Origin of the sequence: Pigmentiphaga aceris (assembly GCF_008119665.1) — a bacterium.
GTDB classification, from domain to species: Bacteria; Pseudomonadota; Gammaproteobacteria; order Burkholderiales; family Burkholderiaceae_B; genus Pigmentiphaga; species Pigmentiphaga aceris.
On record NZ_CP043046.1, the window covers coordinates 689,513 to 747,183 of the forward strand.

Annotated in this window: 51 protein-coding genes and 2 tRNA genes (2 of these 53 running past the window's edge); 30 read left to right on the plus strand and 23 right to left on the minus strand. The window is 61.5% G+C overall.

The window, feature by feature from the left end:
• Positions 1–119: the end of an ABC transporter ATP-binding protein gene (locus FXN63_RS02895; RefSeq protein WP_148812672.1), read on the plus strand. The gene continues 664 nt to the left of window position 1, outside the view; the window shows 119 of its 783 coding nt (coding positions 665–783); the start codon falls outside the window, past its left edge; its stop codon occupies positions 117–119.
• A 265-nt stretch (positions 120–384) separates the two neighbouring features.
• Positions 385–1,533, plus strand: a complete 1,149-nt coding sequence (locus FXN63_RS02905) for an MFS transporter (protein WP_148812674.1) — start codon at positions 385–387, stop codon at positions 1,531–1,533.
• 162 nt (positions 1,534–1,695) lie between these two features.
• Here the strand turns inward: FXN63_RS02905 and FXN63_RS02910 are convergent, their stop codons facing one another.
• Entirely contained in the window at positions 1,696–2,862 is a 1,167-nt protein-coding gene (locus tag FXN63_RS02910; RefSeq protein WP_148812676.1) for a Do family serine endopeptidase, read from the minus strand.
• Positions 2,863–2,918: 56 nt separating this feature from the next.
• Here FXN63_RS02910 and FXN63_RS02915 point away from each other — a divergent pair, with 56 nt between their 5' ends.
• Positions 2,919–3,710, plus strand: a complete 792-nt coding sequence (locus FXN63_RS02915; RefSeq protein WP_148812678.1) for a Nif3-like dinuclear metal center hexameric protein — start codon at positions 2,919–2,921, stop codon at positions 3,708–3,710.
• Positions 3,711–3,778: 68 nt separating this feature from the next.
• On the opposite strand, the gene mscL is transcribed toward FXN63_RS02915, so the two are convergent.
• Positions 3,779–4,243, minus strand: a complete 465-nt coding sequence (mscL, locus tag FXN63_RS02920) for a large conductance mechanosensitive channel protein MscL (protein WP_148812680.1) — start codon at positions 4,241–4,243, stop codon at positions 3,779–3,781.
• Positions 4,244–4,476: 233 nt separating this feature from the next.
• Here mscL and petA point away from each other — a divergent pair, with 233 nt between their 5' ends.
• The 6 genes from petA (at position 4,477) to FXN63_RS02950 (ending at position 8,883) form a co-directional block, all read left to right on the plus strand.
• The gene (gene petA, locus FXN63_RS02925) at positions 4,477–5,085 is read left to right on the plus strand and encodes a ubiquinol-cytochrome c reductase iron-sulfur subunit (RefSeq protein WP_148812682.1); all 609 of its coding nucleotides are present in this window, start codon (positions 4,477–4,479) and stop codon (positions 5,083–5,085) included.
• Between the two features lie 126 nt (positions 5,086–5,211).
• Entirely contained in the window at positions 5,212–6,597 is a 1,386-nt protein-coding gene (locus tag FXN63_RS02930) for a cytochrome b (protein WP_148812684.1), read from the plus strand.
• A gap of 57 nt (positions 6,598–6,654) precedes the next feature.
• The gene (locus FXN63_RS02935; protein ID WP_148812687.1) at positions 6,655–7,518 is read left to right on the plus strand and encodes a cytochrome c1; all 864 of its coding nucleotides are present in this window, start codon (positions 6,655–6,657) and stop codon (positions 7,516–7,518) included.
• A gap of 89 nt (positions 7,519–7,607) precedes the next feature.
• A complete protein-coding gene (locus FXN63_RS02940) occupies positions 7,608–8,219 on the plus strand; it encodes a glutathione S-transferase N-terminal domain-containing protein (protein WP_148812689.1) in 612 nt (203 codons plus the stop codon).
• Positions 8,219–8,749 carry a ClpXP protease specificity-enhancing factor gene (locus tag FXN63_RS02945; protein WP_148812691.1) on the plus strand — a complete coding sequence of 177 codons (531 nt, stop codon included), beginning with the start codon at positions 8,219–8,221 and terminating at the stop codon, positions 8,747–8,749. The genes FXN63_RS02940 and FXN63_RS02945 overlap by 1 nt, the downstream gene beginning before the upstream one ends.
• Before the next feature lie 58 nt (positions 8,750–8,807).
• Positions 8,808–8,883, plus strand: a tRNA-Thr gene (locus FXN63_RS02950).
• Between the two features lie 3 nt (positions 8,884–8,886).
• Here the strand turns inward: FXN63_RS02950 and FXN63_RS26680 are convergent.
• Complete coding sequence (locus FXN63_RS26680; protein ID WP_187395083.1) at positions 8,887–9,045, minus strand: hypothetical protein; 159 nt, start codon at positions 9,043–9,045, stop codon at positions 8,887–8,889.
• 272 nt (positions 9,046–9,317) lie between these two features.
• Here FXN63_RS26680 and FXN63_RS02955 point away from each other — a divergent pair, with 272 nt between their 5' ends.
• A complete protein-coding gene (locus FXN63_RS02955; protein WP_148812693.1) occupies positions 9,318–10,289 on the plus strand; it encodes a DUF4214 domain-containing protein in 972 nt (323 codons plus the stop codon).
• 133 nt (positions 10,290–10,422) lie between these two features.
• Here FXN63_RS02955 and FXN63_RS02960 read toward each other — a convergent pair whose 3' ends face one another.
• Positions 10,423–11,934 (minus strand): MFS transporter, encoded by a 1,512-nt coding sequence (locus tag FXN63_RS02960; protein ID WP_148812695.1) that lies wholly within the window; start codon positions 11,932–11,934, stop codon positions 10,423–10,425.
• 92 nt (positions 11,935–12,026) lie between these two features.
• Here FXN63_RS02960 and FXN63_RS02965 point away from each other — a divergent pair, with 92 nt between their 5' ends.
• The 6 genes from FXN63_RS02965 to FXN63_RS02990 all read left to right on the plus strand — a co-directional run bounded on the left by FXN63_RS02965 (position 12,027) and on the right by FXN63_RS02990 (position 18,814).
• A complete protein-coding gene (locus FXN63_RS02965; protein ID WP_222863994.1) occupies positions 12,027–12,581 on the plus strand; it encodes a TetR/AcrR family transcriptional regulator in 555 nt (184 codons plus the stop codon).
• A 159-nt stretch (positions 12,582–12,740) separates the two neighbouring features.
• A complete protein-coding gene (locus FXN63_RS02970; protein WP_187395084.1) occupies positions 12,741–13,226 on the plus strand; it encodes a type III secretion system chaperone in 486 nt (161 codons plus the stop codon).
• Positions 13,227–13,241: 15 nt separating this feature from the next.
• Positions 13,242–13,817 (plus strand): hypothetical protein, encoded by a 576-nt coding sequence (locus FXN63_RS02975; protein WP_148812701.1) that lies wholly within the window; start codon positions 13,242–13,244, stop codon positions 13,815–13,817.
• Between the two features lie 299 nt (positions 13,818–14,116).
• Positions 14,117–16,411 carry an FdhF/YdeP family oxidoreductase gene (locus FXN63_RS02980; RefSeq protein WP_148812703.1) on the plus strand — a complete coding sequence of 765 codons (2,295 nt, stop codon included), beginning with the start codon at positions 14,117–14,119 and terminating at the stop codon, positions 16,409–16,411.
• Positions 16,412–16,445: 34 nt separating this feature from the next.
• Positions 16,446–17,546: a catalase family protein gene (locus tag FXN63_RS02985; protein WP_148812705.1), complete on the plus strand. Its 1,101-nt coding sequence runs from the start codon at positions 16,446–16,448 to the stop codon at positions 17,544–17,546.
• A 413-nt stretch (positions 17,547–17,959) separates the two neighbouring features.
• Positions 17,960–18,814, plus strand: coding sequence for a cytochrome c oxidase assembly protein (locus tag FXN63_RS02990; RefSeq protein WP_148812707.1), 855 nt, complete (start codon positions 17,960–17,962; stop codon positions 18,812–18,814).
• Here FXN63_RS02990 and FXN63_RS02995 read toward each other — a convergent pair.
• From FXN63_RS02995 to coxB, 3 genes are read right to left on the minus strand one after another with little or no spacing between them, the layout of a single operon-like run.
• Positions 18,742–19,146 (minus strand): hypothetical protein, encoded by a 405-nt coding sequence (locus FXN63_RS02995; RefSeq protein WP_148812709.1) that lies wholly within the window; start codon positions 19,144–19,146, stop codon positions 18,742–18,744. The genes FXN63_RS02990 and FXN63_RS02995 overlap by 73 nt on opposite strands.
• Positions 19,143–21,719, minus strand: a complete 2,577-nt coding sequence (ctaD, locus tag FXN63_RS03000; RefSeq protein ID WP_148812711.1) for a cytochrome c oxidase subunit I — start codon at positions 21,717–21,719, stop codon at positions 19,143–19,145. The genes FXN63_RS02995 and ctaD overlap by 4 nt, the downstream gene beginning before the upstream one ends.
• Positions 21,716–22,441: a cytochrome c oxidase subunit II gene (gene coxB / locus FXN63_RS03005; protein WP_222863995.1), complete on the minus strand. Its 726-nt coding sequence runs from the start codon at positions 22,439–22,441 to the stop codon at positions 21,716–21,718. The genes ctaD and coxB overlap by 4 nt, the downstream gene beginning before the upstream one ends.
• 94 nt (positions 22,442–22,535) lie before the next feature.
• Between coxB and FXN63_RS03010 the strand changes: the two genes are divergently transcribed.
• A complete protein-coding gene (locus FXN63_RS03010; RefSeq protein ID WP_148812715.1) occupies positions 22,536–23,018 on the plus strand; it encodes a DUF2231 domain-containing protein in 483 nt (160 codons plus the stop codon).
• A gap of 55 nt (positions 23,019–23,073) precedes the next feature.
• Here the strand turns inward: FXN63_RS03010 and FXN63_RS03015 are convergent, their stop codons facing one another.
• The gene (locus FXN63_RS03015; protein ID WP_148812717.1) at positions 23,074–23,508 is read right to left on the minus strand and encodes a CopD family protein; all 435 of its coding nucleotides are present in this window, start codon (positions 23,506–23,508) and stop codon (positions 23,074–23,076) included.
• Between the two features lie 394 nt (positions 23,509–23,902).
• On the opposite strand from FXN63_RS03015, the gene FXN63_RS03020 reads away from it, so the two are divergent.
• The 5 genes from FXN63_RS03020 to FXN63_RS03040 all read left to right on the plus strand — a co-directional run bounded on the left by FXN63_RS03020 (position 23,903) and on the right by FXN63_RS03040 (position 28,434).
• Positions 23,903–25,054, plus strand: coding sequence for an ABC transporter substrate-binding protein (locus FXN63_RS03020; RefSeq protein WP_148812719.1), 1,152 nt, complete (start codon positions 23,903–23,905; stop codon positions 25,052–25,054).
• Positions 25,055–25,168: 114 nt separating this feature from the next.
• Positions 25,169–26,050, plus strand: coding sequence for a branched-chain amino acid ABC transporter permease (locus FXN63_RS03025; RefSeq protein WP_148812721.1), 882 nt, complete (start codon positions 25,169–25,171; stop codon positions 26,048–26,050).
• 13 nt (positions 26,051–26,063) lie between these two features.
• Entirely contained in the window at positions 26,064–26,927 is an 864-nt protein-coding gene (locus tag FXN63_RS03030; RefSeq protein ID WP_148812722.1) for a branched-chain amino acid ABC transporter permease, read from the plus strand.
• A gap of 2 nt (positions 26,928–26,929) precedes the next feature.
• A complete protein-coding gene (locus tag FXN63_RS03035) occupies positions 26,930–27,724 on the plus strand; it encodes an ABC transporter ATP-binding protein (RefSeq protein WP_148812724.1) in 795 nt (264 codons plus the stop codon).
• A complete protein-coding gene (locus FXN63_RS03040; RefSeq protein WP_148812726.1) occupies positions 27,721–28,434 on the plus strand; it encodes an ABC transporter ATP-binding protein in 714 nt (237 codons plus the stop codon). Before FXN63_RS03035 ends, FXN63_RS03040 begins: the two co-directional genes overlap by 4 nt.
• Before the next feature lie 104 nt (positions 28,435–28,538).
• On the opposite strand, the gene FXN63_RS03045 is transcribed toward FXN63_RS03040, so the two are convergent.
• The 15 genes from FXN63_RS03045 to hemA all read right to left on the minus strand — a co-directional run bounded on the left by FXN63_RS03045 (position 28,539) and on the right by hemA (position 44,139).
• Positions 28,539–30,029, minus strand: a complete 1,491-nt coding sequence (locus tag FXN63_RS03045; RefSeq protein WP_246164912.1) for an IS1182 family transposase — start codon at positions 30,027–30,029, stop codon at positions 28,539–28,541.
• A gap of 79 nt (positions 30,030–30,108) precedes the next feature.
• Positions 30,109–30,768, minus strand: a complete 660-nt coding sequence (locus FXN63_RS03050) for a LemA family protein (protein WP_148812728.1) — start codon at positions 30,766–30,768, stop codon at positions 30,109–30,111.
• Positions 30,769–30,911: 143 nt separating this feature from the next.
• Entirely contained in the window at positions 30,912–31,643 is a 732-nt protein-coding gene (locus FXN63_RS03055; RefSeq protein ID WP_148812730.1) for an aspartate/glutamate racemase family protein, read from the minus strand.
• Complete coding sequence (gene puuE, locus FXN63_RS03060; protein WP_148812731.1) at positions 31,640–32,587, minus strand: allantoinase PuuE; 948 nt, start codon at positions 32,585–32,587, stop codon at positions 31,640–31,642. Before puuE ends, FXN63_RS03055 begins: the two co-directional genes overlap by 4 nt.
• Before the next feature lie 3 nt (positions 32,588–32,590).
• On the minus strand, positions 32,591–33,766 hold the full coding sequence (locus tag FXN63_RS03065) for an amidase (protein ID WP_148812733.1): 1,176 nt from the start codon (positions 33,764–33,766) through the stop codon (positions 32,591–32,593).
• Entirely contained in the window at positions 33,750–34,796 is a 1,047-nt protein-coding gene (locus tag FXN63_RS03070; protein ID WP_148818870.1) for an ABC transporter ATP-binding protein, read from the minus strand. Before FXN63_RS03070 ends, FXN63_RS03065 begins: the two co-directional genes overlap by 17 nt.
• Before the next feature lie 11 nt (positions 34,797–34,807).
• Positions 34,808–35,875 carry an ABC transporter ATP-binding protein gene (locus FXN63_RS03075; RefSeq protein WP_148812735.1) on the minus strand — a complete coding sequence of 356 codons (1,068 nt, stop codon included), beginning with the start codon at positions 35,873–35,875 and terminating at the stop codon, positions 34,808–34,810.
• Positions 35,876–35,877: 2 nt separating this feature from the next.
• Positions 35,878–36,771, minus strand: coding sequence for an ABC transporter permease (locus FXN63_RS03080; protein ID WP_148812737.1), 894 nt, complete (start codon positions 36,769–36,771; stop codon positions 35,878–35,880).
• A gap of 1 nt (position 36,772) precedes the next feature.
• On the minus strand, positions 36,773–37,726 hold the full coding sequence (locus tag FXN63_RS03085; RefSeq protein WP_148812739.1) for an ABC transporter permease: 954 nt from the start codon (positions 37,724–37,726) through the stop codon (positions 36,773–36,775).
• A 156-nt stretch (positions 37,727–37,882) separates the two neighbouring features.
• On the minus strand, positions 37,883–39,541 hold the full coding sequence (locus FXN63_RS03090) for an ABC transporter substrate-binding protein (protein ID WP_148812741.1): 1,659 nt from the start codon (positions 39,539–39,541) through the stop codon (positions 37,883–37,885).
• A 371-nt stretch (positions 39,542–39,912) separates the two neighbouring features.
• On the minus strand, positions 39,913–40,506 hold the full coding sequence (locus tag FXN63_RS03095; RefSeq protein WP_148812743.1) for a UbiX family flavin prenyltransferase: 594 nt from the start codon (positions 40,504–40,506) through the stop codon (positions 39,913–39,915).
• Between the two features lie 82 nt (positions 40,507–40,588).
• The gene (gene grxD, locus FXN63_RS03100; protein ID WP_148812745.1) at positions 40,589–40,915 is read right to left on the minus strand and encodes a Grx4 family monothiol glutaredoxin; all 327 of its coding nucleotides are present in this window, start codon (positions 40,913–40,915) and stop codon (positions 40,589–40,591) included.
• Positions 40,916–40,949: 34 nt separating this feature from the next.
• A complete protein-coding gene (gene prmC / locus FXN63_RS03105) occupies positions 40,950–41,768 on the minus strand; it encodes a peptide chain release factor N(5)-glutamine methyltransferase (RefSeq protein WP_148812747.1) in 819 nt (272 codons plus the stop codon).
• Positions 41,769–41,772: 4 nt separating this feature from the next.
• Complete coding sequence (gene prfA, locus FXN63_RS03110) at positions 41,773–42,852, minus strand: peptide chain release factor 1 (protein WP_148812749.1); 1,080 nt, start codon at positions 42,850–42,852, stop codon at positions 41,773–41,775.
• A gap of 6 nt (positions 42,853–42,858) precedes the next feature.
• Positions 42,859–44,139 (minus strand): glutamyl-tRNA reductase, encoded by a 1,281-nt coding sequence (gene hemA, locus FXN63_RS03115; RefSeq protein WP_148812751.1) that lies wholly within the window; start codon positions 44,137–44,139, stop codon positions 42,859–42,861.
• A 276-nt stretch (positions 44,140–44,415) separates the two neighbouring features.
• Between hemA and FXN63_RS03120 the strand changes: the two genes are divergently transcribed.
• The 8 genes from FXN63_RS03120 to FXN63_RS03155 all read left to right on the plus strand — a co-directional run.
• Positions 44,416–44,491 (plus strand) — tRNA-Phe (locus FXN63_RS03120).
• Positions 44,492–45,019: 528 nt separating this feature from the next.
• Complete coding sequence (locus FXN63_RS03125; protein ID WP_148812753.1) at positions 45,020–45,223, plus strand: hypothetical protein; 204 nt, start codon at positions 45,020–45,022, stop codon at positions 45,221–45,223.
• An 80-nt stretch (positions 45,224–45,303) separates the two neighbouring features.
• Positions 45,304–46,029, plus strand: a complete 726-nt coding sequence (locus FXN63_RS03130; protein ID WP_148812755.1) for a hypothetical protein — start codon at positions 45,304–45,306, stop codon at positions 46,027–46,029.
• Positions 46,019–46,582, plus strand: coding sequence for a BREX protein BrxB domain-containing protein (locus tag FXN63_RS03135; RefSeq protein WP_148812757.1), 564 nt, complete (start codon positions 46,019–46,021; stop codon positions 46,580–46,582). The genes FXN63_RS03130 and FXN63_RS03135 overlap by 11 nt, the downstream gene beginning before the upstream one ends.
• Positions 46,583–46,629: 47 nt before the next feature.
• Entirely contained in the window at positions 46,630–50,091 is a 3,462-nt protein-coding gene (gene brxC, locus FXN63_RS03140) for a BREX system P-loop protein BrxC (protein WP_148812759.1), read from the plus strand.
• Positions 50,088–53,504 (plus strand): Eco57I restriction-modification methylase domain-containing protein, encoded by a 3,417-nt coding sequence (locus FXN63_RS03145; protein ID WP_148812761.1) that lies wholly within the window; start codon positions 50,088–50,090, stop codon positions 53,502–53,504. Before brxC ends, FXN63_RS03145 begins: the two co-directional genes overlap by 4 nt.
• The gene (locus tag FXN63_RS03150; RefSeq protein ID WP_148812763.1) at positions 53,497–56,364 is read left to right on the plus strand and encodes a TrlF family AAA-like ATPase; all 2,868 of its coding nucleotides are present in this window, start codon (positions 53,497–53,499) and stop codon (positions 56,362–56,364) included. The genes FXN63_RS03145 and FXN63_RS03150 overlap by 8 nt, the downstream gene beginning before the upstream one ends.
• 27 nt (positions 56,365–56,391) lie before the next feature.
• Positions 56,392–57,671: the 5' portion of a DUF262 domain-containing protein gene (locus FXN63_RS03155; protein ID WP_148812765.1), read on the plus strand. The gene runs 409 nt beyond the window's last position; 1,280 of the gene's 1,689 nt are visible here — the first part of the coding sequence; it begins with the start codon at positions 56,392–56,394; the stop codon falls past the right edge of the window.

Below are 57,671 nucleotides of genomic sequence, written 5' to 3' on the forward strand. Positions count from 1 at the left end.
ACGTGCTGGAAACCGGCGAGTCCGTGCTGTCCGGCCCCGCATCGCAGTTGGCCGATGACCCGCGCGTGATCGAGAGTTATCTTGGTCTGGGCGGTGGTCACGGGGTGAAGGCGGAATAAGCCCAGCGGGACGCAAGCCCGGGGCGGGCGTCCAAGCAAGCCAAGCAAGCCAAGCAAGCCAAGCAAGCCAAGCAAGCCAAGCAAGCCAAGCAAGCCAAGCAAGCCGATCGGCTTATTGCTTTTGGTCTGTTTGGCGAGGGAAGTGCATCCCCGCTTCTTTCGCCAGCCTTAAAAACATCCCGGTTCGTACCGCGAAGGCGACACATATAAACATGCCCATGTTTATGGGTTGTCACCGCACTGTCATGAGGTTCACCATGACAGGATGCCTGCCTCATCTTTGCGCTTGACCGACCTCAACGCGCGCCGGGCGGCTATCGCCATGGGCGTTGCCACTCCCGCAGATACCTTGCTTTACCTGCTGCTGCCGATGTTCGCCGCCGAATTCGGCGTGACACTTGTGCAGGCAGGGCTTCTGCTGGCAGCCAATCGCATCGTGCGTATCGTCGGTTACGGCCGGGTCGCCCGCTTCTACGCCGAGCGTGGCGATGCGCCCACCTGCACCATTGCCGTCATCGCCGCCTCGTGTTGCGGGCTGATCTACGCGACGGCGTCCGGTTTCTGGATGTTGTTGATCGCCCGGCTGGTCTGGGGGCTGTGCTTCGGCGCACTCAACCTGTCAACCCAAGCCTTGGCCACTGCGGACCTGGTGGGTTCCGGGCATCGAACCGGCAAATCGCGGGCAGTCATCGCACTGGGTTCGATGCTGGCCTTGCCATTGGGTGCCGCCATGACCATGTGGGCAGGTCCGCGCCCGATCTTCTTTGTATTGAGCGCGTTTGCACTCAGTGGCCTGTTCTTTACCCGCTACCTGCCGGTGCGTGCGGCCAAGGCCCCCAAGCCGCTGCCCATGCGTCGTTTCGGCAAACCCAACAGCCTGGATCTCTGGTCCTTCATGGAAGGCGTGGCGCTCGACGGCCTGTTCATCATCGGCCTGTCGGTCTTCGCCCAAAGCGCGATGCAAGAACATGCCGTGCTGGCAGCCGGCGCATTGATGGCCTTGCGCTACGTGGCCGAAATTCTGCTTGGCCCCTTGGGCGGGGCGATTGCCGATCGGCTCAGTCCCGAACGCATGCTGGTGTGGTTGTCATTGGCCAGCGCGGTGGCATTGATCGGCTTCGGGGCTGGGTGGTTCTGGAGCGCCGCCGTGATCATGGTGTTGCGCGCACTGCAACTGCCGCTGATGCCACCCATCGTGGCGCGCCGTTATCCGGGGCCGGGCAGGGTGGAGGCACTGGTGGCCCGATCCTTGTGGCGTGATATCGGCGGCGGCGTAGGCCCGCTGCTGGCCGGGCTGCTCTTGCCCATCACCCCAGCCTTGCTGCTGTATGGCGGAGCGGCGATTCTGGTGGCGGCCGCCGCGCTTGCCACCACCCGGGATAAGCCGCCGGTGCTGCCGACCGAATCTGATTGATTGGCTGATTGAGGGCTGATTGATCGGTGAGCGACGCTGAGCAAGTAGATCAGCGCCAACTCAATCACCAACACTCAATCACCAACACCCAATCACCAACACCCAATCACCAACCAAGCCCACGCAACGTCAGGCCGCAGTCATCACGCCAAAACTGGCGTCTTATTCCGTTGCACCTTCACGCTGCGGGCGTGGGCGGGTCGCCACCTGCAACTTGATCTCCAGCTGCTGATTCGCCCGTGCCAGCTTCAGCACGATTTCGCGGCCCGGCGGCAATTGCGCAATCAGATTCAGCATGGTGGTCGTATCCGTGATCGAGGTGCCATCCACCTCGGTCACGATGTCACCGGTGCGAATGCCGGCGCGTGCAGCCGGGCCGCCACGCACCACCCCCGCGATGATCACTCCATCCTTGCGCGACAGCTTGAAGGCATCGGCCAGTTCCGGTGTGACATCTTGCGGTTCCACGCCGATATAACCGCGCGTGACGCCGCCAGACGTAATCAGCTGCTCCATCACCTGACGTGCGGTGCTGACCGGAATCGCAAAGCCGATACCCAGCGAACCACCCGAACGCGAATAGATGGCGGTATTGATCCCCACCAGCGTACCGCGCGCATCGATCAGCGCGCCGCCCGAGTTGCCCGGGTTGATCGCGGCGTCGGTCTGGATAAAGTTCTCGAAGGTATTGATATTCAGATGCGTGCGGCCCAGCGCCGACACAATGCCCATGGTGGTGGTCTGCCCCACACCAAAGGGATTGCCGATTGCCAGCACCACGTCACCCACCGACAGGTCTTCAGCCCGGCCGAACGTAATTGCAGGCAGGTTGGGCAAGGTCAGCTTCAGTACCGCCAGATCGGTTTCAGGGTCGGCACCGACCAGGGTGGCGGGTGCCTTGCGGCCGTCCGCCAGCGCAATCTCGATCTGATCGGCCGATTCGATCACGTGATTATTGGTCAGCACGTATCCTTCGGCACTGACGATCACACCCGAACCCAGGCTGGACGTCTGCTGGCGGCGCGAAGATGAATCGTCACCAAAAAAGCGGCGAAACACCGGGTCGTCGGCAAACGGGTGGCTGGGAACGCGCACCTCTTTGCTGGTGAACACGTTGACCACCGCAGGCGCAGCTTTGCGTGTCGCGTCGGCATACGACGCCACAGCAGGGCTGGCAGGGCCGGCTGGCGGTGCCTCAAGCAAAGGCACCAGCGTCAGGCCACCGGCCGTGCGTTGCGGCAGCCATTCCGGCCGAAGGGTTGCAACGATGAATAAAATCGCCAGACAGACCGTTGTGGTCTGGGCGAAGATCAGCCAGAGTCGGCGCATGGAAAGCAGTGACCGGAAACACAAGAAAGGCAATCATGGCAGGGGAAGTGAGCACTATGCAAACTGACGGCGTCTTTGCGACCGTTCGAACGACAGATTTGACCAATTGGCTGGCCGTCGAGCTGCAATCCACCCGTTTCAAGGACTACTGTCCAAACGGATTGCAGGTATCCGGCAGCGCCGAGATCCGCCGCATCGTGTCCGGCGTGACCGCGTCCGAGGCATTGATCCATGAAGCGATTGCCCGTCGTGCCAATGCCATCCTGGTTCACCACGGCTGGTTCTGGAAAAATGAAGACCCGCGCGTGGTCGGCATCCGCCGCACGCGGCTGGCGCTCTTGCTGAAACACGACATCAACCTGCTTGCCTACCACCTGCCGCTGGATGCCCACCCGCGTTGGGGCAACAACGCGCAGCTGGCGCAGGTCATCGGCCTGGCTCCGGCCATGACGGCCGACGGTCCAGTGTGTGTTGGTGACAACGATTTGATCTGGGTCGGCTCTGCGCCGGGGCTCAATACCCTGGGGCAACTGGCCACGCGCATCGAAGAAAGGCTCGCGCGCGTGCCGTTGGTGATTGGCGACCCGGACAAACCCATCGGGCGCGTCGCGTGGTGCACCGGGGCCGCGCAAGGCATGTTGCAGCAGGCGATCGACGCGGGCGCCGATGCGTTCATTACGGGTGAGGTGTCAGAACCCACCGTGCACCTGGCACGTGAATCGGGGGTAGGATTCATCAGTGCAGGTCACCACGCCACCGAACGCTATGGTGTGAAAGCACTCGGTGAGGCGGTGCAGCGGCGCTTCGGGGTGCCAGTAGAGTTCGTCGATATCGATAACCCTGCCTGAGCACGGGTTTGCCAACATATGGCACCGGCAACATGCCGGTGCCTGCCGCGATCCGGTTTAATTTCCTGTCAGACGTCGCTGCCGACAGCAGGCGGCGTGGTGACAACCGGCTTCTTTTTCAGCTCATCGCGGATCTCGCGAAGCAAGACGATGTCCTCGGCCGGGCCTTTTGCAGCCGGGTCCAATTTCCCCTTAGCGCGATTTACCAACTTTACCATCCAGAAAATCACGAATGCCAAAAGGATGAAGTTGATCAGTATCGTGACGAAGTTGCCGTATGCAAATACGGTTGCCCCTGCCTTGGTCAGCGCATCGTAGGTGTAAGCCCCTGTGTAGTTAGCCGGTTCTCGTAATACGTAGAACTTGTTGGTGAAGTCGAAGCCACCGACCAATACGTTGACGACCGGCATGACGATGTCACGAACCAGCGAGTCGACGATCTTGCCGAATGCGGCACCGATGATCACACCGACGGCCAGGTCAATGACGTTGCCACGTACGGCGAAGTCGCGAAATTCTTTTAATACGCCCATGTCGAGTGCTCCAGGTGGTGGTTGTAGTGATGTGGATCAAACGATGATACCGACGCACAACGTACGATCCGCGGGCGCGACGTTAATTTTCGTATCTACATCGGGGTTTGTCGGGCAGCGCGACAATCAAGGGCGGCAAAAGTTCCGGGTGAGCGTGGGCTGTACGCTATAATCCGGCGCAAGCTGCCCCCAGACCGTCGTGGGCCTGCACCGATGTACTTGAGGACTTGTAAATGAATCAGGACAATCCGGTAGACGCTTCCCGTCGTTTCTGGGTGGGCACTACCTGCGTGGCTGGCGGGGTGGCAGCGGCTGGCGTCGCCGTGCCGTTCGTCAGCACCTTTGCGCCTTCCGAGCGTGCGAAAGCCGCTGGCGCGCCGGTCGAAGCCGACATCGCCGGCATGGCGGTCGGTGAAATCCGCACCGTCGAATGGCGTGGCAATCCGGTATGGATTCTGCGCCGCTCGCCGGAACAGATTGAAAGCCTCAAAGCTACCGAAAGCGAAGTCGCCGATCCGAAATCGCTGCGCAGCCCCGGCGAAATCACCCCCGAATACGCGTCGAACCAATGGCGCTCGCGCAAGCCCGAATATCTGGTTGCCGTCGGCATCTGTCCGCACCTTGGCTGCTCGCCAACGGCGCGCATGGCACCGGGTGCGCAAACCGGCCTGCCGGCCGACTGGCATGGCGGTTTCCTCTGCCCCTGTCACGGCTCCACCTTCGACGTCGCCGGTCGGGTGTACAAAAACAAGCCAGCTCCAGACAACCTGACGATTCCGCCGCACCAATACCTCTCCGAGACCAAGATCCTGGTCGGTGTGGACGAAAACAACAAAGCCTGATGTGCATGTGCCCGGTTCGCCGGGCTTTGTGTCATCACGACAATTAGAAAGACGTTCCGGCTGGGCAGGCATGCAATCGCTACCTGATCCCGCCGATCCGAACCGCCGCAATAGGAGCAGGAAGTCATGGCTGGCGAGAAGAAAGTCGAGACCACGGGTCTGCTGGGCTGGGTAGACGCCCGCTTCCCGGCCACCTCGACGTGGAAAGCGCATCTGTCCGAATACTATGCACCGAAGAATTTCAACTTCTGGTACATCTTCGGATCGTTGGCGTTGCTGGTCCTGGTCATCCAGATCGTCACCGGCATTTTCCTGGTGATGCACTACAAACCCGACGCAGAACGCGCATTCCAGTCGGTCGAATACATCATGCGCGAGGTTCCGTGGGGCTGGCTGGTGCGCTACATGCACTCCACCGGCGCATCCATGTTCTTCGTGGTCGTCTACCTGCACATGGCCCGCGGCCTGATGTACGGTTCGTACCGCAAACCGCGCGAACTGGTGTGGATCTTCGGCGTTGCCATCTTCCTCTGTCTGATGGCCGAGGCCTTCATGGGCTACCTGCTGCCCTGGGGCCAGATGTCGTATTGGGGTGCCCAGGTGATCGTGAACCTGTTCGCCGCAATCCCCTTCGTCGGCCCTGACCTTGCCCTGCTGATCCGTGGTGACTACGTGGTGTCGGACGCCACGCTGAACCGCTTCTTCTCCTTCCACGTGATTGCCGTGCCGCTGGTGCTGCTTGGCCTGGTGGTGGCGCACATCGTCGCGCTGCACGAAGTCGGTTCGCTGAATCCCGACGGCGTGGAAATCAAGGAAAAGAAAGACGCGCTGGGTCGTCCGCTGGACGGCATCCCGTTCCACCCGTACTACACGGTGCACGACATCTTCGGCGTGTCGATCTTCCTGATGATCTTCAGCGCGATCCTGTTCTTCGCGCCGGAAATGGGCGGCTACTTCCTTGAGTACAACAACTTCATCCCGGCCGATTCGCTGAAGACGCCGCCGCACATCGCCCCGGTCTGGTACTTCACGCCGTTCTACTCGATGTTGCGCGCGACCACCGACGTGTTCACCTGGGTGCTGGCCGCCTCGGCCGTGCTGGGTGCGATCTACATCGGACTGCGTACGCGCTTCGCACCGAAGATCAGGCTCGGCATCGTGCTGGCGCTGCTGGTCGTCGCCGTGCTGCTGCGTGTCTTCGATGCCAAGTTCTGGGGCGTGGTGATCATGGGCGGTACCGTCGTGATCCTGTTCTTCCTGCCCTGGCTCGATCACTCGCCGGTCAAGTCGATTCGCTATCGCCCGACCTGGCACAAGGCGGTCTACCTGGTGTTCGCGATCAACTTCCTGATCCTGGGCTACCTGGGTGTGCAACCGCCCAGCGACGTCGGCAACCTCGTGTCGCAGATCGGAACCATGCTGTATCTCGCGTTCTTCCTGCTGATGCCCTTGTGGAGCCGCGTCGGCACCTTCAAGCCGGTGCCGGACCGCGTGACGTTTTCCGCTCACTGAGACACGGGTGGGGGCAGCGGTGCTGCCCCTGTCGGACAAGACTCTACGGATATCAAGATGAAGAAGCTTCTCGGTGCCCTCGTGCTGATGCTGTCCAGCTCGCTGGCCTGTGCTGCCGAAGGCGGGTTCCCGCTGGAACGCGCGCCTGACCGCATCAACAACCTCGTCGCCCTGCAAAACGGCGCGCGATTGTTCGTCAACTACTGCCTGAACTGCCACAGTGCCAGTTCAATGCGCTACAACCGCCTGAAGGACATCGGTCTGACCGATGTGCAGATTCGCGACAATCTGTTGTTTACCGGCGAAAAAGTCGGTGACCTGATGACCATCGCGATGACGCCGAAAGACGGCAAGGCCTGGTTCGGTGCCACCCCGCCCGACCTCTCGGTCATTGCCCGCGCGAAGTCCTCGCATGCCGGTACCGGTGCCGACTACCTGTACACCTACCTGCGCGGCTACTACCGCGACGCCAGCAAAGCCACGGGTTGGAACAACCTGGTGTTCCCGAATGTGGGCATGCCCCACGTGCTGTGGGAACGCCAAGGCCCGCGTGAACTGACCACCACCACCATCCATCCGGCACACGCGGAAGAAGGTGCCAAACCCGCTGCCGGTCATGGCAAGGCTTGGGAAAAAGTCACGACGGTTTATGATGTGAACGGAATTGCGACCAGCAAGACCGAAGCGCTGACCGGTTACATGGGCGGCGAGCGCTTCGATGCGCAATTCAGCTCGAAAGATCCTGTCCGTACGGCGGCGTTCAACAATGATGTCGGTGACTTGGTCGCCTTCATGTCTTATATTGCCGAACCTGCCCAACGCGAGCGCACGCGTCTCGGCGTGTGGGTGCTGCTCTTTCTTGCCATCTTTGCCGTCATCGCGTGGCGCTTGAACGCGGTGTTCTGGAAAGACATCAAGTAGTTTTTCTCTGCTCTTGCTGCAGGCCAGACCTGGCATCCGTCGGGTCTGGCCTTTCATACTTATATCGTCACTTATTGGGGGTCCCCGCGATGATGGTGCTTTATTCCGGAACCACGTGCCCGTTCTCGCAGCGCTGCCGTTTTGTGCTGTTCGAGAAAGGCATGGATTTCGAGATTCGCGATGTTGATCTCTACAACAAGCCCGAAGATATCGCTGTGATGAACCCGTACGGTCAGGTGCCGATCCTGGTCGAACGTGACTTGATCCTGTACGAATCGAACATCATCAACGAGTACATCGACGAGCGCTTCCCGCATCCGCAACTGATGCCGGCTGATCCGGTGATGCGCGCGCGTGCACGCCTGTTCCTGTTCAACTTCGAAAAAGAGCTGTTCGTCCACGTGACGACGCTCGAATCGCGCAGCGCGAAGAGCGACGAAAAGGCCCTGGACGTGGCACGTGCCCAGATTCGCGACCGTCTGGCGCAACTGGCACCCATGTTCCTGAAGAACAAGTTCATGCTGGGCGAAGAGTTCTCGATGCTCGACGTCGCCATTGCGCCGTTGCTGTGGCGCCTGGATCACTACGGTATCGAACTGCCCAAAAACGCGGCACCGCTGCAAAAGTACGCCGAGCGCATCTTTTCGCGTCCGGCCTACATCGAAGCACTCACGCCGTCTGAAAAGGTCATGCGTCGCTGATGAGCGAAACATCAACCAAGCCATACCTGATCCGTGCATTGCACGAATGGTGCACCGACAACGGCTACACGCCGTTCCTGACGGTCACCGTGGATGCACGCACGGTGGTGCCGCGCGAACACATCAAGGACGGCGAGATCGTCCTGAACGTGGGATCGCTGGCAACTTACAAGCTTGAACTCGGCAACGAATTTGTCGAGTTCCAGGCGCGTTTCGGTGGTGTCGCCCGGCAGATTTCCGTGCCGATCGACGCCGTCACTGCCATTTACGCGCGTGAAACCGGTCAAGGCATGGCGTTCGAAGCCACGCCCATGGCGGAAGAGCCGGATACCCCGGCTCGTGATGCGGCTCCGGTCGCGTCAGCGCCAGAAAGCAGCGAGTCAGCCGGCGGCAAGCGTCCCGGTCTGGCAGCGGTTCCGTCGGCTGAATCCACGGGTGTCGCCGAGACACCCCCCGATCCAGACGGCCCGGAAACCCCGCCGCCGACCCCGCCCGAGCGTGGTCGACCGCAGCTCAAGGTCATCAAGTAACAGGCCGCCTGATGGGTCATTTCTGTCTTTTCGCAGTTTGATCTAGAATGCGGGGCTTGCCGGTGTAGCTCAGTTGGTAGAGCAGCTCACTTGTAATGAGAAGGTCGAGGGTTCGATTCCTTTCTCCGGCACCAGAATTAAGAAAAGGCCAGCCCTTCGGGGTTGGCCTTTTTGCGTTTGGCTTGCCAGTGCGGCGAACGCTGCTTGGCTTTGTCGTTCCTTGCTTTGTTGTTCCCTGCTTGGGCCATGCCACGTTTTGCTGATCTCGGCAGTTCCGCGTTGATGTGATCCGACATTGACGCTATCGCCAGCGCTTGATTCAGTCTGCCTGCAGACTATCTTGAATCATCCTGGATTGGGTTTCAGGCATTTTTTGCCTTACTGGCGTTATTAATGTCTTTATAAATGACACGTATCTTGTTGATATTTTAATTCGTGCATGCGAACGCTTGACGGCCGAAGTTCGGTCCCAGTATGTTCCCGGGTCCCCGGTGTTTTGCTGATGATTTAAGCCTGTCCTAAAGGCTGTCAGCTTGCATAATCGAACATCATCTATTTGAATTAGAAAATGGCCTTCAGCTCACTTTCCGCGCGGGACATAGAAAGCGCTATTCGTCTCAACTTAGTCCCATACGAGTCGTCGTCCGCTGATAGCGGTTGGGATAATGCTGCGAATTACTATACCCAAGAAAGGGTGGTGTTCCAGGGCGACATTTTCGTGATTACGCTTCAAAAAGACGCCACCTACGGCATTGCCTCGATCAGCTATCGCGACCCATGGGACCTCTCGTTGCACGATTCAAGCGGAAAATTGCTCCGTATGGATCAGGGGCTTGGCGATCCGGGCACGGACATGATCGTGAACTTCATCCCGAGCTACACAGGTGACTATTATATTGATGCTGCCTGGATGCAAGGGTCTGGCGACAATGCCTTCGCAATGGTCGCCGTCTTTGAAGACGTCGATACCATGCCCGTTGTCGGACCGCACTTCGGCACAGCCGGACTCGATACGATCACCGTGAAAGGACTGCGCGCAGGCCATAACCTGAGCATCAACGGGGAAACCGTCACGCTTCAGCAGGTCGGTCAGGCTGAACGCAAATACGTAGGCGTGGAACGCTTCCGCTTCGACGACATCACGATTGCGACGGATATCAACGGAAACGCCGGCAAGGCATATCGCCTTTACGAAGCTGCCTTCGATCGTGCTCCTGACGCAAAGGGGCTTGGCTTCTGGATCAACGGGCTTGATCACAACATCAGCCTGCTTTCGGTCGCAAATTCCTTCCTGGCAAGCCCGGAGTTCAAATCACGTTATGGCGACGATATGACGCAACGTGATTACGTGACGGCCCTGTACCAGAACGTCCTGAATCGCGCACCCGACCAGGCCGGTTCGGATTTCTGGGTGAATGCACTCAACAGCGGCTCAAGCCGAGCCCAGGTGCTCGTGAATTTCTCAGAGTCGATCGAGAACCAGCAAGGCGTCATCGGTGCCATTCAGAATGGCATTCAGTACGAGACCTGGGTCGGATAAGCAAGGACCCACGGCGTACCGCGTGCCGTGCGCGTGGTACCACCTTGAAGAACAGAGTCAGCCGAAAGCCCGTCCTGGGGCTCACGGCTGACGCATTTCTGTTAATCAGCGCTGCACAGGAGCCGCGCTGGGTTCAGCCAGGGAAGGCCGCTTTGCCACTCGCGGCATGTGCTGATCCTTTCCGATTGCGCCACAGCACCCCCAGTGCTGTGGCCAGCAGCAGCACAGCCGTCGTCCCCATCACCGCATCAAACGCGTTTCCGAAAGCCGCTTGCGCACTCAGTACCAACTGGGCAGCCGCATCCCCAGACAAGGATTGCGCAAGCATCAGCGCTTCATCGATCCCTTCAGATGCCGCTGATGCATCCACCCCGGTCGGTGCAGAGAAACTTGCTGCGTAAACAGCCGACAGCAAGCTGCCCATCAACGTCACGCCAATCGCACCCCCCAGCTCGTAGGACACTTCCTCAATCGACGCAGCCATGCCGGCGCGCTCCGGCGGAGCGCCCAGCATGATGGTGCTGGAAGCGGCGGTAATCGTCGCACCAATGCCCACGCCCAGCACGGCCAGCGCAAGCGCCTGCCAGGCGTAGGGCGCGTGTTGCAGCAGTACGCATCCGGCCATGCCGGCACCCGCCAGCGCCAAGCCGGTGGCGATGAATACCCCATCGGGCACGCGGCCCAGCAGGCGGCCGGCGAGCGGACCCGATACAAAGGATGCGATCGACAGCGGCAGCATGAACAAAGCGGCCTGGAGCGGCGTCTTGTCCAGCACCAATTGCAGATTCTGCGTAAGCGCGAGTTGCATGCCGATCAAGGCCGCAGCCGCCACGACAGCCGCCACCACCGCGCTGCTGAAGGTCGAACTGCGGAACATCGAGAAGTCGATCAGCGGATGCGTACTGCGGCGCTGGCTGCGTGCAAACCAGGCAAGCGCGGCAATGCCGATCACGGCGGCAATTGCGGCGGCGGTCCATGACGGAGCGCGTTTGCCTGCTTCCTTGATGGCATACGCACAGCCAATCAGGCCAATCATCACCTGGACCGACCCGGTCAGATCCCACGGGCGGCTGGCGTCTCCCGGCCGTGCTGGAATCAGACGCCAGGTAAGCGGCAAGGCCAGCAGCACGATGGGTACGTTGATCAGAAACACCGAGCCCCACCAGAAGTGCTCCAGCAATGCACCGCCGATGATCGGACCGAGCGCCGCGCCACCCGATGCGACCGCCGCCCATATGCCGATGGCAAACCCGCGCTCGCGCTCGTCCTCGAAGGTGACACGGATAATGGACAAGGTGGCCGGCATCATCATCGCCGCACCCACGCCCAGGAAGCCGCGCGCCACCACCAGCAGGCTGGCGCTGGGTGCGTAGGCGGCTGCCAGCGACGCAAGGCCAAACACTCCCAGGCCCGCCATGAACAGGCGTTTGTGCCCCAGACGATCGCCAAGCGTACCCATGCCCAGCAACAGGCCCGACACCACCAGCGCATACGCGTTGATGATCCAGAGCTTCTCAGATGTGCTTGCGTGCAGGTCGTGGGTGAGCCGGGGCAGGGCGGTGTAGAGCACCGTCATGTCCACCACGATGAGCAGCAAGGCGGCCGACACGACGGCCAGCACCAGCCAACGGTTCTGGCTTTGCATATAGTTCCTTCTTGACCGAGTTGAGTTGTCTTGGTCCACAGTATAAATACGATCGTATTTAAAAGCGAGGAAGTGTGGGACGTTACCAACCAGTGGATCAAGAGAAAGTGCTGGACGCAGCCGAAGAAATCGTGCGCACGCGCGGCATTGCCGCGTTGACGATCGACGGCGTGGCCAAGGCAGCGGGCATCTCGAAAGGCGGTGTGCAGTCAAGCTTCGGCACCAAGGACGGCCTGATCACTGCGATGTATGCACGTTGGAACGATGAGTACGACACCATGCTTGGCAAGCTGGCCGCACCGGACTCACCGCCCATGCACCGCCTGGCTGGGCATGTTGAAGTCACCCATCACACCGATGAGGCTGAAGCTGACCGTGCAGCAGGGATGTTGGCGGCCTTGTTGAATACGCCAGCAGGCTTGGCGTCCATGCAGGACTGGTACGCCGCGCGGCTTGAAGGAATCGATGTCACCACCCCGGCAGGGCGTCGCGCCCGTCTGGCGTTTCTGGCAAATGAAGGCGCGTTCCTGCTGCGCAGCTTCGGTTTCATGCGCATGGATGCGGCGATGTGGGACGAGATGTTTGCGGATATTCGCAGTTTGCTTGCAGAGGCTCAGCGTTCCGACACATCCAAACCTGCGGTATGAGGGCGGACTCCCCGACCGATAATCGCGTCAATGAGTTGGCGTTCACCGGTGAGTCAATATCGGGCTTTGGACAAGAAATTGCAGCATGTCCCACACTGGCGCGGAACTTTTTCAGTGCCATTGGTTACCGATACGCTTTACCCACACAGGAGGTCTTGCATGGACATCGATACCAGTGCGGTATTGCGCGAATGGACGCAGAAACTCGAGCAGGCGATGGGCCTTACCATTGGTGCGGACGACAGTGGCGCATTTGCGCTGCATACCCAGGGCGGCGCGCCCGTCGTGGTGGAGCCTGTGCCGGGGCAACAGGCCCTGATTCTGTCCTCTGATCTCGGGACGATCGACAGCAATACGCCCGCAACACTGTTGCGAGCCCTGTTGGTCGCGAATTTTCAGCCTGGCATCGTGGCACCTTCGGTCATTGGTCTGCAGCCGCAGGACGGCACGATCACGTTGCGCCTGATCTGGACGCCGAACGACGCGGGCTGGACATATGAGTTCTTCGTGGACGTGCTGGGCGCGTTCGGGGAGCAGACCGATGCGTTGGCGCAGTCCGTGAAGAGTCGCGATATAGAGCGCCTGTTGCCGACCGCGCCCACCGAGCCCGGTAATACCACTTTTGACGCCCCCCAATTTGCCTGAGCCGGAGCGACGCGCATGAGTACCCCATTTGGCAGCAGCATTTCAAACTTCTTCCGCCCGACGACCACTGCACCGCAGAATCTGCAGCACGCCGATGCGCAACTGCAGAAGCTCGACACCGTCGTGGATGTTGGCTCCAAGCTCAACGACACCTTTGCCTCTACGGGCATGAGCAAGACGGTCTGCAGCCTGTTATTCAACAAGCTGGGAGTCATGCCGAACATGGTCGCCACCATGAAGTCTTACGCCGAGGGCGACATGAGTGGCGTCGTTGGCTCCGGGGCCAAGGTCATCGGGGCCATGGGCATGGGTACCTACGCCAACATGGCGGACGGTGTAGGTAATGCCATGGACTTGGGCAAAGGCATCGTGGAAGGCGATGCCTCCAAGGCGTTCTTTGCAGGTGCCAAGCTGACCGTTAATGTGGCGGCCAGCGGTTCTGCACCGGCCTTGGCTTTGTTAGGTGTCAGCCAGTTCACCTATCAGGCGATCAGGGCCAATCCAGAAGGTTTCATGCAGTTCAACCATGACACCCATGCCAGCATGAAATTCGGCTTTGACGAAAATATGGGGCCGGGCAAGTGGGACTGAGCTGCCCGTCCGTCTGGGCTTCTTGGACGCCGTCGGCGGCGGCCGGGACATTGGCGATGCAGACGGCCAAGCTACCTTGCTGGATACCTTGATCGACGCCGCCATGGCTTCATGCTTGGGCGGTAAGCCAGGCATGATGGTGCTGGACGCCGCCGTCCGGCCGCTGCGGTTATCGCTGGCCAGTGTCAGAACGTCGTTATCAGCCAAGACGACACCAAGCCTTTCAGTCATCGCCGGGTACGAAACCTGCGCATCCCTGTCTAGCGCGGCACTTGTCGCGGGTTCAGACAAGGAACGCGATGACCAGCGACGAACGGATCGACAAATACGAAGGCCCGGCAGGTGGGTGGGGGTCGGTGAAATCGCTGGCCAGCATCATGGTGCGCACGCAGGCGTTGCCCCGTGCCGCAGCAACGCTGGCCCAGCAGAACAAGACCGGTGGCGTGGCCTGTGTCAGCTGTGCGTGGGCGAAGCCCGCACACAGCCACATTGCTGAATTTTGTGAAAACGGAGCCAAGGCAACCGCTTGGGAACTCACCCCCAAGCGCGTGGATGCCGATTTTTTTGCGCAGCACACCCTCACGCAATTGCGCACATGGTCTGACCACGATCTGGAATTTCGTGGACGTCTGACTGAACCATTGCGGTTCGATGCTGCGCAGGATCGTTATGTGCCAGTCACGTGGGCCGATGCATTTGCCGACATCGGCAAACAATTGGCGGCGCTGGAGCCTGCTTCCACCGTCTTTTATGCATCTGGCCGCGCATCGCTGGAAACGTCGTATATGTACCAGTTACTGGCGCGCATGTACGGCAATAACAATCTGCCCGACAGTTCGAATATGTGCCACGAGACGACGTCCGTGGCGCTGCCCGAAAGTATTGGCGTGCCGGTTGGCACTGTCCATTTAAGCGATTTCGACGCGACCGATTGTGTGTTTTTCTTCGGGCAGAACGTGGGCAGCAATAGCCCGCGCATGCTGCATGACCTGCAGGCCATCAGCAAACGCGGTGCGCCGATCATCAGCTTCAATCCACTGCGTGAACGCGGTCTTGAAGCTTTCAAGAATCCGCAGTCGCCGCTGGAAATGCTGCACCCAGGCAGCACGCGGATCAGCTCGCAATATCACCAGGTAAAGATCGGCGGCGACATCGCTGCGATCACTGGTATTTGCAAGGCGGTGTTGGCGCTGGATGAAGCGGCGCAGGCGGCAGGCGGCAAGCGGGTGATCGATGTCGATTTCATCGGTACGCACACGCATGGTTTTGAGGATTTCGTCGCGTTCCTGCGCGAGAGCGATTGGGATGCGTTGTGTCACCACGCCGGTCTGAGCCGAGAAGCGATGGAAGCCGCCGCTGTTGTCTACGCGCAGGCCCGTGCGGTCATCGGCGTGTATGGCATGGGACTGACGCAGCATCGTGGCGGCGTGCAAAGTGTGCAGATGCTGGTGAACCTGCTGTTGATGCGCGGCAATATCGGACGCAGTGGTGCTGGCGTCTGTCCGGTGCGCGGGCATTCCAATGTGCAGGGGCAGCGCACGGTGGGTATTACGGAAAAACCTGAACTCGCGCCGCTGGATCGTCTGGCCGAACTCTATGGTTTCGAGCCGCCGCGCGACAAGGGCTTGAATACGGTTGCTGCCTGTCAGGGCGTGATCAAAGGCGAGGTGCGCGCGTTTGTCGGGCTGGGCGGCAATTTTCTGCGTGCTGCGCCCGATACCAATGCGCTGGAAGCTGCGTGGCCAAGCCTGGACGTGACGGTGCATATCGCGACCAAGCTCAACCGCAGTCATTTGCTGCCGGGCAAGACCGGTTATGTCCTGCCCTGTCTGGGGCGTATGGAAATCGACCGACAAGCCAGTGGCGAGCAGGCGGTATCAGTCGAGGACAGCACCACCTTCATCCACGGCTCACGCGCACGGGCCGAGCCGGTTGCCCCCACGCTGTTGTCGGAACCCGCCATCGTGGCGGGCATTGCGATGGCCATTCCGTCGGTGGCGGAAAAGGGCGTGCCCTGGCGTGACTGGGTGGGCAATTACGCCAAGGTTCGGGATGCCATCGAGCGAACTTGGCCCGATGTGTTCCCGAATTTCAATGCCCGCCTGTGGCAGTCGGGCGGCTTTCCCCGGCCGAATCCGGCGCGGGAACGCAAATGGAATACCAAGACCGAGCGCGCCAATTTCCATGTGCCGCGCGATCTGTCGGCAACGCTGGTGGTGAACCGTGACGCCGCCGATGTCTTGCAGTTGACGACGATTCGCAGCAACGACCAGTTCAACACCACCATCTACGGCGATGACGATCGTTTCCGGGGCATTCACGGCACGCGAAAGGTGGTGTTGATGAACCTGGCCGACATCGCGCGCTTCGGCTTGCGTGACGGGCAGCACGTCAGTCTGCACACCGCCGTGGATGACGGCGTAGCGCGCAGCGTGGCCGATATGCGAGTGACTGCCTACGACATTCCGGCGGGCTGCTGTGCCGCCTATTACCCGGAATGCAATCCCTTGGTGCCGCTGTGGCATCACGCAATTGGCAGTGACGTGCCTGCCGCCAAATCCATTCCGGTGCGGATTTCCGCCATCGGCGCATGACGCGTAGGCGTCGCTTTCAAGCAAAGGCATCACGATGAGCACGACCATGATCGACCCTGTGCGCTTTCGCCCGGACATTGAACAACCCGAGCCCGATGAGGCAGAGACCATTGCAGGCTTGAAGGAAGCGCTGCGCAGCATTCTCGATACGACCTACAAGGACTATGGCCACCCGGTGCGCAGCGTGCACGCGAAAAGCCACGGCATTTTGCAAGGTCAGGTGATCGTGCCGGCCTTGCCCGCGCATTTGGCGCAGGGCATGTTCGCCACGCCGGGTACACACGACGCAATTCTGCGTCTATCGACCAATCCCGGCGACATTCTGGACGACAGCGTGTCGACGCCGCGCGGCATGGCGATCAAGATTTTTGGGGTGGAAGGCGCGCGTCTGCCGGGCGCAGAAGGTGAGTCGACGCAGAATTTTGTGATGGTGAATGCGCCGGCATTCAACGCCAAGAATCCCAAGGCGTTCTTGAAAAGTCTGAAGCTGCTGGCCAAGACCACCGACACGCCCCAAGGTTGGAAAAAAGTGTTTTCTTCCGTTGCGCGTGGTGCCGAAACTGCGCTGGAAGCCGTGGGTGGCGAAAGCGGCACGCTGAAAAGCCTGGGCGGCCATCCGCTGACCCATATCCTGGGCGAGACCTTCTACACGGTGGTGCCTCTGCGCTTCGGCGATTACATCGCAAAGCTGAGCATCGTTCCGGTTTCGCCGTCATTAAAAGCGCTGACGGATGCCAAGCTCGATCTGAAAGAACATCCCGATGGCTTGCGCGAAGCGGTCAATGCGTTCTTTGCGCGCGATGGGGCCGAGTGGGAATTGCGCGTACAGCTCTGTACGGACTTGGAAACCATGCCTGTCGAAGATGCCACGGTGGTGTGGCCCGAAGACCAAAGCCCATACGTGACGGTCGCGCGAATCGTGGTGCCTGCACAAACCGGATGGAGCCAAGCCCGTGTGGCCGAGGTCGATGACAAGATGCTGTTCGGCCCCTGGCATGGTCTGGTTGCGCATCAACCGCTGGGCGGCATCATGCGCGCGCGCAAGGACACCTACACCATGTCCGCCAATTTCCGTGGCGAGCGCTTGGGCTGTCCGATGCATGAACCGAAAGCAGCAGGAAAACTACCCGGTTGAAGCTGGCCGGCAGGTGTCTTTCCGTTCTTACCGGCCAGCGTGCAAGATTTACGGGTTGCGCGCGATGGCGATGGCTTGAAGTTATCTGCTCTCGGTATGCCGCGCGTTTGCGGGGTGCCCAGTGCAGATGCATGGCCAGGCGAGGGATGTGGGTCGCGCACACTACTTATGCGCGATCAATGCACACGATTGATCCGCATAAAAGCACTCGTACCCACGCTTTAAACACTCCGTTTCAATCCCAAAAGCAGTCAGGTAAGAAATTTGCTGCAGTGCAGCCGACCCTGACGACCCTCGCGTTGGCGATGATCGGAACGGTCCGTATTCAGATCCGGGCAAAACTTGCCCGGGTCACTTCTCTCAGTCGGTCGATGCCTTCGGCTGCATGACCCGGCGCCACCCAGGAAATTTCCATGGCGACAGGCTTGTTTGCTTCTTCCCCCTCTGCAGCGTCTCTTGATTCGATTCTGGCCGCCGTCCCCTACTGCGGCGTGGCCGCGACGCCAGACGACCTATGGCAGCGCTGGAATCTCGATCCCTGGCTGATCGCGGCATTTGGCGGTGTAGCCCTGGCCTATCTGGTTCACGCGCGCCGCACCCCTGGCCCGATCGATTCACGCCGCAGCACCTGGTTTGCCTTGGGATGGGCAGTGGCATTGCTGGCGCTCATTTCACCCCTGTGTGCATGGGCGGTCGCCTTGTTTTCCGTGCGGGTCGGGCAACACATGATTCTGACGCTGGTCGCCGCACCCTTGCTGGCCTTGGGATTTCCCAGCGCTCGCGCTCGACCCTGGTTAGCCGGCCTGGCATTCCTGCTGGCGCTGTGGCTCTGGCATTACCCCCCGGTGTACGCGTGGAGTCTGCGCAGTGACTTGGTGTACTGGGTGATGCAGATCAGCCTGATCGGGGCATCAGTGGCCTTGTGGCAAGCGGTGTTTGCCACGGACAGCCGTCAGGGCGAACGCATTGCCGTGGGCATTGCCAGCACCGTGCACATGGGTTTGCTGGGTGCCTTGCTGACCTTCGCGTCGCGTCCGTTTTACCAAGCCCATTGGGGCAGCACGGAAGTCTGGGGCTTGTCTGCGCTGGCCGACCAGCAGCTCGCTGGCCTGTTGATGTGGGTACCCGGCGGTGTTGCCTTCGGTGCGCTGGGGCTGGCTGCGTTTCTGGGATGGTGGCGTCGGGCGGACGCCAGTCAGGCGCTGCAGGCCGGCAGCATCAGCACCGGCAAACCGATCACGACCGTGGCCACCAGCGCCACACCGTGAAGCACCCAGGTCAGCCGACCGGTGAATCGTGCCGTCGACACTGGCTGCACGTCGGTCGGCAACACATTGCGGTTGCTCCATGCGCGCCAGAACATCACCGCCAGGGTGGCCAGGTGACCTACCCAGATCACGGCCAACAGCGCACTCAATAAGGACACGCCGGCAACATGCTTGCCGGCCAACGCGGTTGCGCAACCCAGAGACAAGCCCGCATACAGCAGCACAAAGCAGCTCGCCCACACCCCCAGCCCGGCCACCAGGCGCAGCAGAACGCGGCCTTGCGGAACAGGGGTGTAGAAAGGTTTGGCTTGCGGCTTGCCTGGCTGGATCATGCAAGGGTCTCCGGTAGAAAGTGAATGGCCGCGAGGATCACTGCGCCGCTGGTGGCGGTGTATGCCCACCATCGACGCAGGATGCGCGGTTCGAGCTGACGCACGCTGGATACGTAGCCGGCGTGTGTGCGGCAGGCCACATGCACCGACATGACGACTCCGATTGCGATGTGGATCAGTGCGTAGATCAGCAGTGCCGAGACGATGGACGCGTAGGCATGTACGCGTGGATCGGGCACCGATTCCTGCAGCACACGCGTCAGGGCCAGGAAGGCAATGATACCGGCGACGGCACTTGCCCATGCGCACAGCGCGCTGCGGGCAGGTGTCAGGCGACTGTGGCGCAAGCCCGCATGCGCCTGTCGGGCGACCCACGCAGCACCGAACAAGGCACCGATTGCCAGCAACGGCATCGCCAGTTCGCGGGTGATCCATTGCGGGGGCGGCCAGTTGGGTGCCACCGTCCACAGGAAGAGATATCCAAACAGCAGGGATGCCAGCACCATGGCATCGGCCACCAATGCAAAGGTGACGCCCCACCATCCCGGCGCATCGTCGGTCACGGCGTGGTGCGTGGGCAGCACGGCCGTGTCGTCAGGCCGCAGCCGAATGGGGGCGGGGTCGTGACGCTTGCCGGTGCGCCACGCCCAGAACAGGAAAATCGCCAGGCTCAAACCACCGCCTACCGGCACCCACAGGTATTGCTTGAACAGCAATCCCAGGAAGAACACGGCCGTGGTCAGGGCGGCGAACAAGGGCATCCAGCTTGATCCGGGCAGCTCGATCACACTGCTGCGCTGGCCGCTCAAGGGCTCCACCGCAATGGTCTGCCGAATGCCGTGTTCTGCACTGGGCAAGTCGCCTTGGCCAGCGGCCAGTTGTGTACCCAGATCAGGTTCGTCCCACACCGGTTCACGGCTGCGCACTTCAGGCAGGCTGGCAATGTTGTAGGTGGGCGTTGGCGTGGGCATGGCCCATTCCAGTGATCCCGCTCCCCAAGGATTGGTGGGTGCGACCTTGCCCATGCGACCGTGCAGCACGACATCCAGCAGGAACAGCGCAAAGCCGATGGCCTGCACAAAACCGCCTATCGACGAGGCCAGATTGAACACATCCCAACCCACGTCGCCGGGGTAGGTATATACGCGGCGCGGCATGCCCAGCAGGCCGGTCAGGTGCATGATCAGGAAGGTCAGGTTGAAGCCGATGAAGATCAGCCAGAACGCCCACTTGCCCAGCGTTTCCGAAGGCATGCGGCCGGTTACGTGCGGCATCCAGTAATACACCGCCGCCAGCAGCGGGAAGACCATGCCGCCTACCAGCACGTAGTGCAGATGGGCCACCACAAAATGCGTGTCGTGTACCTGCCAGTTGAAGGGCACCAGGGCCAGTATCACACCTGTCAGCCCGCCGCATACGAACACAAACAGGAAGCCGAACAGATACAGCATGGGCAGACGAATGACCGGCTTGCCCGCCCACAAGGTGGCGATCCACGCAAAGAACTGCACGGCAGTGGGGATGGCTACCAGCATGCTCGCGGCGGAAAAGAACATCTGCGCCAACTGCGGAATGCCCACCGTGAACATGTGATGCACCCACAGCCCGAAACTGAGCACGCCCATGGCCAGCACGCTTGCCACCACCCACACATGGCCGACCATGGCGCGACCGGCGAAGGTGGGGATCATCATCGACACCATGCCGGCGGCGGGCAGGAAAATGATGTAGACCTCGGGGTGGCCGAACATCCAGAACAGGTGTTGCCACAACAGGGAATCCCCGCCGCGCGCCACGTCGAAGAAGGCCCAGCCGAAACTGCGTTCCACTTCCAGCAGGATGCTGCCCAGGATCAGCGGCGGGAAGCCCACCACGATCATGGCGGCGGCCACCAATATGTACCAGGCGAACAAGGGCATGCGCAGCAGGCTCATGCCGGGTGCACGCATGCGCAAAATGGTGGCGATCAACTCGATGCCGCCGCACACCGCCGATATCTCGGAGAAGGTCACGCCGATCAGCCAGACATCGGCATTGATGCCCGGGCTGTAGGTAGCCCCGGACAGCGGCGTGTACATGAACCAGCCCTGGTGCGGGGCCACGCCCAGCACCATCGCACCGATCAGAATCAGGCCACCGAACAGATAGCACCAGTACGCATACGCCCCCAGCCTGGGATATGCCAGGTCCCGTGAACCCAGAATCTTGGGCAGCAGGTACAGCGCAAAGCCCTCCAGCATGGGGATGGCGAACAGGAACATCATCACCGTGCCGTGCATGGTGAAGATCTGGTTGTAGGTGGCGGCGTCCAGGAAGTCGTTGCCCGACACCGCAAGCTGTGCCCGGATCAGCATGGCCAGCACACCACCGATCAGGAAGAACACCAGCGCAGTGCCGATGAAGCGCAGGCCGATGGTGGTGTGATTCACGCTCGACAGCCCGCGCCAGCCGCGTGGCGCGCCCCATACCTTGTCCATCTGGTGATGTCGGGCCACTGGTGACAGGCCATCGGCAGCGGGCTGCCCACGTGGTGCGGGATGGGCGAGCCTGTGGTTTTGCAATGTGTCGCTCATGGCGTCACCTGCTTGAAGCGAGCGGCAAACGCGGTTTCGTCCAGCGCTTCCACTTCCATGAACATGTGGGCATGGCGTTCGCCACAGAATTCCGCACACAGGCCACGGTAGATGCCGGGTCGATCTGCTTGCAGACGGATGGTGTTTTCGTGGCCGGGAATGGCGTCGATCTTGCCGCCCAGTCGGGGTACCCAGAAGCTGTGGATCACGTCGATGCTTTTAACCGTCAGGTGAATGGGTCGCCCGGCAGGAATCACGATGCGGTTGTCGGTGGTGCCGCCAATCAGTTCACCGTCGGGGTATTGCGCCGTCCAGCGCCATTGCTGGGCGGTCACTTCCACGCGAAACGCGGACGCATCGCGCGGCATCATGGCGTAGCCGGCGCGCACGCCATAGGCCAGCAGCGCGAGGATCACCACCCCCGGCAGGATCAGACCGCCCCCTACCAGCAGCGCTCCCACGGGCGCGCGCTTCGCTGCTGACGGGCGTTTCAGCGCGGCGTACAGCGCCAGGGCCACGGTCAGGCAGAACACGGCGGTGGCTCCCCACAACATGGCCCACCAGACGGCAGCAACATCGGCACTGGCAGGCCCGGCCGGATCAAGCGCAGACAGCGGCCCCTGATGACAGGCGGCCAACAGTGGCAGGGCAAGCAGGGGAAGCGCAAGCCGGGGAAGCGCAAGCCGGGGAAGCGCAAGCCGGGGAAGCACGCGGGGAAGCACGCGGCCGACACCCAAACGCGCACGGCACAGAACTTGCCGTGCCAAGTCCGCAGGGTGCCGATTTCGCGCGCGCCCCGACAAGGAAATCGACTGCATGGAAAAATTCGGCCAACCGCTGCCCGAGGACACCCCGACACGCGTAGCCGTGGCCCGCCATCCCTTGCACCCGATGCTGGTGCCGTTCCCGATCGCCTTCTTGCTGGGTGGATTGGCATCGGACTTGGCCTGGCTATTCACCGCCGATACCTTCTGGGCGCGCACATCTTTATGGCTGGTGGGCTGCGGCGCGTTGATGGGGGTTCTGGCGGGCATTGCCGGCACGGTTGAATTGCTGGCGGTGCGCGGCATCCGGCACCGCGCGGCCAGCTGGAACCACTTCGTGGTGGCAGTGATGCTGCTCGGGGTCTCTATCGTCAACTGGTTGTCTCGTCTGGGCGACGCGGCGGGGACAATCCTGCCGTATGGCTTGTTCCTGTCCTCGCTGGGCGCGTTGCTGGTCGGCGTGGCCGGGTGGTTGGGCGGGAAGCTGGTGTTCGAGCACCAGGTCGGTGTCGGCGACGACGACACCGACGATTGATGGGTCAGATTTTTCATGCGATCTGACGAACGGGCGGATACGCGTCGGCCCGCGCTCAAGTGAAGTCCTGCAGCTGGGGCTTGGCCATTACCAGCCACAGCACTACTGGAATCAGCACGGTGGGAACAATCACCGTCGCCAGGTGAAGCAGCGGGTGCCGCATGCTTTTCGACGTGGGATTGCGCAGTTTTGCCAGCACGCTGCCGCAATACAGATGGAAGAACACCATCAGCGTGACCGCCACCAGCTTCATGGCCAGCCATTCGCCTTGCAGCCCGCGCAGGTAGACCAGAATGGTGCCGCTGATGATCGCAATCACCGCAGCAGGCGAAATCACCATGATGAAGCTGTAGCGCGTCATGATGCGCAGCCGGTGGTAGTCGGCGTGGTCGCGGGTCTTGGGGTGCAGCATGAACAGTCCGGGCAGGTAGAACAGTCCTGCGCACCAGATGGTCAATGCCGAGATATGCAGCGCTTTCAGCCAGATCATGGTGGGTGTCCGAAAGGCGCGACGACGTGGGATAAACCACCGCCACGTAAAAAAGACATAAAAACCAGCAGGTTCACCCAGCAAACCGTGTGCCCGATACGATCGGAAACATCGGGTAAACTCTGAGCCCTTCGCAGGTATGCCCTAGTGGTTGCCTCGCCAAAAATGTGCGGTAATGTGACCGCTTTTCCGGAAGTAACAGACTGCACCTAGCAGCCTGCGTCCGCATCGCCTACACCCCAGGCGATGTGCAGCGGGAATTGCAAGGCGCCTCGCATCACGAGGCGTTGGCCGTCGCTATTCGCGACCGCTCTTGCCGAAATGTCTCCGGAATTGGCTCGTCGTGAATGACACCCCCCTCAAGGTAGGGGACGAACGCCTTTAGGAAGACAAAATGAATCGTGCTTTGAGCAGGTCAGTGGTGGCAATTGCCGCTTTGGGTGCCGCCTCGTTCGCGCAGGCTGCAGATATCAAGATCGGTGTGGCTGCGGCCTTGACCGGCGGCGCGGGCCAGTATGGCAATGCGATTCGCAACGGTTTCCAGCTTGCAGTCGAAGAGATCAACGCCGCCGGCGGCGTCAATGGCGACAAGATCGTCCTGCAGATCGAAGACGAGCAGGGCAAGAAAGAAGAAGCCATCAACGTCTTCAAGAAGCTGATCTTCCAGGACCGCGTCCTGATGGTCTTCGGCCCGACGCTGTCGAATTCGGCACAAGCCGCACACCCGATCGCACAGGCGGCCAAGACGCCGGCTTTCGGTACCTCGAACACGGCTGACGGCATCACGTCCATCGGCAACTTCGTGTTCCGCAACTCGGTGACCGAAGCCGACGTGCTGCCGGCCACCATCAAGAAGGCTGTGGAAGTTGCCGGCGTGAAGAAGGTCGCAGTGCTGTACGGCAACGACGACGTGTTCACCAAGAGCGGCTATGACAACTTCAAGAAGGCCCTGGAAGACCTGAAGATTCCGGTCACCACGACCGAAACCTTCGCCAAGGGCGATGTCGACTTCAAGGCCCAGCTCACCAAGATCAAGGCCACGAATCCCGACGCCATCGTGCTGTCGGCACTGGTTGCCGAAGGCGGCCCGGTCATGGTTGCGGCCCGTCAGCTGGGCATCGAAGTGCCGATCATCGGCGGCAACGGCATGAACTCGCCGCGCGTCTTCGAACTGGCCAAGGACCGCTCGGACAACCTGTGGGTCGGCAGCCCCTGGTCGAGCAATAACGACACGCCGGCAAACACCAAGTTCATCGCGGCCTACAAGGCCAAGTACAACGCTGCACCTGATCAGTTCGCTGCTCAGGCCTATGACGCGCTGTACATCGTCAGCACCGCGCTCAAGGGCGTGAAGCTGACCAACAAGCTGGAAGCCGACCGCCTGGCACTGCGCGATGCCCTGCCGGCAGTGAAGTACACCGGTGCTACCGGTGCCTTCCAGTTCGCCCAGGTGAAGGACAAGGCCGGCAAGCCGGCTGGCTACGATGCGGTGCAAACCCCCATCGTGATGGTCACCCGTGGCAACGCCTACGTGATCCAGAAGTAAAAAGCTGGCAAGTCCGGGGCGCATAACCCCGGCAAGTGAGGGCGTGGCGCGCAGGTGCCGCGCCCTCGGTCTTTTTTTCGCGGAATGTCTCGCGTCGTTTTTGCTGGAAGAGTCATGCTGGAACAGCAACTCGTCAACGCCTTGGCACTGGGCTGCGTGTACGCACTGTTCGCGCTCGGTTTCACGTTGGTATTCGGGGTTCTGGGGGTGGTGAATCTCTCCCACGGCGCCGTCTTCATGCTGGGTTCCTACCTGGCGCTGGAAGCGGTCACCATACTCAATCTGCCCTTGTGGGCGGCCATTCTGGTTGGCTGTGCCACCGCTGGTATTGCAGGGCTGATCATCGATTTCCTGGTGCTGCGGCCATTACGCAAGCGCAATTCGCCCCACTTGATCCCGATGATCGCCACCATTGGTGTTGCGATTGCGGTCAATTCCGCCGTGCAGGGCATCTTCGGCGCTGACAACATCCGTTTCCCGCCGGGCATCATTCCCGAAGACGCCATCGAAGTCGGCAAGGTCCACGTGACCGCCATTGAACTGCTGATCATCGCAACCTCGATCGTGCTGATGATTGCGTTGATGATCGTCCTGAAGCGTACGCAGGTCGGCCGCGCACTGCGCGCCATTGCCGAGTCGCCCAAAGCCGCATCCCTGCTGGGTATCAACGTCGAGGGCCTGTTCCTGACGACCTCGTTCGCCGCCGCCGCATTGGGCGGTCTGGCTGGCGTGCTGATCGGCCTGTATTCCAGTGCCGTGTTCCCGCTGATGGGTCAGCCGATGCTGCACAAGGGCATCGCGGTGATCATCCTGGGCGGCATGGGTGACATTCGCGGGGCCATGATCGGTGGCCTCTTCCTTGGATTTGCTGAAGTGTTGTCGGTTGCGTACGTGGGTTCCACGATGCGTGACGCGGTGGCCTTCGGTCTGCTGTTCCTGATCCTGCTGGTTCGCCCGCAAGGCCTGTTCGGCAAAGTGCTGGAACGCAAGGCGTAAGGGGGCAGCGAATATGGAATGGTTTGATAATTTCTGGGCGATCTACAGCAATCTGGTGCTGTCGCTGGGTACCAATGGCTTGCTGGCACTGTCGATCTATCTGACGCTTGCCTGCGGCATGTTGGCCATGGCGAACGCTGCCTTCATGGGCATCGGTGCCTACACCGCTGCACTGCTGACGATGAATGCCGAGCTGCCGTACCCGGTGGCGCTGGCTGGCGGCATGGTCTTGCCGGCAATGGTGGCTGTGCTGATCGGCAAACCCACGCTGCGCCTGTCCGGGGTGTACCTGGCCATGGCCACGCTGGGCTTTGGTGAAGTGGTGCGGGTGGTGATTCTGAACACCGAGTCGCTGACGGGTGGTGCGTTGGGCTTGAACGGCATTCCGCAACTGACGCAGTGGTGGCATGTGGCCTTGGCTGTGGTGGTGGTGGTTGCCGTGCTGATGCGCGTGCGTCGCTCGAAGCTGGGCCGTGCGTTCGAAGCCATCAAGGAAGACGAAATCGCCGCTGGCCTGATGGGCATCGACGTGAACAACACCAAGTTGTTCGCCTTCGTGATGGGCGCAGCCCTGGCCGGTCTGGCCGGTGGCCTGAACGCGCACCTGACCTTCTTCATCGGCCCGAACGAATTCGGTTTCGATCGCGGTGTGGAAATTCTGACGATGGCCATTCTGGGCGGCATTCACAGCCTGATCGGTCCGCTGCTTGGCAGCTCGATCCTGACCTTGCTGCCTGAAGTGCTGCGCGGCTTCAGCGACTTCCGCCTGATCGCCAACGGCATCATCTTGGTATTGATCGTGTTGTTCCTGCCCAAGGGCATCTGGGACCCGGTGGGCTTCCGCCGCCGCTTCGGACGCAATCGGAAGGGAGCCTGACCATGTTGAAACTGACCGGATTGTCCAAGAGCTTTGGCGGCCTGCACGTGTTGCAGGACGTCAATTTCGAAGTGCCCAAGGGCAGCATCTACGGCCTGATCGGCCCCAACGGCGCTGGCAAGACCACGGTGTTCAATCTGATCACCGGGCTGCTGGCCCCGTCGGGCGGTGCCATCGACTTCGACGGCCAAAGCCTGATCGGCATCAAGCCGCACGAAATCACCCGGCGCGGCATTGCCCGCACCTTCCAGAACATCCGCATCTTCAAAGAGATGAGCCTGCTGGAAAACGTGGTGGTGGGCGCGCATCGCCACTTGAAATACGGTTCCCTGAGCGCGCTGTTTGCGCTCGGCGACTACCGCAAGCTGGAAAAGGAAGCACGCGACCGCGCCATGGAACTGCTGTCCTGGGTGCGCCTGGATCACAAGGCCGACGACCTGGCGGACAACCTGTCCTACGGTGACCAGCGCAAGCTGGAACTGGCGCGCGCCCTGGCAACCGACCCCAAGCTGCTGTTGCTCGATGAACCGGTGGCGGGCATGAACGCCAGCGAGAAAGTCGAACTCATGGGCGAGATCCAGAACATCAAGGCGCGTGGCTACACAATCTTCATGATCGAACACGACATGCGCTTCGTGATGGGTTTGTGCGAACGCATCTCGGTGCTGAACTTCGGCCGCATCATTGCCGAAGGCACGCCGGACGAGATCCGCAACAATCCGCAGGTGATCGAGGCCTACCTGGGCCGCGATGACGACGATGATGTTCCCCCGGTGACTGCGGAGATGTTGGCATGAGCGCCATTCTGGAAGTGAAGGGCCTTGAAGTTGCCTACGGCCACATCGAGGCCGTCAAAGGTATCGACTTCAGCCTGAACGAAGGCGAGATCACCAGCCTGGTGGGTGCCAACGGGGCGGGCAAGTCGACGACCCTGCTGGCCTTGTCGGGCCTGATCAAGAAGCGTGCGGGCAGCGTGATCTTCGACGGTGAAGACCTGACCCGCCTGCCCGCGCACAAGATCGTGGAACGTGGTGTGGTACAGGTGGCAGAAGGCCGCGCCATCCTGACCACCATGACGATCCGCGAAAACCTGGAGCTGGGTGCCTACACGCGTCGTGATCGTGCAAATGTGGCGAGCGACCTGGAGATGGTATTCACGCTGTTCCCGCGTCTGCTGGAACGGGTCGACGGCCTGGCCGGCAATCTGTCGGGTGGCGAGCAGCAGATGCTGGCCATCGGCCGTGCGCTGATGGCCAAACCCCGTCTGCTGCTGCTGGACGAGCCGTCGATGGGTCTGGCACCGATCATCGTGCAGGGCATTTTCCGCACGCTGCGCGAGATCAACAGCAAGGGCCTGACGATTTTCCTGGTCGAACAGAACGTGCGTCAGGCGCTGAAGATCGCGCAACGCGGCTACGTGCTGGAAAACGGCGAAATCGCCTTGTCGGGAAATGGTCGGGATCTGCTGGACAATCCGCGCGTGCTGGAAGCCTATCTGGGTGCTTGATCAGCAAAGGCGCAGGCTATGCACGTAAAAAAAGGCCGGTTTTTCCGGCCTCAGACTGCTGACCAACCCCCCGTTTTCGGACGTGGGGTTTTGTTTTTTGGGGATCAAGCAGCGAGCGCGGCGGGTTGTGCAGACAGCCAGCTATCGAGCCATCCGTCGGCACGGGCGGTCAGGGCGCGCCACCAGGGCGCAACAGGGGCCGATATCGACCACTGCAGGCGCAATAAAAGGCGCGCAAGCACCAGGGCGATCTTCTTGATGTTCTGCGCCGCCGCCGCCAGCAAGCATTGCTCGGCGACCTTGCGCAGCCCGCGCATGCGCGCGTAGCGGTGCCCATGCAGTTGCTTGGCATCGGCGAAGCTGCGCTCCACAGTTTCCTTGCGACGGGCGTATATCTTCTTACCCCAGTCCGTGTGGCGGCGTGCGTCAACCAGTTCCTTGTCGCGTTCCCACACGTGGCGCACGACCACCTTGATCGCGCTCTGGCTGTTGGTGCACTGGCTGCGTACCTCGCACTGCTGGCATTGCGTCGGGTCTGACTTGTATTCGCGGTAGCCCGCCCGATTGGTGGTGCTGTACGGCAGCCGCTGCCCAGCCGGGCAGACATATTCGTTGCGGTAGCGGTTGAACGTGTACTGTCGTTTGTAGAACAGCCCAGGCTTGTGGTTCGGCGTGCGGTAGCCCATTACTCCTTGGATATCGCGCGCATGCAGCCCGTGGCAGATCATCGGCGTGTAGTACCCCGCGTCCAGGCCTACCTTGCGCACACCGAAGCCGAAGCGCTCGCGCTGCCGATCCAGCCTCGCCAAGTAAGGTTGGCTGTCGTGCACCGAGCCTGACGTCACGTGTGTGTCGGTGATGATCGCGAACTTCGCATCGACCGTGCGATGGTCCAGGTAGAAGAACCCCACCGGCTTGTCGTCACGCACCATGAACCCGCTGTCCGGATCTGTACGACTGATCTTGACGTCCTTGGTCTGGGCAGCGCTGCCGCCCGCATCATCGTCGCCGCTGTCACGCTTGAGCGGCCGCTTGCCATGTAGCGCCCGATCCGCATCGACCGCCGCATCCAGCTCAGCCAAGTATGCCGAGGGTGTTTGTGCGACCGTCACCACGTCGAATTTCTTCTTGCTGGCGTTGGCCTTCAAGTGAGTGCTGTCCGTGTACAGCACCCGGCCATCCACCATCCCCCGCCCGATCGCCTGACGCACGATCTCGTCAAAAATCTCCTGGTACACCGAGGTGTCCGTATAGCGTCGCCTGCGGTTCTGCGAGAACGTCGATGCATCGGGCACCTTGTCGGTCAGCCGGAAACCGATGAACCACCGATACGCCACGTTCACCTGCACCTCGCGCATCAACTGCCGTTCACTGCGCACCCCAAACAGGTAGCCAATGAACAGCAGCTTGAACATCACCACCGGATCCAGCGCCGGACGGCCGTTGTTCATGCTGTACAGGTGCGCAACCTTCTCTCGGATGAACTCAAAATCGACCGCTGCCGCGATCTTGCGCAACAGGTGATCGGCCGGAACCAACGACTCCAGCGTCACCATCTCCAGCTCGTGCTGGTGGGGGATCGGTGCTCTTAACATCACCCAATTATGAACAAAGCCTCCGTTTTACGGGAGGCTTTGTCAGCAGTCTGAGGCCGGTTTTTCCGGCCTTTTTTATTTACCCTGCTGCCAGACCCAGGGCGGGCATCAAGGCATTGCCATCTTTGCCCGAGCTGCGCTGCTGTGCGGGGCGCACATCAAACTGCGGTGGTGGTATGAGTGAGTCGCGGGCCTGGTGACGGATCTGCATGTTGGGCATGGAGTCCCTGCCCAACCAGCGCGCCGTCAGGCTGCCGGGAAACCGCTTGATCTTATTGTTGTAAGCACCCACGGCGCGGATGTAACGCGCCTGCGCTGCTGTGATGCGATTTTGCGAATCATCAACCTGACGTTGCAAGGCGTCGAGTGCTTCGCCCTTGACCAGCAAGGGGTGGCTTTCGGCTGCGTCCATCAGCTTGGCCAAGGCGTTGGACAACACCGCCTGGCGTTCCTGGAATTGATGCAACTCTTCCGCTTCTGCCGGCGCTGTGCTCGGGGGCGGGATGCTTGCCTGTTCACGTGCCATGCGCACGCGCTGAGTCAGTGCCGGCTGGTCGGGAACATAACGAGCCAGCGTACCCACCAGTGATCCGACCATGGTGTCGCGATACTCGTATTGCACCAACATCTCTTCCCATGCTGCATCGACTTCATCGCTGGCGCTTTCAATAGCGCTATATCCGCAGCCATTGAGCAGCAGTACGCAGCAGACGAGCAGAGGGCGCAGCACACGCTGCATACAAGTCCTTGGGTGGGGGATCCTAGATGGAATTGATTAGATCAGCGTACCGCCGGGTTTCCTACGGCGGTAGCGTTTCAGACTATGACTGGAATGTAAGCGCTGACTGCTGATGCGCGCGCTTACCCGCGTGGCACAAGGCTTCAGCCGCCAAAACGCGCGAGATCGCCCAGATAGGGTTTGCGTGGCGGCGTTGCAAAGTCTCCACGTTTTGAAGTCTTCAGACCCAGCGCCACCAGCATTTCCGCCATTTTAATGGCAGCAGCCACGCCGTCTACCACCGGTGCGCCGGTGGCCTGAGATATTTCCTCACATAAATCGGTCATGCCGGCGCAGCCCAACACCAGCACATCGCTGTGGTCCTCAGTCAATGCGCGGCGGCACTCATCGATGATGATGCGGCGGGCATCCGACGCCGGATCTTCCAGCGCCAGCACCGGCAGTTCGCAGGCGCGAACATTCCGGCAGAAACGGCGCATGCCGTAGCGATCGGCCAGGTCCCAGGCCTGGCCGCAGGTGCGTCCCAGCGTGGTGACCACCGAGAAACCGGTGCCGATCAGGCTGGCGGCGTGCATGGCGGCTTCTGCTATGCCGATCACCGGGCCTGCTGCCAATTCGCGCGCGGCATACAGGCCGGGGTCACCAAAGCAGGCGATCACGTAGGCATCGAAGCCCTCGGCTTCGCCCGTGCGGATTTCGTCCAGCAAGCCGGGGACGGCCAGCGCATCGTCATAGTGGCTTTCGATGGATACCGGCCCGATGGCCGGGCTGACCGCATGAATGATGGTGCCCGGTGCCGCCACAGCCCGGGCGCAGACGCCCATCTTGTCGGTCATGCTCCAGGTGGTATTCGGATTGATCAGCCGGATTTTCATGTTGCACTGCCAGATGGAATCGGGGCCGGGAAACGCGATTGCCAGTGGCGGGCAATATCGATGCGGCGGCATACCCAGGCCTGGTCGTGCGCCTGCACGTGGTCAAGAAAACGCTGCAGACCGGCGAAGCGCCCGGGCCGGCCGATCAAGCGGCAATGCAGCCCGATGGACATCATGCGCGGGGTTTCTGCGCCTTCGGCCAACATCACATCAAAGGCATCACGCAGATACGTGAAGAAATGGTCGCCGGTATTGAAGCCTTGCGGGGTCGCAAAGCGCATGTCGTTGGTGTCCAGCGTGTAGGGCACCACCAGGTGCGACTGGAGGGCACCATCGGTGGGCGTAACCGTGGTCCACAGCGGCAGGTCATCACCGTAGTAGTCGCTGTCGTAGGTGTAGCCGCCGTGTTCCACCAGCAGCCTGCGGGTGGCGGGGCTGTCACGGCCGGTGTACCAGCCGTGCGGCCAGCGGCCATTGGTCAGGCGACTCAGGGTCGCCGTGGCCAGTCTCATGTGTTCGCGTTCCACATGCTCGGGAATGTTTTGATAATGCAGCCAGCGCAGACCGTGGTTGGCGATTTCGTGATCGAGTTCCAGGCACGCAGACACGAATTCCGGGTTGCGTTCCATGGCCAGGGCCACGCCGAACACGGTCAGCGGCAGGCCGCGACGCTCGAACTCGCGCAGCAGGCGCCACACGCCTACGCGCGATCCGTATTCGTAGATCGACTCCATGCTCAGGTGGCGGGCGGGGTAGCTATCGGCCCCTACGATTTCAGACAGAAATCGTTCCGAGCCCGCATCGCCATCCAGCACGTTGGCTTCGGCACCTTCTTCGTAATTGAGCACGAACTGCACGGCGAGGCGTGCGCCCTTGGGCCAGTTGGCTTGTGGCGGGTTGCGGCCATAACCGATCAGGTCGCGGGGCATGGTGGCAAGTGTCATGGCTCAGCTCAGCGCGCGGGCAATCTCGATCAACTGGCGATCGCTGCCAGCCGGGCCCATCAGCGACAGACCCAGCGGCACGCCGTTGCGCTGGCCGCCCGGAATGCTGATCTGCGGGAAGCCTGCCAGGCCGGCCGACAGCAGCAGCTTGGTGGCCATGTTGCGATAGTCTTCCAGCGCCGAATCTGGGTCGGTCAGCAAGGGCGCGATGTCGGGCATGGTCGGCAGCACCAGCACCTTGCCGTCCAGCAGCGCGGCCAGCGTCTGTTTGAATGCCGCGCGGGCCGCCAGGGCTGCGTCGTAGCGCTCGCGGGTCACCTGACTTGACCAGATGAAGCGTTCACGCACGCCAGGGCCGAGGGCCAGCTTGTACTGTTCGATCAGCGCGCCGTCGGTTTCCCAGGCTTCGAAGCCCTGTACGGTGCGGAAAGTCCAATACAAATCTTCGAATGGCGTGGATGCCAGGTTTGCCGATGTCGGGGCACCCAGCAGCGCCGTAAGTTTGCCCAGCAGCGGCGCATGGGCATGCAGCGCATCGGGGTTCAGCAGGCCAAACGCGTCCTGTGCCATCAACAGCGGCGGATGCGCGGGCAGCACGGTGCTGTCGTCGCCCAGCAAGACTTCACCCACCCGCGCAAACGTGTCGATGTCGCGCGCAAAGAACCCGCAGGTATCCAGCGAGGGCGCGAGGTCCAGGCAGTTTTCCAGGCTGATGCGTCCGTGCGTCGGGCGAATGCCGTACAGCCCGCAATGGTTTGCCGGTGCACGCACCGAGCCACCCGTATCGGTGCCCAGCGCAAAGTCGCACAGTCCATTGGACACCGCCGAGGCCGACCCGGAACTGGACCCACCCGGGATGCGATCCGGTGCTGCCCCGTTGCGCGGCGTGCCGAAGTGGGCGTTGATGCCGTTCATCGAGAACGCCAGTTCGTCGGTGTAGGTCTTGCCGACAAAGCGGGCACCTGCATTCAGCAGGGTCTGCACCACCGGTGCCGTGACCGTCTTGATGCCCGACCTGGCCAGCACGTGCGGGCTGCCGCCCCCGGTGGGATAACCGGCCACGTCGAACAAATCCTTGGCAGCGAAAGTCAGTCCGGCCAGCGGGCCTTCGGCGGCCTGGGCGACAGGTGCTGCCGGATACGGAACGAACGCAGAGGCGGGGTCATGGGCGAGCAACATGCACGAATCCTTGGGTGTGTGAGGCGGTCTGGTCCAGGCGAATGCAACGGGCGCTCTGACCATCGCCAAGCGGAACAAGCGGGGGCACTTCCGTGCGGCAAGCATCGACCGCCAGCGGGCAACGCGGTGCGAACGAACAGCCCGCTGGCAAGGCAGACAGGTCGGGCGGCGAACCGGCAATGGTCTCCAGCCGCTGGCCGGGTTCCATCGCGCCGTGCGCACGGCTTTTCAACAGCGCAATCGTATAGGGGTGGCGGGGCGCAGTCAGCAACTGGGCCATCGTGCCTTGTTCGACGATCCGTCCGCCGTACATCACGGCAACCCGGTCAGCGATTTCAGCGGCGGCACCGATGTCGTGGGTCACGAACACAATCGACAGACCCAGCTCACGCTGCAACTCGCGCAGCAGCAGCAGAATCTGGATCTGCACCGTGGCGTCGAGCGCCGTGGTGGGCTCGTCGGCCAGCAAAATCTGCGGGCGGCAGGCCAGCGCCAGCGCAATCATCGCCCGTTGCCGCATGCCGCCCGACATCTCGTGCGGGTAGGCATCCAGGCGGCGTTCCGGGCTGGGAATGCGCACCCGTTCAAACAGCGCCAGCGCACGCGCGCGGGCCTGGGGGCGGGTCAGCGGTTCGTGCCGACGCAGCATTTCTTCGATCTGCTGACCCAGGGTGTAGACCGGGTCCAGTGCCAGCAAGGGCTCCTGGAACACCATCGACACGACCGGGCCACGGAAGGCCGCCAGTTCTTTTGGCGACATGGCCAACACGTCACGGCCACCAACTTCGATCTTGCCGGTGACAGTCGTGCGACGTGGCGGATGCAGGCGCATCAGCGTGCGCAAGGTCACGCTCTTGCCCGACCCTGATTCACCGATCAAGGCCACGGTCTCGCCGCGTGCCACTTGCAGGTCCACACCATTCAATGCGTTGATGGTCTTGTGGCCGGCAGAAAATCGCACATGCAGGTCGCGGATGGACAGGAACGGTGCGCCGGGCGCAGCCGCTGTGTTCGGAGTACGCACGGGCATATCGACGACACTCATGCGGCGACTCCCATCGGGGCAGCAGAATGACCCGAGCCAGGTTGATACATCAGGCAGCGCACCGCATGCCCGGTTTCATCCGACAGCAGTGGCTTCTGTTGGCTACAGACAGGCTGCACGTGCGGGCAGCGGGTATGAAAACGGCAACCCGACGGTGGGTTGATCGGGTTTGGCGGGTCGCCCGACAGCGGCACTTCTTCCGTGCGGCGATTCGGGTCCATCGACGGCATGGACCGCAGCAGGGCCTGGGTGTAAGGGTGGCGCGGGTTGTCGAAGACCTCGTTCACGTCACCGATTTCCACCACCTCGCCCAGGTACATCACCAGTACCCGTTGCGACACGTAGCGCACCACGTGCAGATCGTGGCTGATGAACATGTACGTCAGGCCGAACTCTTCTTTCAAGTCCAGCAGCAGGTTCAACACCTGGGCTTCGACCGACTTGTCCAGCGCAGACACCGCTTCGTCCAGAATCACCAGGCGCGGTGACAGCGCCAATGCGCGCGCAATGTTCACGCGCTGGCGCTGGCCGCCCGACAGTTCGTGCGGATAACGGCCGGCAAAACGCGCTGGAGCCAGACCCACGCGATCGAGCAGGCTGCGCGCCGTGGCAATCGCCTGCTTGTGCGGCATGCCGTGCACCGAGGGCGCAAATGCAATCGAGTCCTCGATGGTCATGCGCGGGTTCAAGGACGAATAGCTGTCCTGAAACACCATCTGTGTCTGCCGGCGAAAGTCGCGCAGGGGCAGGGAACGGGATCCTACCGTCTGGCCATCGAACACCAGTTCACCTTTGTCTTGCAGCGTGAGCTGCATCACCAGGCGTGCCGTGGTCGACTTGCCGCAGCCGGACTCACCGACCACGCCCAGGGTTTCGCCTTTGCGGATCTCGAAGTCCACGCCGTCAACGGCGCGTACCGCGGTGGCGGGGCCGCGCGCGAACATCGAACGCGACAAGGGGAAGTGCTTGATCAGTCCGCGCACCGACAACAGGGATTGCTGCGGGCCACCGATATCGGTGTGGGCAGACGATGCGCGAGGGGGAGAGATGACGCTGCTGTCCATGCTCATTCCTTGACTTCCATTGCCGAACGCAAGCCGTCCGACAACAGGTTGAACGAGATCGAGGTGATGAAGATCATTGCGCCCGGCAAGGCTGCCACCCAGGGTTGGGAATAGATGGCGGTGCGCAAGGTGTTCAGCATCAGGCCCCATTCCGGTTCGGGCGGACGCACGCCCAGACCCAGGAAGGACAGGCCCGAGGCCAGGATCATCGATACCGAGATCAGGCTGGTGGCGTAGACGAAGATCGGTCCCAGTGCGTTCGGCAACACATGGGCGCGCACGATGGTGAACGGCCTGGCACCCGAGGCGCGTGCCGCATCCACATAGTCACTGCGCCGCACCTGTGTGGTCACGCTTTCGGCCACGCGCGCAATCTGCGGAATGAACACGATGGTGAGCGACAGCAGCGCGTTGAAAATGCCGGCACCCAGCGTGCCCGACAGCGCAATCGCCAGCAGTACCGACGGGAAGGCGTAGAACACATCTACGGTGCGCATGATGGTGGTGTTGACCCAGCCACCCGCATACCCCGCGATGATGCCGATGGCGCTGCCGAACACAAAGGCTGCGATCACCGGCGTGATGCCCATGAACAGCGACAGTCGTGCACCCAGCATCAGGCGCGACAACATGTCGCGGCCCAGTTCGTCGGTGCCCAGCGGATAATTGGGCGTACCCAGCGGGCGCAGGCGACGCAACATGCCGGCCTGGAACGGATCGGCCGGCATGATCCAGTGGGCAAACACAGCCACCAGAATGATCAGCAAGATGATGCCGGCGGCTGTCATGGCCATCGGATCGCGCCGCAGGCGTTTCAGTACGTTCGACCAGTAACCCGGCGAGCGTTGCGGAACCGCATTGATGGCGGTGGGCAGTGCGGAAGATGTGGCGCTCATGTCAGCCTCGCTCGATGCGCGGATCGAACTGGCTTTGCAGCACGTCGACCACCAGGTTGAGCAGCACAAAGAACATCGCCAGCACCAGGATCGTGCCCTGCAACAAGGGCAGGTCGCGCTGGAAGATGGCGGTGTTCAACAGAAAGCCGGTACCCGGCCAAGAGAACACGGTTTCGATCAGGATCGAGCCGCCCAGCAGATAGCCCAATTGCAGGCCCATCACGGCCAGTGCGGTCGGTGCGCAGTTCTTCACCACGTGACAGAACACACCGAAGTCGGTCAGGCCGCGCGCGCGCAGACCCACCACGAATTCCTGCGACAAGGTTTCTGCCACCAGTGCCCGCACGGTGCGCGCGATGATGCCCATCGGGATCACCGACATGGTGATCGCGGGCAAGATGATGTGGCGGATGTGTGCCCAGTCCAGTGCCCAGTCGGCCGAGCCGCCAGGGCCGGCACCGGTTGGCGGCAACCACATCAGCTGGCTGGAGAAGATGATCACCATCACCATGCCAAGCCAGTAGTGCGGCACGCTCACGCCAATCACCGACAGCAGCGAGGCCACGCGGTCGATGATCGAATTGCGGAAGTAGCCCGCCACGAAGCCGAACAGACAGCCGAAGAAGAACCCGATCATCGTCGCCACACAGGCGAGGATCAGGGTGTTGCCGACGGCATTGAAGACCTCGGTGGCCACGGGGCGGCCAGAGGCAATCGAGGTGCCCAGGTCGCCGTGCAAGGCACGCCATAACCAGGACGCAAATTGTTCAGGGTAGGACCGGTCGAAACCGTACAGCTGCATGATCTGCTTTTGCAGATCGGCCGATGCATCGGCGGGCAGGATCGACACCAGCGGATCGCCCGGTGCAAGGTGCACGAGCATGAAACAGAGCAAGGCCACGCCGAACATGATCGGGATGGCGTAGCCGACGCGATGGACGAGGGTTCGTATCATGGGTGCACGCCGTAATCGCCCCGGCATACTCGGCCGGGGCGTGATGTCTGGGTACCCGGCCTGCCTGTCCGCATCGGATGGCAGGCTCGGGCAGTGCAGCGCGTGGGCGCTGCGGTCAGCGAGTCATTGAAGACCCGCTTGACCCGACCAACTTGCTTACTCGATCGACATCGGTGCGATGTCGATGAACCAGCTCTTGGGCTGAACCACACCCTTGACCTTGGGCGAGATCGCACGCGGGCCGACGTCGTGCGCAATCCAGACGAAGGGTGCTTCCTCGACGATGCGGGCATGCAGCTTGGCCAGTGCCTCGTCGCGTGCCTTGTCCTCGAAGCTGGTGCGTGCCACGCGGATCAGCTCGTCCACCTCGGCGTTACCGAAGTAGCCCCAGTTGTTCGAGACCGGCGGGAAGGTCTTGGTGCTGGTGAAACGCACCATCGCAAAGAACGGGTCCATGGCGGCGAAGCTGACGTTGGTGGCGTTGGCACCATTGGCCGTCGGGTCTTTTGCGCCACGACGCCAGTTGGTGAACAGCGTGTTCCACTCGACCACGTCGAACTGCACGTCGAAGTAGCAGTCCTTCAGGTTCTGCTGCACGTATTCGTTCATCGGCAGCGGCTGCATCTGGCCCGAGCCCGACGACGAGGTCTGGATCTTCACCTTGACCGGCTTGGCGGCCGAGAAACCGGCTTCGGTCATCATCTTGCGGGCGGCTTCGGGGTCGTACTTGATGTCGAACTTCGGGTTGCCCCACCACGGGTGGCCGGGGCCGACCGTGCCCTTGGGTTCGGCCATCATGCCGCCCAGCAGCTGCTTCATTTCCGTGCGGTTCACGCACAGATTGGCCGCGTGGCGCACACGCTTGTCCAGCCACGGCGAACCTTCGACAAACGACAGTTGCCAGGGCCAGACGTGCGGTTGTTCGTTGGCGTAGATCTTGAAGCCGCGTTGCTTGATGGTGTCGAGCGCATCGGGTGCGGGGGCTTCGATCCAGTCCACCTGACCGGACACCAGTGCGGCGGTACGCGAGTTGGCTTCAGGCAGCGGCAGCAACACCACACGGTCGATCTTCGGCGTGCGCTTCGGGTCCCAGTAACCGGCGTTCTTCACCAGTTCAAGTCGTTCACGCGCCACGAATTTGTCGACCTTGAACGGGCCGGTGCCCGAGGCCTGTGCGGCAAACGCGGTCCAGGCTTTCTGTGCACGTTCTGCTTTTTCGCCACCCGCAGGCACGGCATCCAGCATGGCCTTCCACTTGGTCGGCGACGCCATGAACAAGTTGGTCAGGTTGATCGGCAGGAAGGAATCAGGCTCGGACGTGGTCAGCTCGACCGTGTAGTCGTCGATCTTGCGGGCCGACACCAGCGTGGGCATGCGCGAGGCGGTCACCCCCACCTGGCTGGCATCGAATTGTTCGGCGCTCTTGTCGAGCACCTTGCCCACGTTCCAGACCACCGCATCGGCATTGAAGTCAGAACCGTCATGGAACTTCACGCCCTTGCGCAGCTTGAAGATCCACTTGGTCTGGTCGGTCGGGGTGACTGCCCAGGATTCCGCCAGGCCAGGGATCATCACGCTGGGGCCGTCTGACTTCGACAGATCCCAATGCGTGAGCGCGTCGTAGATCGGGATACCCGTGAAGCGGTTGCCTTCAAAACCTTGGTCCGGCTGCCCCAGGGTGCGGGGAATGTCGGCGGCGGTCATGCCGATGCGCAAGACCTTTTCCTGTGCCATGGCCGGGCTGGCGGCCAAGGTGCCAATGGCTACCGCGATGGCGGCGATGAGGGGTTTCAAACCAGTGCTGCCTGCTTGCATGGGGTCTCCCGGGGACGTGTCGACGAGGGGGTAAATGCGACGTATCAAACTTGGCCGGATTGGTGGCCAGTATGCGAGGTTTGAATACAATCCCCAATGCAACAACCATGCCATCGGTACGGAATTTGCCGTCGTTTAAGGTGTGGCGCGGCTGTCGACAGCCAGCAGGGGGCAGGGAAGGGGGGAGGCCAAAGCGGTCAGCGCCTGACGGCGCACTGAAACAGGACGCAGACGAACCCGTCCATGCGCAAGCTTGGTGCATGCGCAGCGGTCGATCAAAACATGGGTAATGGGCTTTTCTGAAGACGGACCAGCGGGGCTTATCCGTGCACCAATCCGGGCGGTGCTGATTCAGCTAGAAAGGCTGTGGATCAGTCCGACCGTTCCGCCTTCAAACCCTTCCATTGCGGTGTATCGACATCGATGTCGAACAGCGACAGCACCCGGCCAACCGTGTGGTCGACCATCTCTTCGATGCTTTGCGGGCGGTGATAGAAGGCGGGCAGGGGCGGGAATATGATGCCGCCCATCTCGGTGACCGAGGTCATGTTGCGCAGGTGCGCCAGGTTCAACGGGGTTTCGCGCACCATCAACACCAGGCGGCGACGCTCTTTCAGCACCACGTCGGCAGCGCGTGAAATCAGGTTGTCCGCCATGCCGTGCGCAACCGCAGCCAGCGTCTTCATCGAACACGGCACCACCACCATGCCGGCAGACGGGAACGACCCGCTGGCAATGCTGGCACCGACATCACGAATCGGGTGCACGACGTCAGCCAGCGCATCGATTTCCGCGCGGGTCAGGTCGAGTTCATGCTGAAGATTGAGTTGCCCGGCCTGCGAGACGATCAGGTGGGACTCGATGCCGCCAACGGCACGCAGGGCTTGCAGCATGCGTTGGGCATAGATGGCACCGGTGGCACCGGTGACACCGACGATCAACCGGCGGGGCGCGGGTGTCGTCATGTCAGGTACTGAAGACGTACCACACCATGTGCGCACACGGGCCGAAGCAGGGGCCAGCCCGTTGCGCAACGCATGGCGGTGATCAGGCCGTTGCGCCGGATTCGTCCAGCAGCGTTTGCAGTTCGCCAGAAGCGTGCATTTCGCCCACGATGTCGGAGCCGCCGATGAACTCGCCCTTCACGTACAGCTGGGGCACGGTCGGCCAGTTCGAGTAGTCCTTGATGCCTTGGCGGACTTCGTCGTCTTCCAGCACGTTCACGGTCACCAATTGCTTGATGCCACACGACTTCAGCAATTGAATGGCGCGACCGGAAAAGCCGCACTGCGGGAACTGCGCGGTGCCCTTCATGAAAAGGACAACCGGGTTGTCGGTCACGGTCTTGCGGATGAATTCCTGGACGTCGCTCATGCTGCTCTCGCAAAGGTAGGCTTGGATACAGCCATTATAGGGAAGCGCCGGAAATACGCTCGATTCCGGCAAGATCACGCCGGCTGGATGGGTTGCGCAGGCCGGCTTGGCTCAACAGCGCACGCACCGCTTCTGCCTGGTCCCAGCCATGCTCCAGCCAGATCTGGCCACCGGGCTTCAGGCGCTGTTTTGCGCCCGCCGCCAGGATAGCCAGCGCCTGCAAGCCATCGGCCCCGTCCGTCAGTGCGCTGCTGGGCTCGAAGCGCAGATCGCCTTCCGACAGATGGTGGTCGCCTTGGGCGATGTAGGGCGGGTTGGACAGGATCAGATCGAAACGGGCGTCGGCCGGCACGGCTTGGTACCAGTCGCCTTGTACAAATTCGACGCGCGCCTGCAAGCTATGTGCGTTGTCGCGCGCGATTTTCAAGGCCGCGTCGCTGTAGTCGGTGGCGGTGACATGGGCGTCTGGTCGAGCCAGGGCAATCGAAATCGCGATGGCTCCGCTGCCGGTGCCCAGGTCGATGACAGTGGGGTTGGCCTGATCTGCGATGCAGGCCAGGCCGGTTTCCACCAGCACTTCGGTATCGGGGCGGGGAATCAGCACGCCAGGCCCGACCGCAAAGCGGTGGCCCATGAATTCGCGTTCGCCTAATAGATAAGCCATCGGCTCGCCGTTGCGACGGCGTGCGGCCAAGGCTGCGAAGTCGGCGGCGGCCTGCTCGGACACGGCTTTATCGTCATGCGCCACCAGCCAGGTGCGTGACACGCCCAGCAGGTGTTGCCACAGCATGGACACTTCCAGCCTGGGCAAGCCACAATCCTTGGACAGCGCGCGGGGAGAGCGTTCGTGCATGCGCTCAGTCGTCGCTCAGCGCTGCCAGCAACTCTGCCTGGTGCTCGGCACCCAGCGCCGTCAGCAGTTCCGTCATGTCGCCGTCCATCACCTGCTGCAGCTTGTACAGCGTCAGGTTGATGCGATGATCCGTCACGCGGCCCTGCGGGAAGTTGTAGGTGCGGATGCGTTCCGAGCGGTCACCCGAACCCACCAGGCTCTTGCGCTGAGCCGCTTCCTTGGCCTGACGCTCGCGCACCTCACGGTCCTTGATGCGCGCGGCCAGGACCTTCAAGGCCTTGTCGCGATTGCGGTGCTGCGAACGGTCGTCCTGGCACTCGACCACAATGCCGGTCGGCAAATGGGTCATGCGCACGGCCGAATCCGTCTTGTTCACGTGCTGCCCGCCCGCGCCGCTGGCGCGGAAAGTGTCGACGCGCAGATCGGCCGGGTTGATGTTCACCTCGGCCAGTTCGTCGGCTTCTGGCATCACGGCCACCGTGCAGGCCGACGTATGGATGCGGCCTTGCGCCTCCGTTTCCGGCACACGCTGTACCCGGTGACCACCCGATTCGAACTTCAGCGTGCCATACGCACCGTCGCCCGCCACGCGCAGAATCACTTCTTTATAGCCACCCAGCTCCGACTCACTGGCCGACATGATTTCCACCTGCCAGCGCTGGCGCTCGGCATAACGGGTGTACATGCGCAGCAAGTCGCCTGCGAACAGCGCGCTTTCATCGCCGCCGGTACCGGCACGGACTTCGATGAACAGGCTGCGACCGTCGTCGGGGTCTTTGGGCAGCAACAGCAGTTGCAGGTCGAGCGCGAGTTGTTCAAGCCGGGCACGGCCCGCCTTCAACTCATCTTCGGCCATGTCCTTCATGTCCGGATCGCCCAGCATCTCGATCGCGGTATCGATGTCGGCTTCGGTATCCATATAGGACTTGAAACCCATCACCACCGGTTCGAGTTCGCTGCGTTCACGCGAGAGTTTGCGAAACCCGTCCATATTGGAGGCGGTTTCAGGGGACGCGAGCAAAGCGTCAACTTCGGTCAGGCGTCGAGTGAGCTGCTCGAGCCGGCCGCGCATTGAAGCTTTCATGGGGGGCTAGGAGCGAGTGGTGCGCGAGCGCTGCGGATACAAGCGCGGCAGCCAGCCCAGCAATTGCTGCCGGTCTGTGCCTTGGCTTTGATTGAGGGCAGCGAGGGGGCCATGCAAATATTTCTGCGTCAGCCCGTGGGCAAGTTGTTCAAGTACCTGGTCGGGCGATTCGCCGCGCGCCAAAGCTTTGCGTGCGCGGTCGAGTTCAGCTTCACGCAGGCTGTTGGCAGCTTCGTGCAGGTCACGAATGACCGGCACCACCAGACGCGAATCCATCCAGTGCATGAAATTCTGCACCCGCGTCTCAATAATGGCTTCCGCCTGCACCACCGCAGCCTGGCGCGATTCCGTGGCGTTCTGCACCAGCCGACCCAGATCGTCGACAGAATACAGGTACACGTCGTCGAGCCGCGCGACTTCAGGTTCGATATCGCGGGGCACGGCCAAGTCCACCATCACGATCGGACGACGGCGGCGCGCGCGCGTGGCGCGTTCCACCATCCCCAGGCCGAGGATGGGAAGGGAGCTTGCCGTACAGGATACGACCACATCGAATTCAGCCAGCCGATCAGGCAGATCAGCCAGGCGCATGGTGCCCGCTGAAAAGCGCGTAGCCAAAGATTCCGCACGGTCCAGCGTGCGATTGGCCACCACCATGCCGGCAGGGCGCTGCGCCGCAAAGTGCGTGGCGCACAGTTCCATCATCTCGCCCGCGCCGACGCACAACACCTTCACCTGCGTCAGATCGCCGAAGACACGTTCAGCCAAACGGACGGCCGCAGCCGCCATCGACACCGAATCTTCGCCAATCGCGGTTTGTGAACGGACTTCCTTGGCGACCGAAAAAGTCTTCTGGAACAACTGATGCAGCAACGTGCCCATCGAGCCCGCTTCTTCAGCGGCACGCACGGCAGTCTTCATCTGGCCCAGGATCTGGGTTTCACCCAGCACCATGGAATCCAGACCGCTGGCCACCCGGAACGCGTGACGAACCGCGTCGTTCTGAGTGTGCTTATAGATATGGGGGCGCAGCTGGCTATCGTCGAGCTGGCGGAAATCGGCCAGCCAGGCCGGCACGCGCTCGATCACGTTGCGCTCGGCCGCACAGTAGATCTCGGTCCGATTACAGGTAGACAGAATGGCCGCTTCCCGCACCGCACCGCCAAACGTCGCCCGCAATCCCTCAAGCGCAGGGCGCAGCAGTTCCATCGGCAAGGACACGCGTTCACGCACGGAAACCGGAGCGGAGACGTGGTTCAGGCCGAAAGTAAGGACGTCGACGGACATGGATGGATGCGGTGACTGGTCTGCGAAGCAGCCTTGATTATAGGTCTGCGAGGCTTTTGGGGGGTTGTCCTCAGGAGACGAGGAGAAGGAAGGTGCTTTGATCTAGCGCAAAGATGGGGGCTTGGTGGCGGTAAAGGAAGTCGGTGCTATGTGGCTGGCTTGGTTCTACCCTGGCGCAAAATTTTTTAGGCCGAGTTGTGCTCGAGGGCGAAATCCATGTATTATCTCTGTCTCGGCACTGCAGCGACGGAAACAACGCAGCAAGTGTAAAGAGATGGCCTGGTAGCTCAGTTGGTAGAGCAGCGGATTGAAAATCCGCGTGTCGGTGGTTCGATTCCGCCCCAGGCCACCAAGAATTCTGAATAAGATCAAAGGGTTACAGGCTTTTAGCTTGTAGCCCTTTTTCTTTATCTTGGTTCATGTAGCCACATTTGTATGGCTCAATCGGTACGCCTTCTTCGCTTGCCAAGACGCCCGCTAGCTTTCTCCCCTGCGGGCATTTCCAGTCATGGCCAGCTCTCTCTCGCAGCTCTTCCCGCAGCGCCTCTACAAAGCGCTGAGAGGATGGGTCACCTGACGATTCAGGATAGGGCTGATCGTCGCGTAAGTCGGATGCAGTGCATTGGCTCCACCATCGCTTCGGGAGCCAGTGTTAGTCGGTCAATTGATCTAGCTGCGAGGCAGCGCTATCAGCAATTGAACGGGCGAGCCATCTTGCTTGGTATCTTTGGCTGGCCTGAAGGCCAGTAAGTTAGCCAAGCAAAAAAGTCCATTTCAGAGCAAATCTGGCGCCGCCTGCGAGAACAGCCCGCTGAGAGTGGAACTAGAGGGGATGCATTAAGCTAGCGAAACGCGGGCGTTCTACTCACAGGAGGCACAGATGCCAGCCAGCAAGACGGAGGTTGTCAGCGTACGGGTTGAGCCTCCAATCAAGGCAGCCCTGCAGGCGGCTGCCAATAGGGAAATGCGCAGCCTTGCCAATATGGTGGAGGTCATGGTTGTGGCCTATTGCCGGACCAACGGCGTGCCGATGATGGGGGTCTCCGACGAGACCTTGCCTCCGGCTCGCACGACGAAGCGGTAGCTGTGACAGCGCCTCGGCAAGAGCTCCTGTCACAGCTCGGTTTCCGTTTCGGCCTCAACGGCCCGCACGCCGCGCGGACCATGATGCTTGATGACATGAGAACGCTGCTCGCCCACACGCAGGCCGCCGACGCCGGTCGAGCGGATTATGCGACTGCCATCGTTGCTGACAATGTCCTCGGGAAGTCGACGAAAAAGGCCCGAGAGCTTGCGCTCAGGTACCTAGGTGCCCTTTACGGCCTGGACTCGTCGAATGCCGTCTTTCGCGCTTTGAGACGCCTTTGGCCCCTAGATGAATCTGCCCAACCAGTCCTGGCGTTGGCGATCGCTTTGGCGCGTGACCCGCTGCTCCGCAGTACCCAGGGATTTGTCGTTGCCCAACCTCAGGGAGGATTGGTCACGCGCGGAGAGGTTGAGGCGCTGCTCAGCTCCATCTATCCGGACCGCTTCACCGCCGCATCCATCAAATCCTTCGCGCAGAATGTGTTAGGTACCTGGACGGCGGCCGGTGTTCTGGTCGGTCACAGGCGTAAGACCAGGAGCACCCCCACCGCCAGCCCCGCGACGATCGCGTTTCTCATGTTCCTCGGGTATCTCGAAGGGCGTACTGGGCAGCGTCTTTTTTCGTCTGAATGGGTGAGGCTGCTCGGTGTTTCTATTGATGAACTAGAGGCGCTTGCAAGTTCGGCGTCTCATCGAGGCCTTCTCCTCTTCATGAATGCGGGTGGGGTCAAAGAGGTTCGGTTCCCGGGTTACCTGACGCCCGAAGAAGAGCGAATTAGACAGGAGGCTTCGCATGTCATCTAAGGTCACTAGGCTAGTAACGGCCTATCGTGAGCATCTCAGCGTGCCTTGGCAATTGGGCCTAGCATCCACTCAGCGCATCATCTTCGCCGTCTATGACAAGACGGACGAGCTTCGCCTTCGCGCCAACATCGATGAGTTCGCACTTGCGACCCAGCAGGCGGGCAAGCGGTGGCTTTTGATCGACCTGACCGATGCCTTTCCCCGATGGATGGCCGCACTTGAGTACCGCGAGGCGTACTTCGAAAGCCCTGAAGACCTTGCCGGCTACCAGGCGGGCGAGCTTATCGAGTTCGTAACCTCGCTTGCGGCCGAACTGAAGCAGCAACTCACTGCCCAAAGCGGGCCTGACACCGTCGTGGCCCTCATGGGGGTTGGTGCCTTGTTCGGCTTGGCACGCGTCTCCTCGGTGGTCGAGAGCATCAAGGACTCGGTCCGAGGTCGCTTGCTGGTCTTCTTTCCGGGTGAACATCACCCGGAGAACCATAGCTATCGGCTTCTTGATGCCCGCGATGGATGGAATTATCTCGCCGTCCCGCTCCTAGCCGACAGTTGATATCGCACATCCTCTGCATCACCACATAACCAAAAAAGACGGCGCTAATGCTCAATAAAGACATCTACAACAAGCCCCCGCAGGAGAACCGCCTCGTCAACAACGGCGTGGCAGAGGTGTCAGAGGACCACTCAGTGGCGGCGCAGGCTATCCTTCGGTACGAACTGGAGTCGTTTGTCTGCGACGGCCAGTACGAAAAAGGCTTGGAGACCATCCTCGATAAGTTCTTGCTAAACCTGGACTCTGGCAGTGAGCAGCCTGGGGTCTGGATTTCGGGCTTCTACGGTAGCGGCAAGTCGCACCTGGCCAAGATGCTGCGCACGCTGTGGACCGATTACCAGTTCGCTGACGGGGCTACCGCACGCAGCCTGGCCAAGCTGCCCACTGGCGTGTTCGAGCATCTGAAGGAGCTCAGCACGCAAGGCAAGCGGTACGGCGCATTGCATGCAGCCGCAGGCAAGCTTGGTGCTGGCGCCGGCGACAAAGTGCGCTTGGCCTTGCTGGGCATCATCTTCAAGTCCAAGGGCCTGCCGGAGCAATACAACCAAGCCCAGTTCGTGCTGTGGTTGACGCGAGAAGGCCTGCTCGCCCAGGTCGAGTCTGAGCTTCAAGCCGCAAGCCGCTCGCTGGCGCAAGAGTTGCCGCACATGTACGTGTCCAGCCATCTGGCAAAGGTATTACTCAAGGCCCGCCCCGACCTGGCGCACACCGAGGCGGATGCTCGCAAGCTCCTCAAGGAACAGTTCCCGCAGGTCACCGACGTCACCAGCGACCAGATGACTGCCGCCATTGCCGATGCGTTGACGGTCGACGGTCACTTCCCACTCACCCTGGTGGTGCTGGACGAAGTCCAACAGTTCATCGGCGCGGACGCCGAGAAGGCGTTCCAAGTGCAAGAGGTCACCGAGACCCTGTCCAAGCATTTCAACGGCAAGCTGCTCTTCGTGGGTACGGGCCAGTCAGCCCTCTCTGGCATGCCGAACCTGCAGCGGCTGATGGGACGCTTCCCAGTGCAGGTGATGCTGGGCGACTGGGATGTTGAGAACGTCACCCGTCAAATCATCTTGGCCAAGAAGCCGACGGTCATGCCCGAGGTCGAGCATGTCTGGCGTGCCAACTTGGGTGAAATTTCTCGGCATCTGCGCGGTACCAAGCTCGAGCATGTCACAGAGGACGAGGACGTGATGACGTCGGACTACCCGCTGCTACCGGTACGTCGCCGCTTCTGGGAACGCGTTCTTCGCACCATAGACACTACCGGAACCGTGTCGCAGCTGCGCAGCCAGCTGCGCGTGGTGCATGAGGCCGTTTTGGCCACGGCCGATGCACCGCTGGGTCACGTCGTTTCGGGCGACTTTCTCTACGACCAGATTGCTGCGAATCTGGTCTCCACCGCCCAGTTGCCGAAGGAAGTTTTCGAGAACGTCCAGCGTTTCACTGCCGGCGATGCGAAAAGCCAGCTCAAGGCCAAGCTGCTCAAGCTCGTCTACCTCATCAACAAGCTGCCGAGCGACGCTGCACTGGATATCGGCCTGAAGGCCACCGAAGACGCGCTGGCCGACCTGCTGGTGACTGACCTCTCGGCGGGTTCGGCCGATCTGCGCAAGAAGTTGCCGGCCTTGCTGGATGAACTGCAGAACAAGGACCGACTTGTTATGGCCCTGGTCGGCGGCAGTGGCACCGAATACCGCCTGCAGACCCGTGAATCCAGCGCCTGGTACGACGAGTTCCGCGCCCAGGAGGCCGAGCTCAAGGCCGCGCCGCAGCGCGTGGAACAAAAGCGAGCAGACCTGTTGAAGGCCCGCTTCACCGACGTGCTCAAGAAGGTGCGAGTGGTTCAAGGCAAGGACAACGTCGAGCGGCGTTTGGCCCCCACCTACGACGATACCCTGGCCAAGGACCACGCCCAGGCGCTCTACCTCTGGATTCAGGACGGCTGGCAGACCGAAGAAAAGTCCGTCATCGCCGAAGCTAAAGGCAAGTCAGCCGACAACCCCACACTATTCGCCTTCCTGCCGGCGCAGCACAAGACCGAGCTCACGAATGCCATCGTGGCGCTGGAGGCGGCCCGCACCACGCTGCAAAAGAAGGGCAGCCCTTCTACCGAGGAAGGTCGCGACGCCCAGCGCTCCATGGAGAGCCGCCAGCGCACCGCAGAGAAGGAGCTGAGCGAACTGCTGGAGCAGCTCTTCGGCACCGTGCGCGTGTTCCAGGCCGGTGGGCAAGAGGCCCAAGACGGCAACGACCTGGCCGACCGCATCAACCGAGCCGCCAAGTCGTCAGCTATCCGCTTGTATAGCCAGTTTGACGCTGCCGACCACGACCAATGGAGCAAAGTGCTCGACGAGGCCCGCAAGGGCAACCTCGAGGCACTCAAGGCCGTGGGCCACAGTCAAGAGGCGGACAAACATCCTGTCTGCCAGAAACTATTGGCCTACATCGGCCCCGGCAAGAAGGGCGCTGAAATCCGTGAGCAGTTTGACGCACCGCCATTCGGCTGGCCGCGCGACGCCATCGACGGCGCGCTCTATGCTCTGCTGGCTGCGGGTCACCTCAAGGCCAGCGATGCCACTTCCAAGTCCGTGGATGCCAAGAGCCTCGACCGAGCCAAGCTCACCCAGGCCCATTTCCAGCGCGAGAGCGTCAACATCGCGCCCATGCAGTTCATCAAGATTCGCTCGCTGTTCAGCAGTGTGGGTGTGCCCTGCCAGCCTAAGGAAGAGCTGGCCAAAGTGCCCCTGCTTCTGACCAAGCTGCGCGACCAAGCCGCCAAGGCCGGCGGCCCAGCCCCTGCGCCCGAGCCACCCAAGCTCGCGCTCATCGAAGCCATCGAGGGTCAGTCCGGCAATGCGCAACTGCTGGAGCTGTTCACGCATTTCGACGACATCGCCGCGTTGTCCAAGAGCTGGACCCAGACGGCCGACGCCATCGCCAAGCGCCTTCCCGTCTGGCGACATCTGGAACAGCTGCTTCGCCACGCGAAGGCCCTGGGGCCGTACGCTGCCTTGAAGGCCGAGCGTGATGCCATCGAAGCACAGCGCAGCCTGCTGGCCGAACCGGACCCAGTAAGGCCATTGCTCGATAAGGCCGTGGACCTGTTGCGCCAGGCGCTAAAGGCCAAGCTCGATGTGTTCGCGCAGACCCATGCGCAGCAACAGGCCCTGCTCAACGCGGACCCAGACTGGGCCAAGCTCAAAGATGCCCAACGTGTCGCCTTGACCGAGGTACACCATCTGGCCGCGCCTCCGGTCGTGGCCTTGGGCACGGCCGAGTTGCTGCAAGACGCACTGGACGGCTGCGACCTGGACCACTGGGTCTCCAGGGCGCAGGCGCTTCCCAGCCGTTTTGAGGCGGCTCGCCATGCGGCGGTGCACTTGCTCAAGCCCAACGTGGTTCAAGTGAGCATTCCACGGCGAACGCTCAACGACGCGGCTGAGCTCAAAGTCTGGTTGAAGGAAGTCGAGTTCTTGGTTGAACAGGCTTTGCAGAAAGGTCCGGTTTCCCTATGAGCGCTACCACTGCCGCAGCAACACTGCCAAAGCCTCTGCGCACCCAGCTTGAAAACACCGTCAAGTCAGCCCGTGACGTCGCTGAGAGGGGTGCCCGTGCTGCGCTCAGCCAACTGGCCGTGGGCGAAGCCAAAGCCCCCGACTACCTGACCGACGAGCTCAAAGCCTTGCGCCGCCGCCTGCGCGCCCATGGCCGCGCCCTGGGCGATGCCAAGGCAGCAGACGACACGCAAGGCCTGCAGCACTTGATCTGGGAAGTGGCTTACGAGCACTGGCACCGTATGCTGTTCGCCCGCTTCCTGGCAGAGAATGGCCTGCTGCTTTGGGAGCCGGGCGCGGCGGTTTCGCTGGACGACTGCGAAGCCTTGGTGCAGGAAGCCGACCCGGCGATGAACCTGGGTGCCAAGACCAAGTGGGAGCTGGCCGGCAAGTTGGCTGCCCGCATGCTGCCGCAAGTTTTCAAGCCGCAGAGCCCGGTGTTCGAGCTGGCTTTCGCGCCCGAGCACCAGCGCGAACTGGAACGCCTGCTGGCCGCGCTGCCGCCCGAGGTGTTCAAGGCCAGCGACAGCCTGGGCTGGGTCTACCAGTTCTGGCAGGCAAAACGCAAAGACGAGATCAACGCCTCGGAGGTGAAGATTGGCGCCGACGAGCTGCCCGCTGTCACCCAGCTCTTCACAGAGCCCTATATGGTGGACTTTTTGCTCCACAACTCGCTGGGTGCCTGGTGGGTGACACGTTATCCCGGACAGGCCTGCCCGGTGCCGCTGACCTACCTACGCACGGTGGAAGACGGCACGCCCGCCGCCGGTAAATTCGAAGGCTGGCCCGACCGGCTGCAAGACTTTACCTTGCTCGACCCCTGCTGCGGCTCGGGCCACTTTCTGGTGGCAGCGTTCCTGCTGCTGGTGCCCATGCGCATGGCCTCCGAGAAACTGAACGCGATGGAAGCAGTGGATGCCGTGCTGGCCGACAACCTGCACGGCCTGGAGCTGGATGCCCGCTGCGTTGAAATAGCAGTCTTCGCGCTGGCACTGGCGGCCTGGCGCTTTCCGGACGAGAACGGCGACCCGCTGGGCGTGCGCGCTGACATGCCCCCGCCGCAAGTAGCCTGCTGTGGCCTGAAGGTGGCAGCAAAGCCCGAGGATTGGATGGCCTTGGTGCCCGACGACGCACCCAACGCCGCCTATGTGCGGCAGGAACTGCGATTGTTGCACTCCAGCTTCGCCCAGGCGCCGCTATTGGGCAGCCTGCTGGACCCGGCGCGCAGCCTGAAGAACGACCTCGCCACGTCGAGCTTCGAGACCTTGCGTGCATTGCTGGAGCGTGCGCTGGCGACGGAGCGCCCGCCCACGCTGTGGGGCCAGGCCAACGAGTTGCAGGACGACAACTGGGATCTGGCGCTCACCGCCAAGGGTTTGCTGGAAGCGGCCCGGCTACTGGATGGTCGCTACCACTTGGTAGCGACCAACGTACCATACCTTGCGCGAGGCAAGCAGCACGACACGCTTAGAGATTACTGCGAGACCCATTATCCAGAAGCCAAGAACGACCTGGCCAACGTCTTCTTGGAGCGCTGCCTGGAGCTATGCCGCGACCAGCGGGCTGGCGCGGTGCAGGTCGTAATTCCTCAGAACTGGCTGTTTCTCGCTGGTTACCAGAAGCAACGCGAATCATTGCTCAAACGCGTTCAGTGGAATCTCCTAGCCCGATTGGGACCTGGGGCGTTCGAGACCATCAGCGGCGAGGTGGTTCAGGCAGTCTTGCTCACCCAAACCAAAGCCCTGGCGCCGGAGGACTTTCAACTGCGAGGTGTGGACGTTAGCGAGCCGAAGGGGGCAATAGGAAAGGCACAGCTACTGCGCAAAGGTAACGTAGTGGCGCTGCGCCAGAGGGGGCAGTTGAGCAATCCCGATGCGCGTATCACTTTGGACGAGCGCGCGACTGGAAAACTTCTTTCAGCAATCGCCACGGCATACCTTGGGTTGGGAACCGGTGACTTTGAGCGGTTCGGTAGGACGTTTTGGGAGACTGGGGCACCGGCTGGAACGGAATGGAGCTACCTGCAATGTTCACCGTTAGCCGCAGGGGCGTTTGAAGGCCTATCGAATTTGGTCGCGTGGGATTTTTCAGCCATGCGGGTGAGCGGCATGGACGCACTGCACCGCGAACGGATTCACAACCAGGACCAAAGTGGTCAACAAGCCTGGGGCCGGCGAGGAGTGTCCATCGCACTAATGCGTGACCTCAAAGCTTCGCTCTACCAGGGGCAACGCTTCGATAAATCTCAAGCTGTCATTGTTCCCCACAAAGATGAGTACCTAAGCGCTATCTGGGCCTTTTGTCAGAGTCCAGTCTTTAACGAAGAGGTTAGGAAGATAGAGCAGAAGGTAATCGTCACCAATGCCACGCTGGTCAAAGTCCCGTTCGACTTAAGCCACTGGCAACAGGTGGCCGCTGAACGTTACTCCGATGGCCTGCCCAAGCCTTATTCCGACGACCCGACCCAATGGCTGTTCCACGGCCACCCGCGGCCCGCCACAGTCCCGCTGCAGGCGGCCGTCGCCCGCCTGACCGGCTACCGTTGGCCGGCCGAGACCGACACAGCGATGGAACTGGCCGACGAGGCCCGCACCTGGATTGCCCGCTGCAAGAAGCTGGCCGAGCACACTGACGACGACGGCATCGTCTGCCTGCCCTCGGTGCGCGGCGAGACGCCGGCGCACGACCGCTTGCTCAAGCTGTTGATTGCCGCCTGGGAGACCGCGCAGCCCGGCAGCTGGAAGCCCGCCGTGCTCGACAAGCTGCTGGCCGATGCCGACTGCGCCGGCAAGGGCCTGGACGTCTGGCTGCGGGAGAAGTTCTTCGAGCAGCACGCCAAGCGCTTCAACCACCGTCCCTTCATCTGGCATGTGTGGGACGGGCTGAAGGACGGCTTTGCCGCGCTGGTGAACTACCACCAGTTCGACCACAAGAAATTGGAACGTCTCATCCACACCTACCTGGGTGATTGGATTCGCCAGCAGGAGGCTGGCGTGCGTGATGGAATCGACGGCGCACAGCAGCGCCTAGCGGCTGCCCAAGACCTGAAGCGCCGCCTGGAGCTCATCCTCGAAGGCGAGTCTGACGGCAAGACCGGCCACGACATCTTTGTGCGCTGGAAGCCGTTGGTCGAGCAACCCATCGGCTGGAACCCAGACCTCAACGACGGCGTGCGTCTGAACATCCGCCCCTTTATGACGGCCGAGGTCCTACGCCACAACAAGAAGCCCAAGCTCAACATCACTTGGGACAAGGACCGTGGCAAGGACGTGGAGAGCGCGCCTTGGTTCAAGGTGTTTGGCGGGGAGCGCATCAATGACCATCATCTGACGCGGGCGGAGAAGACTGCTGCAAGAGAGGCACGCCGTGGCTGACTACGAAGGGATGCGCTGGTTCAAGTGCGACTTTCAGGTGCAAACACCTGATGATGCCGCGCACTGGGCCGACCAAGACACTCGGTTGCCTGAACCCCGTCGGCCAATGGTTGCCCCGGAGCCGGATGCTAATGGACAGGTGGGCCCTGCGAAGCCCGACGAACGTCGTTTGCAGGAGGTGGCCCGAGCCTACTTGCGGCGGTGCCATGAGGTCGGCTTGGAATTGATAGGCGTCACGGACCACAACTTTTCGCAGAAGACTGATCCTAGGGACTGGTTTTTGACGCACCTTGTCGAGCAGAACAAGTCTGTCGCCAGGGACCTGGGCAAGCCGCCGCTACACATTCTTCCGGGGTTTGAGGTGGACATCGGCTACCACGTGCTTTGCTTATTCGAACCGGCCAAGAAGGCCAGCCATGTATGGCGGGTGAACAGGCTGCTGTGCAAGCTGGGGCTGGATGAGCACGAGCGTGTACGCCAGGGGCGTCTCATGCCGCTGCGGCGGAACAACGTGACTGTGAGCCTGAAGGAGCTGATTGAGCTGGTGCAGGAGGAGCACAAGGGCATCGTTATTTCGGCGCACTCGGACCAGAACGATGGTCTTCTGAACGACCCTCGGCACATCGAGGACTACAAGAACAAGAAGCTGATGGCCCTGGAGGTCACCGCCAACCCACCAGCCCAGCGAGTGCTTGACATCGTCGAAGGCCGCGATCGGGCTTGGACGCGGCAAGATTGCCACCCCGCGTATGTAATGTCTTCGGACGCCAAATCCCTCCGCCAGGATGCTCAAGGCCAACCTGCGGCCAACTCGCTGGGCTACAGGTACACCTGGCTCAAGATGTCCGGGCCCTCCGTGGAGGCACTGCGTCAAGCGTTCCTGGACCCTTTGTCTCGCATTCAACTTATGGGTGCTCGCCCCAGCGACGCGCTGGTGCATCCACGCATCACCAAAGTCGCTGTGAAGGGCGCAAAGTTCCTGGAGGACCAGGAGGTCTGTTTCTCCGAGGGCTTCAACTGCGTCATCGGTGGTCGAGGCAGTGGCAAGTCTTCCCTGCTGGAGTACGTGCGGTTTGCTGTCGGTCCAGATGAGCTTGCAGTCAAGGACGACGATGACCCAGCGCTACAGCGCAAAAGGAAGCAGCTGAGGGAGTCGCTCACGCCCGGCTCGGAGGTAAGGGTCAGTTTCGAAGTGGGTAATGGAGTCTCAGACACCTTGGTCTATGCCCCTGGGAAGCTGGCTGGCCAGCAGCGTTGGCTTGATGGGCGCGAAGTGGCAGACCTGAACACCGTGCTCAGGCAGCTTCAGCTTCAGTTTTTCAGCCAAGGTGAACTCAGCCGGATGACCAGCGGTGCTCAAGGGCAGGCACAAGTTCTCTCGCTGATTGATACCGCAAGCGGCGCCGCGTTGCTGGAACTGAATGCGTCAGAGAGCGACCTCAAGGCGCGCTTGCAGTCGCTGTTCCAAAGCACACGGGACGCTGCAAGACTTCAGACCGAACTCGTGGAGGCGAAGCAGGAAGCCGTCGAACTGGAGCGGCAATTGAAGGCACGTGAGGCCGTCCAGGATGACTCTCAACTGAACCAGTTGGCACTAGAGGCTCGCCGCCAGCTTGACCGCATGAAAGCGGCGGACGCGCCGATGACCGAAGCGGTTGACGGGGTGCTGAAGGACCTAGTGGGGCCGCTGGAGGCGTTACCTGCCAATGCGGTGCAATGGCCTAACGCCCAGTGGTTTGCAGACACGGCCGCACAGGTCCAAAAAGCAAGGGCTGACCTCGCGGTCGCCATTAGCAAAGCCATGGCGAACTATCAGCAGGTGATGGCCGCCTGCCTTGGAGACGAAGCCTCCCGAGGTACCGTGGAAGCCATCGGTGCCGTGCAAGAGCGATTCAGGGTGGCTTGTGTTGAACGTGGCATCCGCGAAGACGACATCGCGCGGATGCAGGACCTTGAAGAGCAGCGTCAAGCCAAGCTGAAACTTATTGAGGAGCGTCAGAAAAGACTGGCGGAGGTTCAAAGCGAAGCTGACAAGTTTCCGCAGGTGCTGGGGGAACTCCATGGCGTCTGGAAGGCGCAGTTCGATGCCCGGACCGCGACGGCAGCGGCGATACAGGCAGCTGTGGCGTCGCAGACGTTGCGGCTTACCACCTCGTACATGTCCGACGAGTCATCGTTTGCCGGAGCTTGGGACCGGCTTGCGCCCGCTGACAAGCGTGGGAAGTTGGCACGGCGCTGGGACGACGTCGGAGCTGAACTCTTTCGAACCTGGAAGAATCGCGCTGACGCTTCCGTCTGGGAAACGCTGGAGGTAGCGAGAGCCGACCAGACTTTGCTGGACATCGTGCTTTTCGATGGCCTTCATCAACCGCTGTTCGTGCATCTCGACAGCGACAACGTTCGGGCCCTGTGGGAAGACGTGCGCATCGCCCGAGTGAGCGATGGCATCGACGTCGAACTCTTACGCGAGGACGGAACGGTTGCCGGCTCCATGAGCGGTGCGCTGTCAGAAGGCCAACGAAACACTGTGCTGTTGAATCTGATGCTGGCCCGAGGAGAAGGCCCCATCGTGATTGACCAGCCGGAGGACGAGTTGGACTCGGGCTTCATCTATCGAACGCTGGTGCGTGACCTGCGCGCTGCTAAGAACAAGCGGCAGCTGATAGTTGCCACCCACAACGCGAACCTGCCCGTCAACGCGGACGCCGAGCAGATTTATGCGTTGGAGGCTCGCGACGGGAGAGGCAAGCTGCGCGCGCAGGGTGGGCTTGACCGAAAGGGTGTGGCCGAAGCCGTGCTGGACATCATGGAAGGTTCGGAGCAGGCGTTCAAGCAGCGCAGTGAGAAGTACCACTTCTAGCGCACCGCAAAACAAGATGAGAAAGATATGAGCAAGAAAATCAGCGGCGCAGAGTTCCCGCTTGCCAAAATCTTCAGTTCGGACTTTGACTACGTCATTCCGAGCTATCAGCGCCCCTACGCCTGGACACCCATACAGGCGGGCGAGCTGTTTTCTGACCTCTACGACTTCTACTTGAAGGAGGACAAGGAGGACACCTATTTTCTGGGCAGCGTCGTGCTCATAAAGGACGAGGGCAAGCCGCAATCCGAGGTCATTGACGGCCAGCAGCGGTTGACTACGCTAACGGTTCTGCTGGCAGCTTTGACGAATCGTGCCACGGGTCAGATTCGCGATGCGTTTCACCGCTATCTGTGTGAGCCCGGCAACGTGCTGGAAGGCCTCGCGCAGAAGCCTCGCCTGACGCTGCGCGAGCGGGACCGGGCATTCTTCAAACGCTACGTGCAGGACGTTGCACTGGACGAGCTGCTGGGTCTGGACCCGGCGCAACTGGACAACGAGTCTCAACGGAATATCCAGGCCAATGCAAGGCTGTTCCTTCAGCGACTTGAGGCGGCCTTCGGCACCGACACCCAGGCGGCCACGCAGTTCGGCGGCTTCCTGGTGCAGCGCTGCTTTTTGGTGGCTGTGTCGACGCCCAGTCAGCAGTCCGCCTTCCGTGTGTTCTCGGTTCTCAATAGCCGTGGGCTGGACTTGCTGCCGACTGACATCATCAAGTCTGACGTCATCGGCAAAGTGAAGCCGGCCCTACGCGACGATTACAACGACGCCTGGGAGGAGTTGGAGGTCGAGACCGGCCGCGATGGGTTCGCCGAAGTGTTCGGCCATATCCGCATGATTTACGCGAAGGACAAAGCGCGTCGAGCCCTGCTCGAAGAGTTCCGCGAACGCGTGATCGAAAAGGTGCCATCCGCCGAAGAATTGGTGACTAAGGTCATCGAGCCGTTCACACAGGCCTATTTGGTAGCCAAGCATGCACAGTTTGTCTCGACAGCCAATGCATCCGAGGTAAACGCACTGCTTGGTTGGCTGAACCGTATCGACAACTCGGACTGGCTGCCCAGCGCCATGCGGTTCCTGGCCGAACACGACTCGGACGCAGTGTACGTTTGCTGGTTCATCAAACGGCTTGAACGGCTCGCAGCGTTCATGCATGTGTGCGGGCACGATGTGAACGGTCGCATCGAGCGCTATGCCAGGGTGTTGCACGCACTTGAGAAGCCCCACTCCATGGCCCAGCCGGTAACGGCGGTCGAGCTGAGTGACGTGGAGAAGCAGACGTTTTTGCAACACTTCCAGGGTGAGGT

Coding starts and splice junctions, on each gene's coding strand:
- FXN63_RS03035 (WP_148812724.1), top strand. CDS start 26,930: ATGTTGAAACTGACCGGATTGTCCAAGAGCTTTGGCGGCCTGCACGTG.
- FXN63_RS02955 (WP_148812693.1), top strand. CDS start 9,318: ATGGCCTTCAGCTCACTTTCCGCGCGGGACATAGAAAGCGCTATTCGT.
- hemA (WP_148812751.1), bottom strand. CDS start 44,139: ATGTCCGTCGACGTCCTTACTTTCGGCCTGAACCACGTCTCCGCTCCG.
- FXN63_RS02990 (WP_148812707.1), top strand. CDS start 17,960: ATGGCGACAGGCTTGTTTGCTTCTTCCCCCTCTGCAGCGTCTCTTGAT.
- petA (WP_148812682.1), top strand. CDS start 4,477: ATGAATCAGGACAATCCGGTAGACGCTTCCCGTCGTTTCTGGGTGGGC.
- FXN63_RS03025 (WP_148812721.1), top strand. CDS start 25,169: ATGCTGGAACAGCAACTCGTCAACGCCTTGGCACTGGGCTGCGTGTAC.
- FXN63_RS02970 (WP_187395084.1), top strand. CDS start 12,741: ATGGACATCGATACCAGTGCGGTATTGCGCGAATGGACGCAGAAACTC.
- FXN63_RS02910 (WP_148812676.1), bottom strand. CDS start 2,862: ATGCGCCGACTCTGGCTGATCTTCGCCCAGACCACAACGGTCTGTCTG.
- FXN63_RS03055 (WP_148812730.1), bottom strand. CDS start 31,643: ATGAAAATCCGGCTGATCAATCCGAATACCACCTGGAGCATGACCGAC.
- FXN63_RS02985 (WP_148812705.1), top strand. CDS start 16,446: ATGAGCACGACCATGATCGACCCTGTGCGCTTTCGCCCGGACATTGAA.
- FXN63_RS03015 (WP_148812717.1), bottom strand. CDS start 23,508: ATGATCTGGCTGAAAGCGCTGCATATCTCGGCATTGACCATCTGGTGC.
- FXN63_RS03095 (WP_148812743.1), bottom strand. CDS start 40,506: ATGACGACACCCGCGCCCCGCCGGTTGATCGTCGGTGTCACCGGTGCC.
- FXN63_RS02915 (WP_148812678.1), top strand. CDS start 2,919: ATGCAAACTGACGGCGTCTTTGCGACCGTTCGAACGACAGATTTGACC.
- FXN63_RS03030 (WP_148812722.1), top strand. CDS start 26,064: ATGGAATGGTTTGATAATTTCTGGGCGATCTACAGCAATCTGGTGCTG.
- FXN63_RS03125 (WP_148812753.1), top strand. CDS start 45,020: ATGCCAGCCAGCAAGACGGAGGTTGTCAGCGTACGGGTTGAGCCTCCA.
- mscL (WP_148812680.1), bottom strand. CDS start 4,243: ATGGGCGTATTAAAAGAATTTCGCGACTTCGCCGTACGTGGCAACGTC.
- FXN63_RS03130 (WP_148812755.1), top strand. CDS start 45,304: ATGATGCTTGATGACATGAGAACGCTGCTCGCCCACACGCAGGCCGCC.
- ctaD (WP_148812711.1), bottom strand. CDS start 21,719: ATGAGCGACACATTGCAAAACCACAGGCTCGCCCATCCCGCACCACGT.
- FXN63_RS03075 (WP_148812735.1), bottom strand. CDS start 35,875: ATGGACAGCAGCGTCATCTCTCCCCCTCGCGCATCGTCTGCCCACACC.
- brxC (WP_148812759.1), top strand. CDS start 46,630: ATGCTCAATAAAGACATCTACAACAAGCCCCCGCAGGAGAACCGCCTC.
- FXN63_RS03090 (WP_148812741.1), bottom strand. CDS start 39,541: ATGCAAGCAGGCAGCACTGGTTTGAAACCCCTCATCGCCGCCATCGCG.
- FXN63_RS03040 (WP_148812726.1), top strand. CDS start 27,721: ATGAGCGCCATTCTGGAAGTGAAGGGCCTTGAAGTTGCCTACGGCCAC.
- FXN63_RS03070 (WP_148818870.1), bottom strand. CDS start 34,796: ATGCCCGTGCGTACTCCGAACACAGCGGCTGCGCCCGGCGCACCGTTC.
- FXN63_RS03045 (WP_246164912.1), bottom strand. CDS start 30,029: ATGTTAAGAGCACCGATCCCCCACCAGCACGAGCTGGAGATGGTGACG.
- puuE (WP_148812731.1), bottom strand. CDS start 32,587: ATGACACTTGCCACCATGCCCCGCGACCTGATCGGTTATGGCCGCAAC.
- grxD (WP_148812745.1), bottom strand. CDS start 40,915: ATGAGCGACGTCCAGGAATTCATCCGCAAGACCGTGACCGACAACCCG.
- prfA (WP_148812749.1), bottom strand. CDS start 42,852: ATGAAAGCTTCAATGCGCGGCCGGCTCGAGCAGCTCACTCGACGCCTG.
- FXN63_RS03010 (WP_148812715.1), top strand. CDS start 22,536: ATGGAAAAATTCGGCCAACCGCTGCCCGAGGACACCCCGACACGCGTA.
- FXN63_RS02980 (WP_148812703.1), top strand. CDS start 14,117: ATGACCAGCGACGAACGGATCGACAAATACGAAGGCCCGGCAGGTGGG.
- FXN63_RS02940 (WP_148812689.1), top strand. CDS start 7,608: ATGATGGTGCTTTATTCCGGAACCACGTGCCCGTTCTCGCAGCGCTGC.
- prmC (WP_148812747.1), bottom strand. CDS start 41,768: ATGCACGAACGCTCTCCCCGCGCGCTGTCCAAGGATTGTGGCTTGCCC.
- FXN63_RS02935 (WP_148812687.1), top strand. CDS start 6,655: ATGAAGAAGCTTCTCGGTGCCCTCGTGCTGATGCTGTCCAGCTCGCTG.
- FXN63_RS03080 (WP_148812737.1), bottom strand. CDS start 36,771: ATGAGCGCCACATCTTCCGCACTGCCCACCGCCATCAATGCGGTTCCG.
- FXN63_RS02960 (WP_148812695.1), bottom strand. CDS start 11,934: ATGCAAAGCCAGAACCGTTGGCTGGTGCTGGCCGTCGTGTCGGCCGCC.
- FXN63_RS02995 (WP_148812709.1), bottom strand. CDS start 19,146: ATGATCCAGCCAGGCAAGCCGCAAGCCAAACCTTTCTACACCCCTGTT.
- FXN63_RS02905 (WP_148812674.1), top strand. CDS start 385: ATGCCTGCCTCATCTTTGCGCTTGACCGACCTCAACGCGCGCCGGGCG.
- FXN63_RS03065 (WP_148812733.1), bottom strand. CDS start 33,766: ATGTTGCTCGCCCATGACCCCGCCTCTGCGTTCGTTCCGTATCCGGCA.
- FXN63_RS02930 (WP_148812684.1), top strand. CDS start 5,212: ATGGCTGGCGAGAAGAAAGTCGAGACCACGGGTCTGCTGGGCTGGGTA.
- FXN63_RS02945 (WP_148812691.1), top strand. CDS start 8,219: ATGAGCGAAACATCAACCAAGCCATACCTGATCCGTGCATTGCACGAA.
- FXN63_RS03020 (WP_148812719.1), top strand. CDS start 23,903: ATGAATCGTGCTTTGAGCAGGTCAGTGGTGGCAATTGCCGCTTTGGGT.
- FXN63_RS02975 (WP_148812701.1), top strand. CDS start 13,242: ATGAGTACCCCATTTGGCAGCAGCATTTCAAACTTCTTCCGCCCGACG.
- FXN63_RS03085 (WP_148812739.1), bottom strand. CDS start 37,726: ATGATACGAACCCTCGTCCATCGCGTCGGCTACGCCATCCCGATCATG.
- FXN63_RS03135 (WP_148812757.1), top strand. CDS start 46,019: ATGTCATCTAAGGTCACTAGGCTAGTAACGGCCTATCGTGAGCATCTC.
- FXN63_RS03050 (WP_148812728.1), bottom strand. CDS start 30,768: ATGCAGCGTGTGCTGCGCCCTCTGCTCGTCTGCTGCGTACTGCTGCTC.
- FXN63_RS26680 (WP_187395083.1), bottom strand. CDS start 9,045: ATGTCGGATCACATCAACGCGGAACTGCCGAGATCAGCAAAACGTGGC.
- FXN63_RS03145 (WP_148812761.1), top strand. CDS start 50,088: ATGAGCGCTACCACTGCCGCAGCAACACTGCCAAAGCCTCTGCGCACC.